This is a genomic window from Legionella steelei (assembly GCF_001468005.1).
In the GTDB taxonomy this organism is placed as follows: domain Bacteria; phylum Pseudomonadota; class Gammaproteobacteria; order Legionellales; family Legionellaceae; genus Legionella; species Legionella steelei.
Window position 1 is genome coordinate 1393284 of record NZ_LNYY01000019.1, and the last position, 57321, is coordinate 1450604.

The following is a 57321-nucleotide window of genomic DNA, read 5'->3' on the forward strand; positions in this document are numbered from 1 at the left end:
CTAGCACATGTATTCACGAGACCATCAGAATTAAGGGAAGCGAAATGGTGTGAGTTTGACTTGCAAAAAGCTGAATGGAATATACCAGGGGAGCGAATGAAAATGGGGCTTCCTCATTGGGTTCCTTTAACTCCTCATGTTTTGAACTTACTGAAAGAATTAAGACTGATAACGGGATTTACACCATATCTGTTTAGTTCACCCACCCTGAAAGAATCAAAACCTATTAGTGAAACAAGTGTGCGTAAGCTCTTGCATAATGCCGGTTTTAAAAATCGTCATACAGCGCATGGATTTCGGTCGTTGGCTTCAAGTGTGCTACATGAGCAAGGTAATTTTAGGAGTGATGCTATAGAAGCTCAACTTGCACATAAGGTACAGGGAGTAAGAGGTGTATATTTACGTGCTGATTTTAAGGCTGAGCGGAGAGAATTAATGCATTGGTACAGTAATTGGTTATTGGATGAGCATATAACTTTATTAAACCAGGAGGTTATCTAATATGGATTCTAAAATTGATTCCCTTGCGCTTGCTTTAAAGCAATCTTTTCTTGGCATCTTCCCAAGAAGAACTCATATAGATGATTATACAGCGGTGAAAGCAAGGATAAAAAAAGAACTGAAGATTGAATTAACTGTAAAAGAAATAGATCAAATCAGTTTTTTTATTATTAGATGTATTTGTAATGCACAAAACCAAGATTCTGGGCTTCAATGCGTTCACCCAGTTCAAGCAAAAACTATTGCTATGAATAGTAAGACATTGCTATTAGAGGAGCTTCAATATGAAACCAGTCAAAAAATGGATAGTGATATAGCTAATCAGGTAATGAGGATTGTTGTGGAAGCAATGCTTCAGTTTAAAGCTCCAACAATATTTGTAAAAAATACCATCTCTTGGCGTTCTAAAATGGTTTGGGGCGATAAAACATATGAATCTAAAAAATCACAATTAGAATCCTTACTTAAAAGAGAGCTATTAAAAGAAGAATTTTATTTGATTGCAGAGGCATGGTTTCACTATATGGTATTTGTCGAAGATTTACGCAGTCCTGATAATTATACTAAAGAAAAAATAAAAGAGTTAAGAACAACACTTAATGCCCGCATTATTCATCTTGAAGGAGTAGTTAACTCAAGTAAGGAGATCATTGAGCAAGTCCGTGATATTGATCGTTTTCCTGAGATTGATATTGAGGCAGAGGAAAGAAGCCTATTAGATGCTCAAAGTAAATTAGATGAATCCAAAGCTCTTGCAGAACGGCTAAGACAAGATAACGGTTATGAGTTAAGTATCAACCATATTCAAGAGAAGGCTTATTTTTCAGCGTTCTTTTTAGGGGAGCTACTGGGCTTACATAAGCGTGAATACAATAAAGATGGGAATCCTCTTCTAACATTTTTAGACATTTTAACGGGCTGGACTGATTCTCAAATGGATAAAGAGGGGACTAGGAAACGGATTAGTAAAAGTTACAGCAAATATAAGCAATTTAAATTAAACCCAAATACTAAACCCTTAATTGATCGTTTATTAAGATGTCATCAAGAACAAGGAGTCAGTTTAAATATTATTTTAAAAGAATTTCAATCCCATTTACTAAAATTATCTATTAAACCCCGCACCACGTCTATCGCTCCTGACGCTTAGCTTAAAATCGCTATCGTCTAGCGGTTTTTGCGACTCTTCAAAATAACTAACAATGCTCTTTACGGATCCTTGAGAACGATTCGTGAAGAGTCTTAGTTATTTTAAGGAAAAAATTATGAAACAAGAACCGTTATTGTTGTACCCCAAACAAGCGCAAAAATTTTTAGGAGTAGGAACAACTAAATTTTATGAGCTGATTAAATCCCCCACCTTTCCAAAGGCTAAAAATCCTCTGGGAAAGCGACCAATGTATCTAAGAGAGGAGTTAGAAAACTGGGTTAGGAATTTAGCTTAAAACATAAGCTCATGGATGGCTTAGGTTCAGTATAAAGCCATCTGAGCATCGTATAAGAATTAGAGGGGTTTGTTATGAATTTTATAATTGATAGGGCACAGGGACAGTGGTCAGAGGTTTTAAGTGCATTAGGTATAGATAAACATTATTTAAAGAATAAGCATGGCGCGTGCCCAGTATGTGGAGGAAAAGATCGTTTTAGATTTGACGATAAAGAAGGTAAGGGTACGTTTTATTGTAATCAATGTGGCTCTGGTTACGGAATAAAATTATTACAGAATTATCATCAGTGGCGTTTTGCTGAAGCACTTAATCAAGTTGCAAAGGTATTAGGTATTCAAACTCAGGTGAAGAACCATAATTTTAATCATAGGATTAACTCTTCCCCCCCAATTTATAAGCCTAATGGTCTTAATACAAAGGAGTTGAAGAAACGTCGAGACTCTTTAATCTACACTTGGCTACAGACACAAATAGTCAGTTCGGGAGATCCGGTTGATTGTTATTTAAAATCACGTGGTATTCCTCTTAAAGAATATCCTTACTCATTAGGCCACCATCCTCATTTAGCTTATTACGATGAAAAAGGTTTAGTTGGGCACTTTCCTGCAATGATTGCGCTCGTAAGAGATCAAAATAATAAAATGGTTACACTTCATCGCACATACTTAGGAAAATCGTGTAAGGCCGATGTACCAACTCCTAAAAAGCTTATGCCTTCAATGCAGCCTAGAGCATCTGTTGGAGCAGCGATAAAATTATACCAACCTGTTAATGGAATAATTGTATTAGCTGAAGGCATTGAAACGGCACTTGCTATGCATGTTGCAACAGAGCTTCCAGTATGGGCAACAATAAGTGCAGTAGGATTAGAGAAGATAATCTTACCTCCTTCAATTAAAGAGGTAATAATTGCAATTGATAATGATGAATCTCATTGTGGACAAAACGCAAGTAGTAAATTAGCAACACGTTTGCTCGCTGAAGGACGTAGAGTGAAACGCATAATACCTCCAACCTCTGGACAAGATTTTAATGATTTATTGCTGGAGAAGAGCATATGAGTATTACTGCGATTAATGATCTTTTAGATCAAGCACCTATTGAGGAAGCAGTTTCACTTGTTGCAGTTGAGTTGATAAATTTTCTTGCAATGGAGTTGCCAGTACGAGGATCAATTTTATCTCCTTGGTTGCCGGAGGCTGGATTGTGCATGATCCATGCTTATCGAGGGATAGGAAAAACACATATTTCACTAGGCATTGCCTATGCTGTAGCAAAAGGCGGTAAATTTTTAACTTGGGAAGCTTCAAAACCGCGTAATGTTCTTTATATTGATGGTGAAATGCCAGCCTCAGTATTACAAGAGCGTCTTGCCAATATTATTGTAATGATGGGTGATGAAGAGATAAAAGGACGACTAGCCATCATAACGCCAGATTTGCAAAAAATGGGTATGCCCGATTTAGCAACCAAAGAAGGCCAGGAGGCACTTAATCAATATATAACTGATGATATAGATTTGATAATCGTTGATAACCTGTCTTGTCTAGCTCCAAGCATTAAAGAAAACGATGCAACTAACTGGGCACCTATACAAACATGGGTATTAAGCTTGCGTGCTAAAGGTAAGAGCGTGTTACTGGTGCATCACTCCGGTAAAGGAGGTGCCCAACGAGGAACCTCTAAAAAAGAAGATGTTTTAGATACGGTTATCATCTTAAAACGACCGAAAGATTATGAATCAAGTCAAGGGGCACGTTTTATTGTAGAGTTTGAAAAAGCCCGTGGTTTCTTTGGCGAAGATGCAAAGTCATTTGAAGCTCAATTATGTAATGATGAAAATGGTAATCCCTGCTGGACAACCCAGTCCATAGAAGAAAGTACTTTTGAGAAAGTAGTTAAGATGCTCAAGGACGGTATAACACAGCAAGAGATAGCTGATGAGTTGGATATACATAAATCTACTGTCTCACGTCATGTTAGCAAAGCCAAAGAGGCTGGACTACTGAAACAGCAAAATGGGAGTGGCTATGAATAACCATCCTTTTAGTTGTACAGTTGCCCCCCTTACAAAGTGCAATCATGCAACTTCAACTCATGATAATGCAACTCACAATGAAACCACTACTCAACCGCCTAGCTTATTAAGCATTGCTATCAAGGTTTTGGAGAGAAATAAAAACAACTCTACGCGAAACTTGTCCGCAACTGCACAGTTGCAGCATACAAAAACTAATGCAACTAAAACGCCAGAGGTTTTACCTTCTAATACTGAGTTGCATAAGGGAACAACCGTTCTAGGCTTTACTGCTATTGGGGGAAGCCAAGATAGTTGCACAGTTGCATTTCCTATAGAGCGCAACCACGAAACTCATCTTACATGTCATAAATGTGGCTATAGAAATCCCTTTTGCTCTTGTAAATTGACTCCTGCTCCAGGCATAGCAATTTGTAACGACTGCGAGCATTTTACAGTGGATATTATCGGTGATGGCACAGGTATTGGTAGTTGTGAATTAGGTGTAAAATGGACTCAAGAGTTTACAGGACGTATGCCTTTATATCGCTATTCTGAAAGGCATTGCATGCAATTCAGTAAGTTAATGGATTAATTTTAAGCTAAACAAGGAGTATAAAATGACTGAAGTATCAGCAAAAAAAGGTAGGCCAACGAAATATAATGATACTCTGGCAAGAGAGATTTGCGACACTATTGCTTCGTCAAGTAAAGGTACAAAGAGGTTATGTTTTGAGCGATCACATTGGCCTTGCCAAGATACCCTATTTACTTGGTTAAAAGCATATCCTGAATTTTCCGAGCAATACGCGCAAGCAAAGATATGTCAGATTGAATTACTGGTTGATGAGATTTTAGAAATCTCTGATGATGCTTCCCAAGATCAGTATGTGAATGAGCTCGGGGTATTAGTGCCAAATCCTCCTGCCATAAACAGAGCGCGGTTAAAAGTTGATACGCGTAAATGGCTGGCATCGAAGTTGGTTCCAAAGGTATATGGCAATAAAATAGATATTGAAGGGGATAACAGTATGTCAGAAGAGTTACGACAGTTAAGTGCTGATCTTGAGGCTAAATATAGCCGTGACTATTAAACCCAGGTTGTTTGCCAATAGTTAGCAATACGTCTCACATGAATAAAGGGGGGGTATACTCCGCATAGAACCTCCCCCCTTAGCAAGAATGGAGCCTCGCCCACCTATGGGCCAGTCAATTTTTGGATAATTTAAGAACATGTATTTTATTCTTGTAACTGCTCAAAATTTTTCGCCAAATTTTCTAAAAGAATCAGTATATAGTTTTTCATTTAACTTACGATGTAATATGCACAAAAACTCTCAGGAAGGAGGTATTCTTAATTGCTTCCAACACTTACCTTTAACCTAAATTAGGAAATATGAGACTCAGTTATTGCCTACAAGTTGGTATTCCAGAACAAATGTTACTTGCTAGTTTATTGGCCTCTTCCAATTTTGATATTGACATAAGGTGAATTTTAGAACGATCTATAAGCACGACCTCATTCTTAGTAGGCTTAATTTTTACATTTTTTGGCAATGATTTGGCGACTTTATACCATGCATAAGCTCTTATTATATTTTGGTCAAATTCTTTTTTATGTTTTGAGTAATAAGCAACATCAGATATAACATCTTTGCATTGATCGAAATATATAGATGCGATTAACATAGCGCTGCTACCATTCCCTAGCTTGGCTGCTATTCTAAGGTAGTGAAGTGCTTTATTTTCATTTTGTAGAACTCCCCACCCATAATGAAACATACGCCCTAAATCATATGATAAATGTTCTTTTGAAATATTAGAGGGTTTATTTTTTAGAACCTTTAGTAATAATGGATAAGCTACATTATATGATTTTTTCTTTAAATAATATTCAGCTAGTATGCCGGTGCATTCCATATTTTCTTTATTAGAACACTCGGTTAATTTTTGCTCATATATTTTATCAGTTATCTTACCCGATTCATAAGACAGGATAATGCTAACCGATTCATTCAAATCAGTCCTAAATTTACCAATTGCAGACACATTAAAACTAAACACGAACACTAGAATTGATAGTGATATTTTTTTCATTCTTGTTTCATCATTTTAAGTTGTTCTTCTAAAAGCTTATTTTGTAATTCAAGTTGTCGTTGCTCTGCTTGCATTCTTTCTGCTTCTTGAGCCATTCTGTATCCCTCATCAAAACCGTCTGAGGCACTTTTCCATGGAGAATCCAATATAGGTGCTCTGGAAAAATCTGTGAAATTTATAGCAGCGTTTACGTTACCAATGATTATTAAAAAAAAGGTGGTTATTAATAAATTAAACTTATTCATGGAAAATTTCTCTTTATTTAGTTCACATCTAACTCAACTGAAATACCTTCTTCAGTTTCTCCACTCATATGGCCATAGCTATCCCACTGACCGCTGAAATCGAAATTATTTCCATTTTCGTCAGTTAATTCACCACTTACCTCTCGTTCTCCATTGTATGAGTAAATGGTTCCTTCAAGTTCCGTTCCGTTTTCATCTTCTCCACTAACATCATAAGTATGATCAAATGCAAAACTGCAAAAGCATACTAAGCACATCAATACAACTATTATCTTCTTCATTTTAAATCTCTAGTAACAAACATTATTATGACAATGGACACCTGAATAAGGATTTCCTGCCCGATGTCTTCGGACATAAGTACCATTTTTTTTGAAATAAGGTCTTACTGTGTGGGTTCTTCCATAAGAGGAGCCATATTTTGGCGTGCGAGGATAATGGTACCGATAACTTTTCGCATGTAGGAGATTAGAAGAACCAAAACAAAAAATTAGTGAACTTAATAAGAATATTTTGGATTTCATTGATACCTCTAATATTAAAAATTTCTAAAAATCTAATCTTTAGAACAGGTTAGGTTATATTTCTGGATTAAATAGCTTCTTAATGGTCATGTTTAGATCATTTCAGGCAAATACTAAGAAATCCTTAGTATCGTGTCAAGCAAAAAACTAAGAATCTCTTAGCATTCAATAGAAATTATTTTAGGCAAAAAGAATGGCAGATTCGCCATTACCAAAAAGACTTAAAGAAGCACGTACAGCTGCTGGAATGTCACAAAAGCAACTTGGCATTGCTGCGGGTATGGATGAATTTTCAGCAAGTCCTCGTATAAATCAATATGAGACAGGTAAACACACTCCTGATTTCTTAACGTTAAAAAGAATTGCTATGGTTTTATCAGTGCCTACAGCATATTTTTATGCAGAGGAAGACGATTTGGCTGAGAAAATTAAACTATTTCCCAAGCAGGAATAAAATAAGTAAAAGTATCATTTTTATAACTAATTCACATTCAATGAAAGTACACTGTATTACTCAAGATATTTAAACCTTGTCCGACAAATACACCAAATATATCCTTCTAAAACCACGGATGGTTCTATGATAATCTATAGCACAGACTTAGATGAGCTGAGTCTTCACGTAAGAAATATATATGTTAAGAAATATTTTGTAGAAGCAATAAATGCTTATCGAGCTGGTTCATACCGCGCTGCTATCATTTTAACTTGGATTACCGTTTGTATAGATATTATTGAAAAAATTAAAGAACTAGCAATAGATAATGATCCCCAAGCAATAATTTATAAAGAAGAACTAGGTAAAATTAATGAAAAACAAATTGATAAAATGATTAGTTTTGAAAAGCAAATCCTGGACTACGCTTGCGAGAAATTAGAATTAATTACTGTAATTGAGAAAAAGCATTTAGAACGACTATATCAAGATAGAAATATTTGTGCTCACCCGACGTTTATTAATGAAGGGGAGCAATTTGATCCTTTACCCGAACTTGCTAAATCTTATCTTGTTCAATCCGCAAAATATTTACTAGTGCACCGCCCTACTGTAGGTAAAGCTGTTTTAGATAAGATATTGGAGTTAGTAGCAGGGCAATCATTTCCCGAAAATGAAGAAAAAGCATATATAGTTCTTTCTTCCGAAAGTTATTTAAAAAATGCAAGAACAAGTTTAATCAGAAACCTAATTATTTGCATTATAAAAAAATATTTTATTAATGATGGAGCCATTAACATAAATTTATTAAATAAATTATCCTGTACACTGAAAGCGCTAAGTAGAATAAATGATCAGGTGTATTCTGAAACTTTAAAACAAACTTTATGTAAGGTAAGTTCTAAAGAAGACTCCAGTTTAAAAAGGATTTTTCTTCTAGTTGCTAAAATCAATACGATAAGTGATTTTATCGAGGAAGGCATAAATATTAGACTTCACGAACTAATAAGAACAATGGAAAAAAGCGAACTACTGGAGTTTCAAGTTCATAAAGCTGCCTCTCATATTAAGGGATGCTTGGAAATGGTAAGAGAAAAAATTAATTCTTTCTCATTTTTAGATAAAATAGAATTTCTCCAAGAGGCTGATTCAGAATTTCTTAAAGAAGATGTTATACATTTGTTTTTAACATCAAGTAAGTTTGACATAGCAAAAGAAATTGGAGAAAAACTGATTTTACCCTACTCACATTATTTTAACTCTGATGATTTAAAGAAAACAATTAATGGGATTATAGAAAATAATAATGAATGGCCAATTAATCAGATATTACATGCAAGAGGAATGAATTATATCTTTTGTGAATTTTATAAGAATACAAAACATATAGAAAATAAAGAATTATGGGCGCGTTTATGGAAAAAGATTTTAGATGAAAATGTTGAAGATAATTTTAGGGCATTTAAAATTCTTTTATTTGGAGTGAAAAATAATTTCAATTAAATTTTGTTCTTTTTTAATGATTGAAAATAACTTAAAGACTATATCAAAAATTCCTATGGTGTTGCCCTACCCCAAACCGAGTATGACTTTATTTCTTGTTTTCTTTTCGATTAAATTTAAAATCATCAGGTAAGCTGTTAATAAGCTGGTTTTTTGTATTTTTATCTAGGCCAGACCTCTGAACTGCGTCTCTAACATTGCCACCTTTTTGTGCAATAAAAACATATAAAGCATCTACTCTTTGACTAGTGGTTTTTAATTCATCTTCCAATGCGATAACTTTTCCATTTATATTTCCAATGTATAAAACAGTTCCCACAATCATACCAATAACTGTCAATATAACGAGAACCCACCCCGTAATAGCACTATGCTCCATCGCAAAAGATCCTTTAATTATCAAATCTTAATTTTCAGCTAAAAAATATTAATTTAGTTCTCATCTTTTCGCAATCATTCAAATCCGTTATCATATATAAAGTTGGGTAAGATATTGGGTAAATTTCGGACGTTATTTATTTAAATCCAATTATATCAATAGGTTACGTGTGGGTTCGAGTCCCACCCTAGTACCAAGTTAGTTGACAACACTTCATTTCAAAACTGTAATTGTTTTGCAACAGTGTCCGTTAATTCAGTTGCAGGTTGCATAGGTCCTTGGTTCACATAGTGAGCCAAATCAAATTGCAGCGCTGCGCCACTATTTTTTTCCATATTAAAAAATGTATGTTTATATGAAGAAAAGTGAATCGGATCATTCTCTTGCTCTTCTTGTGAAGAAACACTATTATCAATAGCGCATGCTACTTTTAATAACATTTCCACCTCAGGATCATTATTAATTTTTGCAAGCATCGTTCTATTTTCAGCTAAATAGTTTTGTAATATTTGCTGACAATATACCTCAGTGAAATCTAGAGACATCACTGTATTAATAGTCCCATCTTCATGAGCATGCACATAATTCAGAACTTGTGGAATCGATTGTAATAAACTTTGTCCCGGCTTTAAAAAAATAAGAAGTTTTTCATCGATTGGCAAAAAGCCGCATTTTAAATACAAGGACATTCCCTCTTCACTTGAAGTTAAATCAATTTGTTCTATCCCATATTTTTCGAGAAGATTCAGAATAGTTAATAAGAATAGTTTTGCAAATCCTTTTCCTCGTAAAGGAGGTGTTGTACCTAACCAATCAATGGTAGCTTCCTTTGTTGCAGGGGATATTACCAATTGCAGATAGCAAGCAATCTTTCCATTGCACAATAAAATAAGAGGGATATGAATTTTATCATCCTCGTCAAGATAGCTTCCTGCCTGTTCTACAGCAGAAACAGCTTCTTCATCTATGGTTTTGGTCATTATTAATCCATTTTCTTCTATATAATCTAAATCTGACATCTTCGGAAGTCTTATAGTTAATTCTGTGTTGTCTTTACCCGAAGTGACTGATGAAATTTCCTTATTATCGATATGTACCTTATACATTTTGTTTTTATTTTGATCTAAACTATCACTAGCAGTGCAATAATGTCGCTTCATTGTTTAAATTTAAGTCTTGTTGAGATATTTTTATTATAATTTATTATTATTAAGTCAATATTAAATTGACAACAGGCTCCATCAAAGGTTTTTCGCATAGATGGCCATATTCTGATCGTAGTTAGGCTGCCAATTCGTAACTAAAAAAAACTGCCTATACTATAAAGAAGCGCAAACAGCTCGATACAACTTAAGGAATGAAGATGTCGACTAAGTGGATTAAAAGTCATTTGACTTTGATTGCAGGACTGTCATTACCCATTCTCCTCATACTTGTTTTTGTTGTTTCAAATATTCCTTGGTTTAAAACTGATCCGCCACGTTATAGTCTCTTATTTTCTGTCCTGGACTCGTCTTCTGGGTCCTTTCCAGTGCAAGTTAATCTAATTGTTAAAAATGATCAATTGGTAGCTCAATATACAAAAGTCCAAAATAATTCTTATTGGGCAATAAAAAAACTCTACCTCTTTGATGCAAAAACACAAAAAGTGCGAGAGCTTCCATTAGATTTCCCAAACTTTAATGATAGCTCAACTTTTAAAGAAGACTTGGTGCAATCGGCCAAACAATTTAAACTGGATACATCACTGGAGTCTCCCGACGGATATATTTTGTACATAGGTAATAATAATTTAAATACCGGGTTATTGTCCGATCTTCTGATTGGTAACAATTATAAAAATAGTTCTATTTGCCTTAAAAAAAACTCTACGTGCGTTAAATTATCCAACCTAAATTTAGGACAATATTTTACTTCAAATAATGTTCAATTTATTGGTTGGGTTAAACCATGAATAAAGAACAGGCATTACAAAAGATTGTTGACCTTGCGAAACAATATCAAATTGATGTTAAGGAAATCGCCTTTGCTCTAAAGCCCAACCCAACGACAAACCCTCGAGATCAAAATAGTTGGCTAAATAAACTATATAGTTATATTGGCGGCATTTTAATCTTTGCAGGGATTTGCGCATTGATTGCCATGAAATGGGGGGATTTCAATATCTATGAACGCATAACCCTGACTCTAGGTTTTGGTTTCTCATCATTTATTTTGGCATTTTTATGCTTAAAACACTCTAATTACCAAAAAGCTTCGACACCATTATTTCTGATTGCCTTATTTCTTGAACCAATAGGACTTACCATCTTATTACAGGAATATAATTTGATTTTGCCAATATGGTGGATGTTAATCATTGCAATTATCTACTTTATCCATCAACGTCTTGCGATTTTATGGGATAAAACATTCATTCTTACACTCACCACAGTTGTATTTGGATGCATTATTTTTGCTAGCACAACAGATAACAACCGTATTATTTTAAATTTAGGTTTTGGATTTTTAACTTTTCTTCTGGGGCTTTACTATCAAGATAAATCATCTAGAACTACAACCCCACTATTTCTTGTTGCCGCAATTCTTGAGGCCGGTGGCTTACTTACCCTTTTATCACAATATACTTCGATACTAATGCCAACACGGGGTGTACTCATTGTCAGTCTCATTCTTTTTCTACAACATGGCATTGCATTTATAAGCACCCGGCTGACCGTACTCGCTTTTATTACTTTGATTTGTCTCTATTCCTTTTTCCTGGCAATATTTGAATTGCTGGGGATACCAGAACGCTTAAAATGGCTTGTGCTTAGTAGCTCATTATTGGCTGTCAGTTCGTTTATCAATCATTCAAAATACCAAAGCATCGCTGGAATACTCTTTTTCATTTCATCACTGACCCTACTCTCAGTGACCTTTGATATTGTTAAAGATCAACCCTATGAAATTCTCTATTTAGGATTAGCTTGTGGATTAATTTATATGGCGATTATCGAAAGCAGCCGTGTCTTACTCTTTATGGCAAGCTTGGCAACTTTGGGCTACATTTTGTATTTTTCAAGCCAACATTTCCCTCACGCCGTAGGCTGGCCAATTACCTTGATTGTTATTGGATTACTCTTGGTAGGAGTCAGTGGTGTTGTTATCAAATTAAATAAAAAATATATGTAAACAGAATTCACTATCGAATGGGATTTAGCTCACCCTCTTTTTCTACTTCAGCCACGTCTTGTCGATTTTCTTTAGTTTGCTCTTTGATCATCATTAAAAAGGGAATGAATGCCAAAGCAAACAAAATTGAGAGTTGATACAAACCTACCCAGCCTATTGCTATTTGAATCGTTGCAGCAAAAGGCCCGGAAATAATACGCGGCAATGTAGATAGAGCAACAAGCATAGAAAATTGAGTTCCAGTATATTGTTTGTCCACTAAACGCATGAATAAGGCAACAAGGGCTGTAGATCCCATTCCCGCCGCAAAATTGTCAAAAAATACTGCGATTGCTAATAAAGTAATATTCTTTCCTATCATTGCCAAAGCAACAAATAGAACGTTAGTCAGTGCTTGCAGCAATCCAAAGAAAAATAATGAGCGATATAAAGAATAGCGCATCAATAAAAATCCTGCGCACAAACCTCCAAGTAAAATGGAGCCGACACCTAGCATTTTATTGATGTAGCCAATAGTCTCTAAAGAAAAGCCGAGTCCTTGAATTAAAAAAGGCATGACGATACCACTAGTAGTCGTGGTAAATGCTTCACCCAACTTATAACAAAAAATAAACAGCAACAGAGGAATAATCCCCGGACGGGATATTAATTCCCGGACAGGAGCTAAAAAAGATAAAGCAAAATTACCTTTCTCTTTGATTGCAACACTGGGCTCTTCACTAAAAAAGACAGCAAACATGCCAGCAATCATGATGAAACCCATAAAACGGTAGGTAAAAGCCCAGCCTAATTTCTCTGCCATAACTAAAGCCAAACCGCCTGATAACAATAACGCTATTCGATATCCCAATACGGCTAAAGAAGCACCTAAAGCATGTTCACTGGTTGGTAAGTATTCTGCTCTATGTGCATCAATTGCGACATCTTGAGTCGCAGAAAAACACGCTAAAATCAGAGCCAAAAAAGCCATTAGCTTAGGATATTGCTCTGGAGTAAACCAAGCCATTAAGTTAAACCCAAGAAGCAATAAAAATTGCATACTCAAGATCCAACTTCGTCTTTTACCCATACTAAAGAGAGAATAACGGTCTAGGATAGGTCCCCAGAAAATACGATAAGCATAGGGCAAACTAATTAAACTTAATGTTCCAGTAGCAAAAATTGACATCCCGCTGTATGCAAACCAGGCCTGCAAAGTACTGCTGATTAACGCCATTGGTAAACCAGAGGAAAAACCTAAAATGAAAACAATAAGTAGACGTTTATTCACTTTGCGGATCTCTTAGAAGGCGGGAGAATTTATCTCTAGGAAAACCTCACTCCTGCGTTTAGGAGTGAGGTACGATAAGGAGGGAAATTCCCTTCTCATTAATTAGGCAGATTTTTTCACAGAGATCAAATGAATTTTGAAAATCAAAGTTTCATTTGGACCAATAGGACCACCTACACTACGTGGGCCATAAGCTAAATCTGAAGGTACAAAAACTTCCCAAGTAGAACCAGCAGGCATTAATTGCAATGCTTCAGTCCAACCAGGAATCACTTGTGATACTTGGAATGTAGCAGGTTTGCCTGTTTTTTCAGTGCTATCAAATACAGTACCATCAATTAAAGTACCAGTATATTCAACAGTTACTGTATCAGATTTACCTGGTTTAGCTCCTGTGCCTGCTTCAATAATTTTATATTGCAAGCCGCTTGGTAATGCAACAACACCAGATTTTGATTTGTTGGTTGATAAGAACGCTTCACCTTTAGATTTGTTTTCTTCAGCTTTCTTATTAAACTCAGCGCTACGCTTTGCCATCAAATCTTTCTGAAATTTGTTCAGAACATCTTTCATTTGTTGTTCAGTCAAAATCAATTGGGCACCAGACATTCCATCTTGCATTCCTTTTGCTAATGCTTCCGGATTAATATCAATACCTTGATTTTTGAAGTTTTTTCCTAAATCAGCACCAATACTATAAGATAATTTATCCTTATCCGTAACAAGCGATGTAGCATCAGTAGCAGCCATTGTGGTAGACATTGCCAGCCCCATAATGGCTGCAGTGACCAATTTCATCTTCATAAAGAATCCCCTTGTAGTCTTTCTGTTGTGCATATCTTCACCGATTGTTTTATAAGAAGATATTACATTCTAAAATGCATCATAATTCTGCCTAAATTCACATGAAATTACCAGTATTTAAACGCGATTAATTGTAACTATATTATAAAGTTTCTTGTATTGAGGCTGTCCTTAATGCAGATCAGTTACATAATGCTCCCAGCAAAATAATGCTACCGAACATAAAGTCAAGATGTTCACTATAATTAAAATAGACAAATAATTTAGATCCCTCTACACTTTGCACTAATTTTAACAAGAGATTAACTCACATGAACATCAGTGTATTTGATTTATTTTCAATTGGAATTGGCCCTTCAAGCTCTCATACTGTCGGCCCTATGCTTGCTGCAAATGCCTTTTTAAAATTGCTTGAAGACAAGCAGCTCATGAATCAGGTACAACGCGTTAAAACGGAACTCTATGGTTCACTGGCTTTAACAGGTAAAGGCCATGGAACAGATAAAGCCATTTTAAATGGGTTAGAAAACAAAGCCCCTGAGACTGTAGCTCCTGAATCCATGGTGCCACGCATGCATGAAATTCTTAGCACACATACACTCAATTTAGCAGGCAAGAAAAATATTAACTTTAATGAATCGACTGATTTTCTTTTTTTGCAAAAAGAGCTCTTGCCAAAACATTCTAATGGAATGCGGTTTTCTGCTTTCGACAATCAGAATAATTTATTGATTGACCAGGTTTATTACTCAATTGGTGGTGGCTTTATTACCACCGAAGAAGATTTTTCCAAAACCACTGAGGATACGAATCCACCTCCATATCCATTTTCAACCGCAGCCCAACTCTTAGAGTTATGCCAACAAAATGATTTAAGCGTTGCAGAATTAATGCTGATTAACGAAAAAACATGGCGCAGTACAGAGGAAATTCATCATGGCATTCTGGCCATTGCCAAAGTGATGAATGACTGTATCGCTAATGGGTGCGAGCATGATGGTATTTTACCAGGTGGACTTAATTTAAAAAGACGCGCCCCTGATTTATATCAAAAGCTTATGAATGAAAAGGGTGTAAAAAGTATTTTCGAACAATCAGATATCATGAACTGGTTAAATCTTTATGCTATGGCAGTCAATGAAGAGAATGCGGCTGGTGGACGTATCGTTACGGCGCCAACAAATGGTGCTGCGGGTATTATTCCTGCTGTCCTTAAATATTGTCAGCATGCACATGATAAAATGAGCAATGAAGTCATATACACCTATTTTCTCACTGCAGCAGCTATAGGCATACTTTATAAAAAAGGGGCTTCCATTTCTGGAGCTGAGGTAGGATGCCAGGGTGAGGTTGGTGTCGCCTCTTCTATGGCAGCAGCAGGTCTTACAGCCGTTCTTGGTGGTACTGTAGCACAAGTAGAAAATGCCGCAGAAATTGCAATGGAGCATCATTTAGGAATGACCTGCGACCCGGTTTTAGGTTTAGTACAAATACCATGTATTGAACGTAACGCTATGGGTGCTGTGAAGGCTGTAAATGCAACACGTATGGCACTTATTGGCGATGGCCAACATCAAATTTCGCTGGATAAAGTGATCAAGACTATGAAACAAACTGGAATGGACATGCAAAGCATCTATAAGGAAACGTCTATGGGTGGTTTGGCTGTTAATTTACCAGAGTGCTAAGAGCAGGCATAACTATCTATTCTGACATTCTGTTCTACCAATTTCTCTAAACTGGATAACTGATGTTCATGCATGGTCTCATAAAATAATAAAAACTCCTCCTCTGTAGTAGAGGAGGTTAACTCACTTACAATTCCCTCTAGTTTTTCCATTTTTTTATTAACTCTCATGTTTCGATATTCCTCATCACTAACTCTACCTTTAACAAAAAATAAATTCTTACTAATGGAGCCCCAGGCAGTTTCACCCTTCCCGTTGACAACCTCTTCTTTATGTTCTTCTGAATAGAGAACTTCTTTTTCTAATTCGGCGATTGAGTGTTTTGTACGTAATAGCCTGACTGGTAAGGAGCTAACTGCTATCTTAAAATTATAGATATCATCAAGTTCCTCCTCTGTATAACAATTAGTGAGGGATTCACGAATAAGCGCCAATATATTTATTGCTTCTTTCATTTTTGGTTCTTGTTGATGAGTACTCATATAATCATAAATCGGGCTGTACTTGTCCTGATTGGATAACATTGAAATACTATCGGCCACAAAATAAGCACATGCACGACCTGCTATTTGTAATGTGTCAACAGGAATATAAATCTTCAATGAACATAATTTACTTAAAGCGCCAAACCGCATTTTGCTGCTTAATGAGCTAACTAAAACTATAGATCGCATGAAGCCTAAGGGATCACAAATCAAAATATCTAAAGTAGGAGGCGTTTCTGATCCTTTAAAATTGAACTCTAAAAAGGACCAATGATTTAACCTTTCACTTCCGTCCCATTTTGAAATAGCAATTTGAAATCGTAAGTCTTCGCCACAATCCTTTACCATTCGCTCAATAATCTCTGTTAACCCATCTATTTCATCGTAACTCATTGCAAATGCATTAAAATGATCCCCACTTTTTTTCAATCGCCTCACTTTTTTTAAATATAAAAAAAATGCCATCAGGTTTTCTGGTATATTGCCGGGTTTGCCACTGAGTGCAAGTAATGACTTTATGTCTAAGATATTTTTCATGAGAGGCAGAATTTAATATTTAATTATTTCTTTTATTAATCTAAGTCAGATTAATGAAAATTAAAACAATTTTTAATAGTTATTAACGAAAACCCATGCATTCGCAGATTCTTTAGAAAAAAATAAATCGCTCATCGCATAACCAACGATCGCTGCAAGTGTGTCATTAAAATAAATCAAAGGAACTCGTTCTCTTAACCAGGGCGAAACACCCCACTCTTGGAATAATTTTTTTAACCGCTTGGTTTGTCCATGCCAGAAAAACTCTTCACCTCCTTGCCTAAATCGCACAAATATTTGCGTATTTTCAGGAATCACTAGACCTTGATTGCTTTTTTTTGCCAACAAATTAATCCCTGCATCAGCGATAATTAACGGTGAAGGAAATACGGACCATGCAACACAAGGCAACGGTTTTTTGGTTTTTTTTCTATCTAAATAGAGATGACCTTGATAACGACGCACACTCACGTCAGCCCAACTCACCTCGGGCATTGCGTCAGAACTTGCGAAGATCACCTCATCAATCAACCGCCCAAAGGTGGCTGTTGATGGCAATTGAACCCGATTATTTTTCAACCACACTCTAAGCGCATTCGCTATACGATCACGACTCAGTTCTTTTAATGAGGTGATTAATAAGACATTGTTTGTTAATACGTCTGAATTTTCTTCCAATGCAGTAGACTTCTTTCCAAACGCTACTATGGTGGATGTGGAAAGAGGACTAACATCTTGTGCCGCCAACGTATCTAAATTTCTTTTGGCTTGCTGACAATGAAGCGCAGCTCTTGCAATATTCCCCACTACTCCCGGCCATTTCTTTTGCAACAAAGGGATAACTTGTTGGCGTAGGTAATTTCGTGAATAATTGATGTCTTGATTACTCTCATCTTCAATCCAACTTAATTGATGCAAAACAGCATAATGCTCAAGTTGCTCGCGAGAATGACTTAAAAAAGGTCGAGCCATTCCCCCTAACTCAAATTGACCAAAATCCGACATCGCAGCCAAACCATCTACGCCGGCACCACGAAATAGTTGCAAAAGCACTGTTTCAGCTTGGTCATCTAAATGATGTCCTAAAATCAAGCAGTCTTGTTCTGTCATCAAGGAAGAAAAAACAGCATAACGAGCAATACGTGCGCCCTCTTCGATATTGGCAGCACGATCAAATTGCACGGATTGAGTCATGAAAGGAATATCTAAATTATGGCAAACCTGCTGACAGTGTGTTTGCCAAAGAGATGCATGAGCACTAATACCATGATTAACATGCACTGCAACTAATTTAGTGAGTAAAGATGGGTGGGACGCAAGAACATGTAAAAGCACCGTTGAATCAAGCCCACCACTAAACCCTACAATTAATTTATTAAAATGACTTAGGCGAGAAAACCACTCGACATTCAATAGAGGCTTAATCAGTTGCTCCCATAGCCATAAATTTCTGATATCTGTTTTCGACGAGTTGGTCCAGAGGCAATTTCTTTAAAGTACGCAACTCACTAAGCAAAATATCTTTTAAACGTGCTGCCATTTCATCGACATTACGGTGCGCCCCCCCCAATGGCTCAGGTACTACCATATCGATTAACTTATTTTCCATAATTTTATCTGCAGTGATTCTCATCGCACGAGCTGCTTCACTTGCTTTAGATGCATCCTTCCAAAGAATAGAAGCACAACCTTCAGGAGAAATTACGGAATAAATACCGAATTGCAGCATTAACACACGGTCACCAACACCGATTGCCAATGCACCACCAGAACCTGCTTCTCCGGTTACCACGCAGATAATTGGCGTTTTAAGATTTGACATCACAAAGAGGTTTCGAGCAATTGCTTCAGATTGATTGCGCTCTTCAGCACCAATCCCCGGGTATGCTCCTGCTGTATCAATAAACGTAAAAATAGGTAATTTGAATTTTTCAGCCATGTTCATTAAGCGCAACGCTTTTCGATACTCTTCTGGACGAGCCATACCAAAATTACGATATACTTTCTCTTTGGTGCGTTTGCCTTTTTGATGGCCAAGCACCATAACTGGCTCACCATTTAAGCGTGCCAAACCACCAATAATTGCAGGGGCCGCAGAACAACTTCTATCGCCGTGTAACTCCTGAAAATCAGTAAAAATACGTTCAATATAATCAGTAGTCTGTGGTCTCAGTGGATGCCTTGCCATTTGCGCTATTTGCCAAGGTTCCAGGTTTGAAAAAACTTGTACTGTTAAATCAGAACATTTTGCCTGCAATCGTGCTATTTCGTCACTTAAATTCACTTCGTTATCATGTCCTAACATACGAAGTGCTTCAATTTTTTGATTCAACTCTTCGATGGGTTGCTCAAAATCCAAAAACTGTCGGCTCATTGAATACTCTTTGGTGAATTAAATAATCATGGTATATGATAACCTTAACCGACAATTGATGCCAGATTCAAACAACGTATATGATCATCACAGGATTCAACCCTTTAAATACACAAAACTGCGTCTTAAATGAGGCTCGAATTGATCTTTGGCAATTTTCTTTAGTGCATGAATTAAATAATGCATATGAACTATTAAATCACGAAGAGCAAGCACGTGCGGAACGATTCTATTTCAGCAGGCATAAACGCCGTTTCTCTACTGCTCGTGCTACTTTGAGAATTATCCTGGCAAGTTACCTTAATATGCCTCCAGAAGAGTTGGAATTTACTTATAATAATCATGGAAAACCAGAGGTCATTAATACAACAAAACTGCAATTTAATATAAGCCACACCGGTGATTTAGCACTACTTGCAGTGGGAAAAGGTTTCCCCTTAGGCGTGGACATAGAAAAATATTCTGCTCGGCCTTATGAGGGCATTGCCAAAACTTTATTTTCCGATCATGAGTATGAAGAATTTATTAGAGTTCCACTCGCTTTAAAACCTGCTGTATTCTTCCATGTTTGGGCACAAAAAGAAGCATTTATTAAAGCCTGTGGCTTAGGCCTTTCGTATCCAACCAAACATTTTAGCGTACCCATATCGATACCAACAAAACAGCTGGTGAATGATCCATTGCATAATATGACGTGGCAATTACGCTCTTTTATGCCAGAAGTAGCCTGTAGCGGTGCTTTATGTCATCATCCCACCGTTAGGGAAATTAGACATGGATTTATTCATCTTCAACAAGATGCTCGCTTGATTTTTTAGGTTTCTATCAATGCACTTTACTTCTTCACAACTCACATTATTACAATTACTTGGTGATGGCGAATGCCATAGTGGCTCTGAGTTAGGGATAGCGCTGGGTATTACTCGTTCCGCTATATGGAAACAAATTAATCATTTAATTGAATCAGGAATCCCTGTAAAACGCATAAGGCATCAAGGTTACCAGCTTCCCAATCAATTGATTTTATTGAATAAACAACAGATTGCAGAACATCTTGCAGCAGCACAACGAACAACTCCGTTCAAGTTACACCTATTTACCAGCATTGATTCAACAAATCGTTATCTTAAAGATTTACCCCTGGCACATTCAGTTGATATTTGTTGTGCCGAAATACAAACTCAGGGCAGAGGTCGATTTGGAAGGCACTGGCACTCGCCTTTTGGAGAAAATATATATTGTTCGAGTCGTTGGGACCTCAACTATGATCTCACCAAACTTTCTGGATTAAGTTTAGTGACCAGTTTGGCCATTGTGGCAACGTTAAACGAGTTAGACATATCATCCAACATTAAGATTAAATGGCCCAATGATATTTTATGGGCTAACAAAAAATTATGCGGTAGTTTGATTGAAATATTGGCTGAATCGAACGGTAATATTCAAGTCATTATTGGTATTGGCTTAAACGTCAATTCGGACACCAAGAACCATCCTCTTCCAGATAAACCCTGGTGCTCACTATATGAAATAACTCAGAAACATTTTGATCGTAATTTCCTTATTGCAAAACTGATCACCAATTTAGAAACTTATTTAATCAAGTTTATTCACCATGATCTTAATTACTTTATGGATGAGTGGAGTAAATCGGATTATTTATTCGGAAAGAATATTCAAGTAACTCAATCGGCAAATACTTTTTCTGGGCTTGCTTGCGGAATTAATGAGTTAGGACAATTAATACTACAAGATGAGTCAGGCTTAAAGCACTTTCTCTCCTCAGGAGATACTTCACTTCACCAAAAATCATAAGCAGTTACAACAGAATAGATAACGGAAAGTTTGTCCCGAGCATTTTTAAGTGCTCGGAACCGGATGAGCTGCGAGGAAATCGATTATACTGCTTCTTCAGATTCGTCTGATTGTTTTTCTTGCTGTATGCGTAAATAAATTTCTTCACGATGGACAGATACATCTTTAGGTGCATTAATACCGAGACGTACTTGATTACCTTTTACACCTAGTACGGTAATATTAACATCATCACCTATGATTAATGTTTCACCAATTCGTCGAGTTAAAATTAACATAAAAATCTCCCTAACAAAGCAGCTACCTATTCCTCCACAGAACGCAATCCATGGTATTCTTGATAGCCAAAAACGACTAAAAACAAATTTATATTTGCTATTCGAATTTAATTTTACACTGTGATTATTAACGCAGTATTAAGAAATCGATTAATTTTACTTTTTTACTAGAAAAAATCCATTTTTAACTAAGGTTTATTTACAATTCGCTAGTTTGAGGCAAAATGATGCGATTTTAGAAGGCAAATAAAACCCTAAGTAAAATTAATAAGTAAGTGCTGTTGGATACATTGGAAACTTTCGTTCAATTAGATAATATATGAACAACATAATAATAATTTGCATGAATAAAAATCCAAAATGAATCCTATGCTCCTGAATCAGCAACACCAAAACTAAAAAGGATACATTCATTACTGTTTGTCCCAATAAAATTGTTGGAACACTAACCCCTGACTGTCTTAATCGCTGATAAGCATGTTTTTTATGCGCTGCAGACCAGTTTTCTTTATGAATCATTCTGCGCAATAAAGTAATAGTCGAATCAAAAAGAAATAAACCGTTTAGCATAAACCAATAAAAAATTGGGATTTGAAATTTTTGTTGTGCGATTAACGCGATACAAAAAGTAATCAATCCTAAAGTCGCACTACCAACATCTCCCATAAACAATTTTGCGGGTGGGAAATTAAAAAATAAAAAGCCTATAAGGCTAAAAATTAGTATAAGGCAAAAACTTTGGTAAAACGTCGCATGCATCATACCGAAGAGAATTGCATAGGCACAAAATAAAAAAACAGATTGCAATGCACAAAAACCATCAATGCCATCCATAAAATTAAAATGGTTAATGGCCCAGATAACCGCGAAAAAAATAAACGGGATAATAAAAAAAGAATAGTGAACTGCAATAAAACCAAAATCCAATTGCTCAGGTCGTATAAAAAGAGCAATGAATAAGGCAACACCACTTTGGGCAAAAAACCTCGGTTTTACTGATAAATTATATAAGTCATCAAGAAAACTAATTGCCGCAAGAAAAAAAATACAGAGCATGAACGGTAACTGCTCAAAAACAGATGTATGTGTCACATAGCAAAGAAGAGGCAAAGCCAGCACAGACAACCCAATAAAAATAAGTCCTCCACCCCTGATTGTTGGGATAGTATGCATGGAGCGATTATTGGGTTTATCCATAAGACGGGTATTCTGTGCAAAAACACAGAATACTTTTGTCAGTACAATGGAACACGTTAAAAAAAAGATACTAAGAACTAAATTCACTTTGATACCATTCAACAGTTTTTTTCAATCCTTCATCCGAACTAACAGGAGGCTTCCAGCCTAACTCTGATTTGATTTTGTTGTTATTGATCTCTAAGGATGAAAGTAAGCGATTACTCAATTTTTTCATTCCTAAAAGCTGAAAACTTTTTTCCAGCAAACGTTCAGGCACAGGAATTAAGCGAGTTTTTGTATTCATTTTTTGTGCGATGAGATGCATTAATGAGGGTACAGAAAATGAATCATCATCAGCAACCAAATAGGTCTGATTAGCCGCTGCGGGATGAGTAACTGAAATACATAATGCCGAAACCAAATTCTCAATAAAAATAAAATGACGCTTATTCTGTATGCTCGCAAAAGGTAAAGGCATTCTCTTCTTAACTAAGTGCAGCATTTTTAAAAAATTAGCCTTAACCTCTGGTCCATAAACTAATGGCGGTCTAAGAATAACCACTTCCAAAGAAGAATTTTGGCTGATTGTTTGTAAATATTGCTCAGCATATAACTTGCTGTGCCCGTAAGGATCTTCCGGTTGTGCTTTGCTTTCTTCAGAAAAGGGTTGTCCCTTTAATGTAAACTCACCATTTACTTTAATTGAACTCAAAAATATAAATCGTTTTACTTGATGTTTCGCTGCCTGTTCTGCAAAATTTTTTGTTGCTTCACTATTTATTTTATAATAATAATCGGAGTCTGAAGCATTTTTTTCCTTCATTACATGGACTCTGGCTGCTAAATGAATAACTACATCGATTCCAGAAAGTGCTTCGCTCCAATCAGTCTCTGATTCTAATTTATTCACTTTGATTTGTTCGGCTTTGAGCCAATTAACATTTTGAGATACTGCACATCGAACATCATGACCAGCACTGATAAGAGCGGGCACTAATTTTCTTCCAATGAATCCCGTGGCACCAGTAACTAATATCTTAGGCATAATAAATCCTGAAAATTCAACCGCATTTGCTTCATTATCAACTGATGACGAGCACTATATACTAATACATTAAAAGATAACAATAAATTATCTATAAATTTTTCCTTGGTCAGCAGTCGCAAATTTCCTCCATTTAAGGATATACTTACCAAACCTTTTTAAACCGGAATTTTTGCATGTCCTTGAAGGCCATGTACAACGACATCGCGGAACACTATGCTATAGCCAATCGTTTTGGTGCAATTAGCCAGAGTCATCAAGTAGCAATTGAACAAATGAAAAGCTTTTATTTGGGTATGAAGCCTCATTATAAAGTTCTTGATTTGGGTATTGGTGATGGTGCATTTCTCAAAAAACTACAACAAATAATGCCGCAAGCCGAATTTACAGGAATTGATGTTTCCTCTGAAATGTTAAAACGAGCTCGCGAAACATTACCTGTAATTACTATAGAAGGAAGTGCAGCACAAGCCAATAAGTTCCTCCCCCCTCATAGCCAAGATTTAATCCTAGCGCATTTTATTAATGCCTATATCCCCATTAAGGTTTTATTTAATGAGGCGAAACTACTGACCCGCGCAAATGGTCATTTTTCAATGATTACTACAACCTATGATTCGTTTCCAGTCGCGCAACAACGCCTCGCTGAATTTATTACGGAAGACTCCATCTTAAGTAGTGTTGTTGGTCATTATTATAAATCCATTGTAAAAAATACCACGGTTGCCGCCAATAACAATGAATTGATGCAAGCATTTCAACAACATCAATTCGAAGTCATTGCACATCAACGTTTGGAAATACCCATAACGCTGAATACCATTGATGAATTAGCGCTTTTTGGTATTGAAGGTACTTGGTTTCTCAATACATTATCCATTAGAATGTTGCCAAAAATATTTTTAATTCAAAGGCTTAAGCGACTTTTCAGTAAAATATTCACCTTCCCCTATCATGATACTCACATAATTGATGTCGTTCTTGCCAGAAAATGATAATCTGAAATAATTATCTTTAGGTGATGAGGGAAAAATGATTTCTCAAGAAGTGAAAAACTATTTGCCTGAATTAGCTCTGCGACAAAAACAAGCCAGTAACATCATATACATTACCTTTTGGAGCCAGTTTTCTGTATATGCGCTTAATACCATAATGGTTCTATTTTTAACTCGCCCCGTATGGTCTCAAGGTTTAGGATACAGCCAAGCCAAAGCATATGCATTTATTGGAGTGGCTCATGCAATGGGCTATTTGATGCCTATGCTTGGTGGGTATATGGCTGATACTGTAGTCGGAATCAGGCGATCAATACTTCTCGGCAGTATCATGTTGGCCACTGCTTATTTGCTCATCATGATTAGTGGATACACCGTAAGTTCTCTAGGAGACACTTTTTTTATTGCTGCCTATGCATTTGTTCCTGCGACCAACTCTCTCTTAATGGGAACCTCCTCAAGCATGGTGTCGCATATTTATTCCGATGATGCGATTAAAGCAAAATCAGCCATGACATACTATTACATAGCAATTAATGTGGGTGCTTTATTAGCAACGCTAATTGCCCCATTACTCTTTGAAAGCCGTTATGGCCCACTTTCCATACTGACCTTAGCCTTTGTGGGTAAGTCAATTGCTGCGTTAAATTTTGCAAAACGTTACTCTATTTATGAAAATGTGATTTGGGGCAAAGATCAATCCAAACTGTCTCAATCAGGCATCCTGCGTTTAATTGCCTACATAGTTACCATTTATGTACTGACTTTATTTGCCTATTCTCATGTTTATATTGCAAGCACAATCATCGCTACGGGTTGTGGGATAGGAATTGCATGGTTTTTAAAGAAAACGCTAACCCTTACAGGGAACATTCGCGACAAACAAATGATTGCTCTTTTACTCATCATTGAAGCAGTCGTATTTTTTGTTATCTACAACCAAATGAATAGCACCTTAATTTTGTTCGCAGAAAATAATTCCGATCATAATTTATTTGGTTTAACGGTATCTCCCGCTCATTATCAAATACTAAATCCATTACTTATCTTAGCTATTGGCAGTCAGTTGCCCCGTTTTTATAAACTGTTCCCACGCTTCACAATTCCCTATCAATTTGCTGCAGGAACCGCCCTTGCGGGAGTTGCTCTTTTGGTTATGGCATTTGCTGCTTCGACTACTACAGATGGAATAATTAATGGCAATTACATTGCATTAACTTATATTCTCATTTCAATTGCAGAATTATGGGTCAGCGCCATTGGTTTAAGTATGGTTGGTCTGTATTGTGACAAACACTCAATTGCTTTTGCCATGGGGGTATGGTACCTGGCAAGTTCTCTGGCACATGCCATCTCAGGTAGGATTGCCGCTTGGGTCGCAATACCCAATACTGTTCACTCGGCCATAGAAAGCCTACCTTATTATGAAAACTATTATTTAGTTTTGGGAATAACCGCTATGGTACTTGGCACACTCATGTATCTTTTTGCGTATGTTTTACAAAAGTTCATGCGAAAAAGAGGTGTGATTTTAGGTTAAACGTACCAAGCTTTATTGCATTAATTTTAACATTCAAGATGTTAATAAATGCAAATGGCACTTCTTTTAATCTTAAAGTAAATAAGACACTTGCGTGTACTTTACATAATTCGTACTCTATGTTTTTTTGATCATAGTGTACGATTATATGAAGATTTATTTCCAAAATATTACATTTCAAGGCAGCCCTTTAATATGGGAACTGGATGAAAAAACTCATAAAGCGACATGCTTATTATATTGTATTAAAAAAGAGAGTTATTCTCGATTTGAACCTAAAATAGACCTCGAGATGTTTAAAAAATTTCCTGGCGTCATTATTGATGATGGGGCAGTTATTATTAAAGATGTCAGAACATTTACCGAGGCGTATCAAAGCTTAGAGCACCTTAATAAACTAAAAGATACAATTGTTCAACCTAAAGCCGCCATACTAAGGCAACAGAGTACTTTTTTTCAATATAGAAAAGATAAAGCACTCGAAGGCTCTACTCTCTTTTCAACTCGTAATAATATTCGTAGGCACAGTGCATCCGCTGCCACCCTCACCTTGTATGCTCGCATCATTTTGGATGAACTAATCAAAAATGATCATGAGAATTCTTCTTTATGGGGAGATACAGTTGCGTATGAAACCTACTTTGAGAAAAAAACAAGTAATGACGCTAAAGCACGTGGGGCCATTCTCCTGCAATCGGCGACCTCACTTAATATCATGGTGCAATATAAAAAAAATCATCGCCTTTATCCTTTAAAATCGCAGCTAATCCAAGAAATTCGAGGGCTGTTGGATGTACTTGATCCAATTTATATCAGTTGGTGTACTGAAAAAATGACACACACAAACAGAAAAGCAGTTTTTGATTATTTTCAAAATGCGGTATTAGAAGCCATGCTTAATGGAAAATTAAATAATAAGGCAACTGAGTTTGAAACACCCGAACTAGATCAGTTAAATCCAGCACTAAGAGAATATGCAATCGGAAAAGCACGTGCTTTACGAGCCGAAGTCATGCTCATGAAATTCAATGTACTAATTAACTCAGAATTAACTCCTGAGCTCGCGCTCAATGAAAAAGAGGCAAAAAAAGTTCTGCCAAAAATTACTTCCTTTCGTAACTTTGTGCTCAAACAGCCTATAGAGGTCATTGAAGATATAAAACAAAAGCTAAAAAAGATAGCCGATTTGGTTATTCAATCAGGAATTGTTGAAGAATCTAATCTAAAACTCAGTATGCAGCTAAATCAAGAGTTGAGTAGTAAAGCACCAGTGGTTATGAATTTTTATTCATTTCAGAACCTGTTAAACATTCAATTGAACAAACAACTGACAACCCATAAAAAAGAGTTAATACCTGATCTTGTCACTAAAGTAGCTAAAGAAACGATAATTCAAATCAATAAAACTTTTACACAGGAACATAGCCAGTATATTGCGCCACTTTCAAACGTAGTGGATAGTGATTTTTACTTGTGCCAGGAATGTGCTGATCAATTAGCTGTTGAATTGGCAGAAATTAAACTGAAACATCCTAAGGATGAGAAAAAAGTACTTGCCTATAGCCATGCGGTAGCAGATAAAGTGGTGAATCTCTTGCAACACCAAGTGCATAAACTCAGCCCTACTGATCATAAAGTTACTGCAACAAGCTCTATGTCTCTTATGTAGGGATTCAGTGTTTTTAGCTTGGGTGAAGACGTAAGCTGTAACCCGCGGAATCTGCAGAAAAACCCGGTTTCCGCTGCGCTGCTTCACTCAGGCTGAATAAATTAATTATCTAAACCCAAATTATCTTGCTTAAAAATTCTATCTGCACGATAGCTAGAACGCACCAATGGACCAGAAGCTACTTCAAAAAATCCTTTCTGCAATCCAATCTGTCTTAGTTCAGCAAAAGTCTCGGGAGTCACATAACGTGCAATAGGTAAATGGTTTTTTGTGGGCTGCAAATATTGTCCTAGAGTAAGAATATCTACATTATGCGCGCGTAGATCATCCATTGTTTGCACAATTTCCTCGTCCGTTTCACCTAAACCTAACATTAAGCTGGTTTTTGTCAGTACATCAGGTCGATAACGTTTCGCGTATGCAAGTACATTCAACGTTTGACTATAGCCTGCTCTATTATCACGGACTGGGTGTGTCAAACGCGCTACAGTTTCTACATTTTGTGCAAATACATCAACACCACTATCCAGTAATACTGCGATGTCTTTTTCTACACCTTGAAAATCAGGGGTTAATGCTTCAACTTTAGTTTTTGGAGAACGTTGTTTAATCGCTTGTATCGTCCGTGCATAATGATTAGCACCGCCATCAGGCAAGTCATCCCTATTTACTGAAGTTAACACCACATAATCAAGATTCATTAATGCGACGGTATTTGCCGTATTTTCTGGTTCGTGTGCATCCAGCCAACCATGAGGATTGCCTGTATCTACCGCACAAAAACGACATGCGCGTGTACAGACAGATCCCATTAACATGATTGTTGCAGTACCATGCGACCAACACTCAGAAATATTAGGGCATTTTGCTTCTTCGCAAACAGTAGATAGGCGATGCTTTTGTACTTGCTCTTTTACCTGGTGATATGCTGGAGTAGTATGGTTTACTACGCGTAACCATTTAGGTTTAGGCAAACGCTCATAAGCATGTTCTGTTGCTTTGACGCCATCTTTAATTGCTGTTACGCCATGAGATGTTTTATATTTTTGCCCGCTCTCTACAACAACTGGAATATCAATGAGCTTACTCATGTTATCACCTGAAAAACAAAGAGAGATGATAATCCCAAATCATCAAAATAAGATCAAGTCAAATTTAAAAAGTATCCACACACCGCCAGGATAAATAAAGTCACCATAGATACTCCAAAGTATGGCAAGATAAAGGGATAAGCGATTAAACTTACTGCAATTGCGATCAGAAACAATAAACCAATGTTGATAAATTTTGTTCTTAATGCGGCAAAACGTTCCACCTTAAGTAAGACTAAGTAGATAAATAAAATCAAAATTAAAGGAAGTATGTATATTCCCTGATAAAGCAATTGATACAAACTTGTTTGCGAACCCGTTAAATGCTGATCATTTAACCATTGTTGGAAGATGGTCGCCCAATTCATCACACAAGTTTGTTGATAAATTGTAGTGATTAATCCTAATAAGAAAGCCAATAAAAAGTATAAAACACTAGAAGACTGTTTTTTAAGATAATGTATTACAAAATAAATAGTGAGTGCTCCTAATAATGCAGCAGGAATACGCAACCAAGGCAATAGCTCAAAAAATACATTGGGATAAGCCTGTTGAAAATAATGAACTATTGCTACTGAAAAGATAAATAGGAAGCCCGCGATAATTTGTTTTTTCTTTTGAGTTTCAATAAAGAGAAAAGCAAGAAATCCAGCGAAACAAAAGAATGCACAAGGGCTAAAAGAATCCATAAATGCTATGGTTGTTGTAAACTGTAACCTAGATGGTTTCTCTACCAATCCGGTAATAAAACGATTTGCATTAGCTAAATGTCGCAATGCATCTACAGTTGTTTGCGTTAGCTTACCTTTTTTTTGAATTTGTTGCTTACAATAATTAATTCCTTGTAATAAATCTTTTCCAGTGGTTTCTGCTGAGGTAAATCCTACCCAGCGTGAATTACAAAAGTAGATTGATGGAACAGCAAAATCATCCATTTGCTGTGCACTCAATAATTGATAAAAACGACCCAATGCATTTTTATCCTGGTTAATATAATATCGTTGAACATGCAGATCAGGGTTTTTCGCTTCTAGATCGCGAAAAAATGCATCCGCATTTTGACAATGGGGGCATGTGGATGACAAAAACATTTCGATGTTGATAACAACTTGGTTATCTGTACTTTTGGAATACCATGTGGGCGATAATTCAGTAGCCCACGCAGGAACTTGAAATATCAAAAAAATTAAAATCAATCTGAAGACTGTTTTCATATGAGCCATGAGTACATTAAAAAAGATACTATATCATCCTAAAAAATTCTGTTAATAGGTATGGATGTAATTTTCTAATTGCTCAATCACTCTAGCCTTATCTTCCAATAAATGATAAAGCACATCACCAATGGATAAGATAGCTATAATCCCATCAGTTTCGTCACGAATTAACACATGTCTTCTTTTCGTTGCAGTCATTGCCTGCATCGCTTTTTCCACGACATCATTAGAGTTAAGAATCGTGACGTCCTTATTGACCACATCAGAAACTTTTCCTGTTTCCAGATTAATGCACCTGTGTAAGCAAGAACGAACAATATCCCGCTCACTCACTATACCTACTAATTGGTTGTCATTATCCATTACAACCAATGCTCCAATATCATATTCTGTCATCATATCAATACTTTTTTTTACAGAATCGTTTGGACTAATATAGATCATTTCTCGTCTTGGCGTTGGCAAAGCATTATGAATTAGGTCAGCCATTTTATTCTCCATTTGAATACACTTAACCATTTGTATAAATATAGTACAAATGGAGAATATTTAAGCTTATGGACGGATAATTATATTATTTTCTACTGCACGTACACCTGGAACCTGACGAGCGATCTGTTCTGCAACATCACTTTGACGAATTTTCTTAACATAGCCAGTAAGAATCACAACATCTTGTCTTGTTTGAACACGTACATGAGCTATCGCAAGATCATCATTACGCATCAAAGCTTCTTGCACTGCTTGCGATAAATTTGTGCTTGTAGCAGTTGACGGTGTAAAAGGTCTAAATATATTGGAGGTCGCCTGATTTGACTGACAGCCAGCTAATGAAAATAGAAAAAAAACAACAAGAATATTAAGTACATACTTTTGCATAAAAAGTCTCCGATATCAATTCAAACAATCCAACCATACTTAGTGCAATGATTTATTTTCATGCTACAACCTTAGTAAAAATGACGCTGTAGTATTGGGTAAAGACACTCAAGTAAAGTGAATAGTATGTACTTTAACTGATTAATATACAAATAAATATCGCAGAGGCTATACTATTTTATAATAATAACGGTGATAAGACTGAACCCATGAAAAAAATGGCTCATGTTACTACAAAAGAAAATAAGTCATCACAAAAAGGAAAAGTAAAAAAGAAACCCTCTGCGACTGTTAATCGCAAAGAAAATGCGGCAGCTACCTACGATATATTTAATTTGATTGATAAATATTTTCAAGCCAATCTTGGGAAATTCACTGCGAGCATCAGCCCAGCCTCTGTAGCAACTTCTTATTTTTCATGGGGGGCGCAACTGTTACAGGCCCCAGGCACTTTTTTGAAATTAAATCTTTATCCTTTGATGCATTGTGCTGATTTTAGCAAACGACTTATAAATCATGAGAAACCAGGCAATGGTGAGGACGTGCGTTTTCATACGGATAAGTGGAGCCTCTATCCATGGCGCTTGTGGGCTGAACTATTTTTACAAATGGAAAATTGGTGCTTAAACGCAGCCAACGAAATCCCTGGATTAAATGAGCCAAACCAACGCATTGTATCATTCACCATAAAACAACTTCTTGATGCGATATCCCCCTCCAATTTTGTTTTGACCAATCCAGATTTGCTGCAAGAGACATTGAATTCATATGGAGAAAATTTAATTCGTGGTACACAATTGGGCTTACAAGATTTCGTTGAGAAATTAACTGGGAGTCCTCCGGCGGGCGTTGAACATTTTATCCCAGGAAAACAAGTTGCTCAGACTAAAGGTAAGGTTGTCTTTAAAAATCATTTGATTGAGCTCATTCAATATGAAGCGCAAACCAAACAAGTTTATAAAGAACCCTTGTTAATTCTCCCTGCCTGGATCATGAAATATTATATACTCGATCTCCTTCCAGAAAACTCTTTAGTAAATTGGTTAGTACAACAAGGACATACAGTATTTATCGTTTCCTGGCTCAATCCCACTTCAAAAGACAGGAATTTAGCAATCGATGATTATTATCGGCAAGGCGCTGTGGCTGCGATCGATAAAATATCAACCATAATCCCCAATACAAAAATTCATTTAATGGGGTATTGTATTGGAGGGACTTTAGCTTTGATTACCGCAGCAACTATGGCCAAAGACCATGATCATCGACTGAAAAGCCTGTCACTACTCGCGGCTCAAGGTGATTTTACTGAGGCAGGCGAGTTATTACTCTTTATTAATAACAGCCAGGTATCTTTTTTGGAAAACATTATGTGGGAAAAAGGCTATTTAGATACTAAACTCATGGCTGGAAGTTTCCAAATGCTACGCTCGTATGACTTGATTTGGTCGAAAATGGTGCAAGACTACATGCATGGAACCCAAAGAGGTATGATCGCCCTATTGGCTTGGAATGCAGATACAACACGCATGCCTTATAAAATGCACAGTGAATATCTTGAAAAATTATTCCTTAAAAATGAATTCTCTGAAGGTCAATATACTGTTGAAGGAAAGCATATCGCACCAGAAAACATCAGATTACCCGCATTCGTAGTCAGTACAGAGAAAGACCATGTGAGTCCATGGAAATCCGTCTATAAAACTCACTCATTGATTAAACGAAAGGATATTACTTTTGTTTTGACTAATGGAGGTCATAATGCAGGTATAGTGAGCGAACCCGGACATCCAGGACGCAGTTATTTGATTCGTGAACAAAAAAAGGAAGAAACATATATTTCTCCCAAGCATTGGTTAGAAATAGCAGAGCATAGAAAAGGCTCATGGTGGATTGCCTGGCATGATTGGTTAGTGAAACAATCGGGTGAAAAGACATTCCCCCCTAAAATTGATAAGAATTTACCTGATGCTCCAGGAGAATACGTGTTACAAAAATAAAAAATGATTTTAAAATTGGATATAAAAACATGGATAAAGACTACTACAAAATAATGGGAATAAGCGAGGATGCCTCTGAAAAAGACATTAAGATGGCATATCGAAAACTGGCTCGAAAATACCATCCGGATATCAGTAAAGAACCCAACGCTGAAGAGCAATTTAAAGAAATGGGTGAAGCTTATGAAGTGTTAAGAGACCCAGTAAAAAAAGCAGAGTATGATAATTACAGAAAAAATAAAGCGTTTCACCAACAAAGGACGCATACCTATTCACATCCTGAAGATTCTGAACAGTTTTATAGTGGTCCATTAAATGAAGATTTATTTGAAACTTTATTTGGCCATTCTCGTTATCGTCAGCAACCGATGGCAGGTCAGGACTATCATGGAAAAATAAATATAAGCCTGGAAGAAGCCTTTACAGGAATCGTTAAAAACATCCAGATTCCAAGTGCGCTCGATGCGCAAGCCAGCCAAACCTTGAAAGTAAAAATACCAGCAGGCGTAAAATCAGGTCAGCAAATTCGTCTGGCAGGTCAAGGTGCACCAGGTATGCAAGGAGGCCCACGTGGAGATATTTATTTAACGGTACAGGTTGATAAACATTCTCTTTTTGATGTCATGGAGGGTGATATCTATCTCACGCTACCGATTACTCCTTGGGAAGCAGCTTTAGGAGCAACAGTTGTAGTTCCTACTTTGGGAGGAAAAATCGATTTAAAAATTCCTCCTGGATCTCAAGGAGGACAAAAATTAAGACTGAAAAATCGTGGGTTACCGGGTGCCCCAACTGGGCATCAATATGTACTTCTAAAAATTATTACTCCGCCAGCAACGACTGAAGACGCAAAAGAGCTGTATAAGAAGATGGCACAGGTAATGCCTTTTAATCCACGTGACAAGATGGGAGCATAAGCATGAAACAAGACAATACAATCATTGGCGTGCTTATTGAGGAAACTACAACTATCTCTTTCAATGAGGTATGCCAAACCTATCATATACCTAAAGAATTATTGATTGAAATGGTCGAATATGGCTTATTTTCATGCAAAACAACAAAACCAGAGCACTTAAAATTAAATCAAAAGGATCTTCGTAAAATTGAATCTGCCTTTCGCTTACATCGAGATTTAGGAGTTAATCTACCCGGAGTGGCACTCGCATTAGATTTATTAGAAAAAATAGATTTATTAAATGAAGAGCTTGATATTTTAAGGAAACATTTTTGATTTGATTTATGAACTTGTAGCCTGGGTGCAGCGTAGCGGAACCCGGGAAATAGTGGTTGTAGAGTCCCGGGTTTCGCTGCGCCGCACCAGGCTACAATATTAAAAAAACCCTATAAAAATTACGCAAGCAGATATTGCTACACATTGCGAAATGGTAATACAATGGTTAAAGGACACTCTTTTAATTAAGCAAAATCTATGCGCCCTTTGTTTATCATTTTGATTGTTTCTCTAGTTGTTTTACAGCATAAGCTATGGCTGGGCGATGGAAATTTGATTCAGTGGCATAATCTTGAAAAAAAATTGGCTGCTCACGAGCAGGAAAATAACAAACTTACAACACGTAACCGCGTACTTGAAGCAGATATCAGAGAGTTAAAGAACGGTGACCAAGCTCTGGAAGAGCAAGCTCGTTATGAACTCGGAATGGTAAAAGCCAGTGAAGTCTATTTTCAATTCGTAGATTAGAATAATCTATCATCAGTACCTGTTTAGACAATCGCTGCCCACTTAATGCATTTTGATCCTGGGTTACAGCTTTATATCTCTTAAGTGCCTGTTCAGAGGGTACACTTAATTTTGGTGAAAGGCTGGATTTTCTCACAAGATGTGTCAAATACAGCCTTTCGTTACATGAGACACTATACAGCCAACAATTCGAGATACTCAGGTGGTTGCTTTTCCCAAAGACTTAACACAAACCCTCCACCTCCTGATCCCGTTGGTTTTACAGCGAGGGCTCCTTCTGCAATCAATCGATTCATATGTTGTTGTAAGCTTTCGCTAACCAGGTTCCATTGATAAAAACAATCAGCAGCCCTATTAATCGCCTGAGTCAAAGAGTTTATGGCATAGTCATCACCCTGCTCTAAGGCTTTTCTCGCTTCTTCAACTGCATCGACCATTTGCACATCAATTTGCTGGGCCAAAACAGGATTTTCAGTCCATAAATTTTGGACCTGGTGGATACAATGCGATGTAATGCCAATTTGTTTGCATGAAGATAAAAAAAACTGAGGATAAATTTTTTGCTGCAGTGGAATAATACTCCCAGCTTTAAAATAAACCCCGCTTTCCGCAGCAACCCCTGCTACATCAAGTCCACTACTCTTTCCATGGAATAAATGCTCTAATTCCTTTGCAAAATCATTGCACTGGCTTAGGTCTATCATGTTCTGTGTACAAAACCAACGGCTCATTGCCACACAAAGAGCGGCTGAAGCCCCCATTCCTGCACCCACAGGAATTGTACTATCTAAATGAAAATGACCGTCGATTTGATTTAAGGAGCGCCCTAATAGCTGCATCCCATGTTCTAGCACACTCCAAAACAGAAGTTGCATATCAGCACCACTACTCCCTGTATAATCAGCTCCTAAAGAAGAGCCTGCAGCAGAGTATCTCAAAGTTAATTTTTTTTCCTTAATTGGAAATACTAAGGCAGGATGTCCTCGTACTACCGCATGCTCACCTGCTAAAATCCATTTGCCAAAAGTTGTGGTTTCAAAATCAAAGAACGTCATAATTGCCTACTAAATAATCACGTTTAAATTCACGTGCTAATTCTGTTTGGTCAGGGCGATATAATAAATGAATGTTTGGCCCAGCATCCATAGTCACTATGGGACCATCACCTTTTTTATCCCAAAAAGCCTCGAGCTTGTGCAAGAGATCGACACAACTTTCTGTCATGTACGTAAAAGGTTGTTCGCAGGTATTAAACAAACGATGCATATCTTGAAATTCTCGCCAGCATATATCATGAGCCGAGGTCCAATCTTGAGTCATTAATGCATCCAACAAAAGTTTTAAATTTTCTCTTGCTCTTTGACTACGTGTTTCATAAAAGGGACTACTTTTTACCCGCTGATGTGCTTCGCTGGAAGGAACTTCTTTTTTCTTATTACTAATCACCACACCTTGGTAAATTAATTCTTGATAAGGCAAATCGACCGCTTTTACCTCATTATCCTCCCATAAGGCCCAAGGAGAATAAAAAGATCGGCACGATGAACCAGATCCCAGACGGCTTAACTGCGCTTGTTCTTCAATAGAAGGCACGGGTTTATTCGTTAACTCACTTAAGGCAATAACAGCACAACGTGTTAACGCCGCAAAACTTGAAGCAGAACTTGCCATGCCACTACTGTGAGGAAAATTATTGCAAGACTGCACCAAAAAACCACCGTCATAATCAAAATATGCTTTTATGCGCACTAAATGATTAAGAAACCTTTTTTGTCCCTCTGCAGACAAAACAAAATTCTCAATTCCACCAGGTATAATCAGCGGTTCCCAAATATCTTTTTTTGAGCTTGTTTTTTCAAGTCTTACAGTACTTATAAGCTCATTTAATGTATAAGATATCGACGGGTTATCAGGACTGTTTGAATGATTATCCTTTTTTCCCATATATTTGATCAGAGCAATATTAGCTGGGGCATGGGCTAGCCAATACATAATTTTCTCCTTGGAATCCATAAACTATTTCAAGTCGCTTGGGTGAACATATAAGCATAGCCCCGATAAAGCAGAATTTTGGAGCTATGTATAAAAAAAGTTAAAAGACTCTGTTTGCATTTCACTACATTGAACCCCCAAAACCTAATTTTCGCACACTGATATGCAGCATACACACAGTATGTGGACATTAAAGTGCAGAAAAGCAGGATAGATTGGCTAGGATAATAGAAATGTAAACAAGCCTCAATCATATCGTACGTAATTTTGAATTAGCCAATTGCGCAGTAGGTGTACCAGGATAAGCTCTTACTACTTGTTGCAAGAACTTCTGAGCCTCTTGCTTATTACCCTGTGCGGCATAGGCATAACCAGTCTTGAGCATACTTGCAGCAGACTTACTTGAGGTGGGGAATTGTTGTAAAACCACATTAAAATGTTCAATGGCATTGGGATAATCTTTTTTCGCTAAATAAAGTTCACCAAGCCAATATTGAGCATTTGCCGTATAACCACCCTTAGGATATTTTTGCACAAACACATTCATAGAGCTGATGGCATCATCAAATCGCTTGTTTTTTACTAATTCATAAGCTGCCAAATAACTAATTTGTTCGTCAGCAGGATTCGCTCTCGAAGTAGAAACAGCAGGTACTGGAACTGGTGTTGGCGCTGATTTACTTGTTTGAATATTTGATGCAGGTACAACTGCTTTAGGGGCTGGCTCCTTAGAACCAACGGAAAGATCCAGGGCAGGTTTATTTGATGTTTTACTTGGCGATGCTTTAGCAGAACTGGTTCCACCACTTAAACGCGCATCTAAATCTTTATAAAAAGCAACTTGTTGTTGCTGTAACAATTTTAAATCGTGAGCTTGTACTTCTAATTGTCCACGAAGTTCTTGTACTTCTTGTTGTAAGCTTTGGATTTTATCAATCAGCTTAGCATTATCTGTGATATTACTATTTGAATCATTTGCCTGATCATCTTTAGCCAGCGCACGTTCATCATCAATTTGAGAATTATCTAGTGCGTAATTCTCATTCCGAGCCACATCAAACTGTCTGCTCTCTTGTGGCTCACTGTACTTTGAGCCAACAACAGGCGCTTCATACGCCTGTTGTTCCTCACTAATTGCAAAATTATCACTATCATCGACCACAGGCGCCTCTGACCAACAAGCCAAAGGAAGTATTAACATAAAGCCTGCAGCGATAATGTGTTTTTTGCAATTAATCATCTTGTTGCCTCATAAGTAAATTCAACACGTCGGTTTTGTGCGTGTGATGCTTCATCATGTCCTAAATTAATTGGACGCTCTTTACCGTAGCTCACAACACGAACTTGTTGTCTGTTAACACCAGCCATACGTAAGATATCAGCTACAGTGTTTGCGCGGCGCTCTCCAAGAGCTACGTTATATTCACGGCTTCCACGCTCATCAGTGTGTCCAGCTACTAACACACGAGCACCAGGATGTGTCTTCAGGTATTCTGCCTGAGCGTTAATAGACGGTAAATATTTGGGAGCCAAATTACTGTCATCGTAGGAGAACAAATACAATTGATTATGAGGTGCCTTAGTTGTGTAAGACTCACCTGGTTCTTGACCAGCAAAATGAGTAAATTGTCCTAGACCTTGAGCAGAAGCCTCAGCGTCAGTCACACCTACTCCAGCACTACCTGGCGTTTTAGAACACGCAGCAACTAAAACAGCACTTGCTACAAGCAGACCCAATTTACATAATGATCCGGCTTTCATCCTCAATCTCCTTTGTTCTTTTTATTATTAATAAATCGCAAAATCCCATATAGGGCTCATGGGGACACATTGTACAATTCTTTTTATTTTTTGGCTACAGTATTCATCGTACCAACCTGTACGATCATAGGTTGCAGGCTGGGCTATTAAGTCCAGCGTTTGTTGCGTTAATTCCTACGCTCCAAAATGTTCATTATGAAAACCATCACTGTAATCTCAATTAACAAGCAGCTTATCCATAGTGTTCATACATTGGCATTGTTACATGCTGGGCTTAGTAGCCCAGCCTACGTTTGTTTGAGCTATTTTGACAAAAAATTACCCAACATATACAGAAATGACGATACTCTATTGTTGAATATGAGACACCACAAAACGAGCAAGACTCGCAGTAAACAATTGTGTTGCCTTATTGGCTGCAATGACACCACCATAAGGAGTATCACTAGGACAAGGAATCTGTAAGTTGACAATCCGCGAAGCAAGCACTCTATTATCACTAACATGTGTCAAAACCATTTTGACCGAAAGCTCTAGTACACTTGGTTTTTTGAGGAAATTTTGCTCAAGTGAAAGCAATTGGGTATCCACTCGATAATCTACACCCAAAGTATACGCATTGGACGTAACGGCTTTAAAAAGATTTGCTCGTTGTAAACTCTGTAGAATCAAGGGATAGAGCATATCTGCCGGTGGATTTACCCATGCATTTTTTGCAAAAGCCTCGAGTTCGAAGGGCTTTTTAATATAAAGCATTTGTTCGGTTTGATAGCCTGCTGCAGCTTCTGGTGCGGTAACTAATAAAGTAACCGGCAGCGGATTCTTTGCTAACTGTTTGGTACTGTATGCACTCAACTGATATTGATTTTTTACAGAGACCTTCACCGGCGAGCATGCACTAAGCAACACCACGCTTAAACTTATAAGAAAAACAGTCAACTTTTTCATCATTTATTCTCCAGGCCCAGGTTGTGGCGGTTTACTGCCACGAATAACCACCGCAGGGTTCTGACGCATTTCACTGCTCACCTTTTCCAAATTTGCAGAAATTGCATTCAATCTTCTTAATAAAACAACAGCCGGGGGAAGCGCTTCCTGGGAAATTTTATCCAACGTACTTTTCCCTGATCCCATCGTTTTTGATACGCTATTCCCAGCCTTACTTAAACTGTCTGCCATAGTCTCAAACTTAGATATCCCAACTCGCAACTCATCAAGCATGCGCGGAAAATCACGACTTGCCTTGGCAAGATTATCCATAAAAGCATTAACATTTTTACCATTACCTGCCAAATCTTTAGAAAAATGATCGATATTAGCCAATATATGGCGTACATGTTTTGCATTTTCTTCGTTAAATAGACGTTGTGCTTCAGCACTTACCGTATTTATATCTTCAGACACCTTTTTTAAAATGCCATCTAATTGATTAAAGACCGAAGGTTTTGAAGGAATCACTGGAAAAGGTTCGCCGGGCATTTGTTGAATTGGAGTCAAATCAGAAGTACTTGCGCTTAAACCAATGTAGCTGACACCAGTAATTCCTTGGGAGTTTAATGTCGCATAAGTACTGGTAGTAATTGGTGTATCTTCTTCAATATTCAATAAAATTTCGACTTGTCTTGGATCACTTTGATTTAATCTGATTTCTTTTACATAACCCACTTGCACACCGTTGAACTTTACAGAGGCATCTTTCGTCAGACCAGTAGCTGCTTCGTGCATGTAAACAGTATAAGTTGTATATTTTTTTTGATTAAAACCAACAGACAACCACAACATGGTCGCCACCAGTCCTACGAACAATGTGAGTACGACTACACCGACTATGGTGTAATTGGTTTTCGATTCCAAGTATTCTGTCTCCAGTTATGCCTACACTTTACTAAAATAACCAGCAATTTTTTTATTTTTATTTTTCATTAAATCATTAATTGGCTCAACACTTAAAATTTTTCCATCGCCAATAAAGGCTACGCGATCTGTAGTTCGTTTTAAAGACTCTATATCATGACTGACCATGACTATAGTAAGTTTTAATGAATCTCTTAGAAAAACAATTAAGTCATCGAACAATCTCGCACTTAATGGATCCAAGCCCGTAGTCGGTTCATCCAAAAACAACAACTCTGGATCCATGGCAATGGCTCGTGCCGCTGCTGCTCTTCGTTGCATTCCCCCGCTCAACTCAGAAGGTAACTTACCTGCCGCCTCTTTAGGCAACCCTACTAAAGCGATTTTTAGTAAGGCTAATTCATACATGAAGTCATAATCTAGACTGGTAAATTCTTGCATGGGAAACATGACATTTTCCAACACATTCATTGATGAAAATAGAGCACTGTGCTGAAAAAGCATGCCCCAACGACGACGAAGCGAAGATGATTGCTGTACATCAAGTTGGCTAATATCCTGACCAAATATTTTAATGTTACCCGCCGTAGGCTTCATTAACATCAGCAAGCTACGTAGTATCGTCGTTTTTCCACTTCCCGAACCACCAATGATCGCTAAAATTTCTCCTTTTTCCACGGTCAAATTCACATCGGAATGTACCCACTGACCGCCGAGATAATTCTTTAATCCTTTTATTTCGATAATGGGTTCGCTCATCTATAAATGCATCCGGCTATAAATAATTGAGTAAATTGCATCCGCAATAATAATCAGAAATAATGCCTGCACTACACTTTTGGTAGTTTGGCTCCCAATATTTTTTTCCGTGCCAGCCTCAACCCTAAATCCTTGAAAACAACCAACCAACGCAATTAACAATGCAAATGCCGGTGCTTTATAAAGTCCTAAATTCAACTGTGACAGTCCAACAGAGTCCTTTAGTCGTTGCAAAAAATCAACAAAGCTAATGCCTAGTTGACTTTTGGACATGATCATTGCTCCTAAAATACTAAAAATATCAGACCAAAAAATCAATAAAGGAAACGCAATCAATAATCCGATCACTTTAGGAAGCACGAGTAATTCAGTAGGAGAAAGTCCCATAGTGAGCAGCGCATCAACTTCTTCATTGAGTTTCATACTACCAATTTGCGCCGTAAATGCAGAACTAGTACGACCAGCAACAATAATTGCTGTAATGAGCGGTGCAAATTCACGGAAAACAGCCATTCCAGATAAATAAGCAATAAAGATGTTGGCCCCGTATGTTTGCAATTGCAACCCCATTTGGTAAGCCAAAACCACCCCGATCAAAAAGGAAAGTAAAGCAAGAATAGGTAGCGCAGTGACGCCAGTAGAATGTATGTTTGTGATAATGCTCGGCAATTGAAATCGACGCAAATTGCCAAATGCTTCGATAACTTTAGTTGTTAAATCACCAACTAAGTTAAGAAGACCATCTGCTTGACGTAGCTTATTCTCTGACTCTTTACCGACTAGATAAAATATGTTCTCTTTCGGTTCAGCGGGAATTTGATAATCTAAAGCATCTTTTTTTGATTTAATTAAATCCACCAGATGTTGTTGTGCTTCAGTAAAATGACTGAGATCGACCTTATTTTCTTGTTGTTCTAGTATGTCAATGCATTTAATGAGTGCCAGAGCCCCTGCACTATCAAAATGACTAATCCCTTCTCCACTAATGACTATTTTTTCTTTCTTGGGCAAATCATCGGCACTAAATCTTTTTAATAAATTTCCAATTTGCAAAACAGACCATGCACCTATACAGTGAAATCTGGCAAGTTCCTTATCAAAAGTGATTTGCGCGCTGCTTTGTACCATAGTCATTTTTTTGAAAAATAATCTCAAGAATAATGTGAATGTTCTTTAAGAGCAAAAACAATACGACATGGTAACACAAGAATAAGTTATTCGGGTAGGGTAAAAAATGTAGTCCGGACGACTAAATAAAACCCAGACTACTTTATTTTTTTAGAAAAATTAAGTACTTACGGAAGCTGAACAGAGTTTATTGTGTTGGCTAATGCATCAATTTTCTTTCCTCCGTCAGCTGCGGGTTTAAATATCGATAACTCACCCACACGAATTGAAGAACCAACACGAACAAACCCTTTATTAATGAGCTCGACCAGATCGTCCAAGAACTTCTCCCACCAACCACGATGTGTCTTAAGTGTTTTTACATCGGCGCTATCTTTACTGAGTAGACCTTGACTTTGTAATTTAAAAGATTCCCAATTTCCATCAAGAATGTACTGATTACAAAATTTGGTTATTTTCTGGTGAATTCTTCTTGCAGCAGCCTCAGCCTCTTTATATTGCTTTTCTTTTACTTGATCCTTGCCATGATATTCTTTGGCTTTTTCTTTATATTTTTTCTCTTTCGCATACAGCGTTTTTAATTTTAAACGAACTTCAGAAAGGTGTATTTCTCTATGTCTTCTAGTTCTCGAATCAACATGGCTATGATGTTTTTTGGCACTTCCAGAATCATGTCCAGATTGCTGAATCTCTACACTAGAAGGTCTAGAGAGCCCCCTCCTGTCCATTCCCTGATGACCGGGCCTATGTCTCTTTTCTCCGCTTCGAGAAATCGTAAGAGAAGTTTTAGGATGTTCTTCTAAAGGTTTGCTTGCAGCATCTACAGTTACTTCGGCTTTAGTGCCTACATGTTGTTTTTCACTTTCTTCTTTAGCGACGGGTAAAACTTCCGTACGGCCTCTCTCTTCTTCATGGTGTGCACGAATACTCGCCACGGGTTCAATTTGTGTTACTGGTGCAAATCGTTGCTTTAATTTTAAGATTAATCCTGCAATCTCTAGGTCCAAGTCACTGATAGTTTTTTGATGGTGCTCGGTTAAATTAACTGTTCTTGTGCTTTTACTTTTTTTCTCTTCATATTTTTTTAAAAATCCTTCTAACTCCTTTAAAGACTTGCATCTTTTCAATTGATCGATGAATGTAGTTCTTATCTTTTCAGCTGCACTAAAAGCCTTTTGTTCTTTTGTGTTTTTTCCCATCACGTCTCCCTACAATTTAATCCAATTTAATGCGCGTAATTTACACTCCCTGATAAAGAAAAACTAGGACAATTAAATTAAAAAAAACAAGACCTTGTTAGAAAAAAAACCATGAGATAATTTTTTATGCATAAACCTAAAAATGACGAAATAGATACTTTGGTATCTAAACAACCAGATACAGACAAACACAAATAAAAACAAAATCATACAACTTAAGATTTTCAGGTAGTTTGCTGTCTGGTTTTATGATAAAATTGCTTTCATTTTTTTCAATACAGTAAAATTCAGGTATGCAAGACAACTACAGCCAATTTGAACAACGCAAACATGGCATTATAAAACTTGCGTTAATGCCGGCTACTCAAAGGAGAAAGCATGCCTTTAACTTCTAATACCGATGAGCTTTTTCGTGGTTTTTCCAAACTTTCACGAGAGGAGCGATTTAAACGCTTGTTAGCCTTAGGGGCAATCACTTCCGAAGACATTGGTTTTCTTAAAAATGGTGGCGTCAAAGACTTGAATTTAGCAGACAAACTGATTGAAAACGTCATCGGTTATTTTCAGCTTCCTCTAGGAGTAGCCACCAATTTTAACATTAATGGCCAAGACTATGTGATTCCTATGGCTGTTGAAGAAACCTCCATCATCGCGGCGTTATCTAAGTCAGCCAAATGGATTAGACAGTGCGGCGAAATAAAAACCTGGGTTCACGGTGAATGCATTTTAGGCCAAATTCAATTGGCAAAAGTTAAAGATTTTTCTAAATTTTCTCAGATTTTTCATGAAAATCGCGCATACCTAATCAATAAAGCGAATAAAGATGTCGCTGAAAACATGGTCAAACGTGGTGGCGGTGTCATGGATATTCAATTACGTCAGCTGAAAAGAGAAGATCAGCACGACATGGCCGTCATTCATTTAACCATGAATAGTTGTGACGCCATGGGCGCTAACATTATCAATCAAGTTCTTGAATACTTGAAAACGCCTATAGAGCAGTTAACTGGCGAAGAAGTTACCATGTGCATTTTATCTAACTTGAATGATCAAAAGCTAACAACTGCTCAAGTGACTATTCACACCATCGAACCAGAACTCGGCCAAAAACTACATGAAGCATCTCTTTTTGCCGAAATGGATCCTTATCGCGCAGCAACTCATAACAAAGGCGTAATGAATGGCATTGATCCTGTCTTAATTGCAACCGGCAATGATTGGCGCGCAGTTGAAGCAGGTGTGCACGCCTACGCCGCACGCGATGGACAATACAGAGCAATTACTCGTTGGCGCTATCACGATGGAATACTTACGGGGCAACTAACCGCACCAATTATTGTAGGAACCATAGGTGGTGTCACTTCATTGCATCCAACGGCTAAAATGTGTTTGCGTATGATGAATATTTCTTCGGCAAATGACTTATCTCAAGTCATTGCTGCGGTAGGTTTGGTACAAAATTTGGGTGCTATTAAAGCATTATGTACCGAAGGTATTATTCAAGGCCACATGAAATTACATATAGATAATTTGCTCTTGGCTGCGGGAGCCAATGAAAAAGAAATGCCCTTACTTAAAGAACATTTGCAAAAATGGCTAGATTTGCATAAACGAATTAGCCTGAACAATGCTCATGATTTACTGGCAAAAATCAGACAAACACCTATTGCAGTATGAACTGGTTAATCCCTGCAAAAACCTTTTTATTAGGTGAATATGCTGCGGTAGCAGAAGCGTCTGCGCTTCTGCTTACGACCTCCCCTTGTTTTGAACTCATCCTTAGAACCCAAAAAGAATTATCTGGAATCCACCCCGAGTCTCCAGCTGGACATTGGTGGTTAAAACAAAATTGTGAGCACGGTCTTTTATGGAATGACCCCTATGCAGGTCGAGGTGGTTTAGGTGCCTCCAGTGCACAATTTTTAGCAAGCTATTTGGCGCATTGTTTCTTAAATAACTCAATGCCTGATTTAAATCAGATGCTTGATGCTTATTACGAATCGTCCTGGACTGGAAAAGGTTTAAAACCGAGTGGGTATGATGTAATCGCACAATCACAACAAGGATGTGTGTACATTAATAAGCAGCAGAAAATAATAAAATCCTACAATTGGCCCTTTCATGACTTGTCGTTTTTTCTCATTCACACAGGCGTGAAGCTTGCAACGCATCATCATTTGCAAGACACGGCCCTACCAGATCAGATTGATTATTTATCTTTGTTAGTTGATGAGGCAAAACAGGCCTTCGAACAGGTTGATTCTCCCAAATTGATTAAGGCCATCAATGACTACCATCAAAAGTTAACTGAATTAAATTTGGTAGCTGAACATAGTTCAAAATTGATTCATAAGTTTAAAAAGTACCCTGGAATACGAGCAATCAAAGGGTGTGGTGCGTTAGGCGCTGATGTTTTATTGCTTATTACCTCAGTTGATAAAGCCCCAACTATTGCTCAGCACTTAAGATTGCACAATTGGACAATACTGGCCACAGAAAAACACATTCATTCTCAAGTGCAACATATTAATAACGCTGTTTTTTATTAAGCCAATTTTGCCCAAAAAAAGTATTTGTGCTCCATAAAAGCAACAAAATTATATGAAACATTATAAAAAGACTTGAAATTCTGTGCTAATCCGGTATTATTCCAGCCTCTTTAGGGCCGTTAGCTCAGGTGGTAGAGCAGGAGGCTTTTAACCTCTGTGTCGTAGGTTCGAATCCTACACGGCCCACCAGTTTTAGAGTACAGTTAAAAAATATTTTTGCCTTAAGGGCCGTTAGCTCAGGTGGTAGAGCAGGAGGCTTTTAACCTCTGTGTCGTAGGTTCGAATCCTACACGGCCCACCAATTCTGGTTATTCATCTTCACTATCAACCAGAATGTACCTTGGCAAAATGCATAAACCATACCCCATTGCGCTCGTAGCTCAGCTGGATAGAGTACTTGGCTTCGAACCAAGGTGTCGGGGGTTCGAGTCCCTCCGAGCGCGCCATTTAATCGATTTAAAATCAAATAGTTAACTCATAATTTTTAAATTAACCTACTGCCCTAATTTCACACTGTGGGGATTTTGTGGGGATAGTGTGGGTTCCACCTTGTTTTACTCTCAGAATAGTAAGCTCTTTACTTTCTCGTCGGCTTTGAATAATTAAATTCGCAGCCTCCAATAAATTGCTCAACTCAGCTTGAGAATAATGAGTAGTAATTCTGCCAGAGCGATGCCCCAACAGATCCTGTCTATCCTCATAACTTACACCAGCTGCTCGAAGCCTTCTTCCAAAAGTGTGTTTTAAATCATGGACTCTCAGATCACTAAGATTTGCTTTTTTACGCGCATTTCGCCAAGCAGTGTTGTTCATGCGTGTAATTGGCTTTCCATTGTAAGAAAACACAAACTCAGAGTGAATACCTCTAACCTCCTCAATAACTGCTTTCGCTTCATCATTTAGGATAACCAGCCGATCTTCCCCATTTTTTACCAACTGTCTTAATTCACCATCCCTATTAATATGGCTAGGGATAATGAAAACGCTCGTATTTAAACTTGGAACACGTTTTTCCCATTCCCAACGTAATTGACATACTTCTTGCTCTCGGCATCCTGTATTAACTTTAAAACGTGCCATTTGATTTAAATGAACTGGCAACGCTTCTAAGAACCTTGATTGCTCTGACCAAGATAAAGGAAATGGTGCTCGTGCATCCTTAACTGGCAATAATTTAATCTTAGGAGCAACCAGAAGCCACGTTAAACTATTCTCATCAATCCACTCAGTTGCAGCAACGTTTAAAATATGCCGAACTAACTCCAGTGTATTATTAATTGACTTCGTTTTAAGTTTCGCTTCCTGTTTTGCTTTTATAAATGATTGCAATGTTCCTATATGCACTTGCTCCAAGGTCAAATCACCAATAAACGGGCAAATAGACTTTAGGAGTATTGCATCGGTATCAATGCTGGCTTTATGTTGATTTTCGTTTAAAAATCGCACCGCAGCTTCTTTAAAACTGCGTTTTGGCCTTACTCCATAAATCGTTGCCTGTCTAATCTCTTCGATCCGCCTGGCTAGGTATTGCTCCGCTTCCTGGAGCGACTTTGTGCCAGTGCTTTCTCGAATGCGATGTCCAAGGACTTGCTTTTCGATATGCCAAACTTGGCCTCTTTTAAATAGTCCTGTTGTTTGTTTACGTCCCATGGCTTTGTACTCCTTTGCTCTTTGCCGCCTGGACGCCCACTACACTGCTTATATTGATCTACCCAAGCATCCAGGTCAAGTCGATCAAACGCCACGCCTTGTTTGCCTATAGGAATTTCTATAAGATGAGGTCTTACGAAAGTATTAAATCGATTTCTGTCCATACCAATATACTTAGGGACATCTTTCAAACGAATAAGTCGAGGTAGTAAAGCGATAGTAGACATATTAAAAACCAAAAAACACGATTTGTTGTTTTATTTAAACATATCGTGTTATTTGGTTCAATTGTTTTTCTTTAATTTTTTGAAAAATAATTTATTTGGAATACCTACTATTCATCATTGTCCCACTGTAATGCAAACTCGTGTAACTTATTTTGCAATACCGCTTTACTAATTAATTTGGTTTCATACTCTGCAATTAACGTTGGAGAAGCATGTCTATTCATCGCATATTGAACAACCTCCTCATCCTTCGTTTTGCAAATTAATATACCAATCGTTGGATTTTCATGTGCTTTTTTTATGTTTTTATCCAATACTTCTAAATAAAATTGTAATTGTCCTAAATGCGAAGGACTAAATTCGGTGCACTTTAATTCTATTGCAATCATACAGTTAAGCGCGCGATGAAAAAGCAATAAATCCACACGAAAATCTTTCATTCCTACTTGCAAAGGGTATTCCTCTCCCATCAAACTAAAATCTGGACCAAGTTCAAGTAGAAATTTTTTTAGGTTTGCGACCAAGGCTCGTCTTAAATCTTTTTCTTTGTGATCATCAGGTAAATTTAAAAACTCAAAAACATAACTGTCTTTAAACCTCCCCTTGCTATCAGGTAATTCTGTCAGCACTGCTGACAGTTTTTGATCGGCAAGCACTGTTCTTTCAAATGTTCCGACGTTTATTAACCTTGAGAAATCACGCTCAGAATAATGATGTTTGGCAGCTAAACGCAGATAAAACTCTTTTTCTTCCATAGACTTTGTTTTAGACAAAATGTGCAAATGATTTGTCCACGTAATTTCTGTCAGCACTGCCGACAGTTCTGTATTCTCATGATAAGTCTCATAAAATTGCTTCATTCTCCATATATTACGCGCTGAAAACCCCTTAATTGTTGGTAGCTCTATTGATATATAGTCCGCTAGCTCTTCTACAATACGCTTGCCCCAACCATCATGTGTTATTTTATTAGATACATATTGTCCGATAGACCAATATAACTGAATAAGAGTTTTATTGACTTGTAGCCAAACTCTGGATTTAGCCTCAGTAATCATTTGATGCACTTTAGCAAAGTCTGCCTGGTTATTTCCTTTTAATTCTTTGGCCACTTATAAAATTCCTAAAAAATTATTAAATTGACATACTTAATACATCTGTTGGATGAGAGAACAAGCTACCCTCACAAACTACTTTCGCACCATGCTTTTCATATAATCGATTTAAACTAGGCTTTAGCGTATCTAGCAAAATCAAATCCGAACCTACCGCCGTGGCTAATCGTTTTGCTTCTTCAATAATCTGTTTGCCAAACCCTAGTCCTCGATAATTTTTATCTACATAGACATACATTAGTTCACGTGCACTTAACCCACGTGGGTTAGGAAATTCATGTTCTAATAGAGCAAACATTGCTACAGGCTGTCCTGCATAAGTACCAATATAGACATCACGGCTCAGTGTATGCATCACGCCTTCCCGATATTCAACCCCTTTGTTTCGTATGTATCCCCATTCATCTTCAGCCCATTTGGCTGCAAGGGGGATATATTCCATACAATCACTTAATCGAGTAAAAGTAAGTCTGTGCTTTGCTAAAGCGGAACTAAACAACATCATAAATACCTCATTTTTAATAGACTAAAGCAGATTCCAAACGTATCAATTTTCTTCGGCCTTGTTCACAAATCATTATGGAGCCTAATCCTATGATTGCCCCAAACATATAATACCAAGCAGGTGAAATAAAATTATTGGTTGTATTTACCAGCCACATCATCACTATAGGTGTTGTACCGCCAAACAATGAAATACCTACATTAAAAGCAACTCCAAACCCACTATAACGATATTGATGAGGAAATAGAGAAACCATATAGGCATTGAGTGGTGCGTAAGTAATAGCAATCAAAATAGACATGAAAACTAATCCCATAGCGATCAAAACTACGTTTCCGGTGGCAAGTAGAATAAAAATGGGAATACTCAAAAGCAACATGCCCACCATACCCAATCGAACTACTTTTAATAGCCCGATTTTGTCTGCTAACAAAGCAGTAAATGGTTCAAGTGTGGCATCAACTGCTAAAGCTATGGTGATAATTAATGTTGCTAAACCAAGTGAAATATGAAAATAACTATGCAGGTATGTAGCAGTAAACACATAGGTTCCGAAAGTCATGATACTCACCAACCATGCTATCCCTATAATACCAGCTACTGCCAGAGGCGCTTCTTTTAGCGCCGCCAGAAAAGGCAAGCGTCGTTTCTCATATTGAGCAATATGTGCATACTCAGGTGTTTCAGTAACATGAGTTCGTAAATAAAAAATTAAAATGCCCGCAATCAAAGCCAATCCAAAACCGATTCGCCATCCCCAGTCTGGCATAAATGAAGCCGTAAAGAATGAAGCTGCCAGGCCAGCCATTATCAAACCAGCACTGTAAGCTGAGCTGGTTAAACAACCATAAAATGCTTTGTTTTCAGGCTTAGCATGTTCAACAAGAAAAATAGCAGATCCAGTAAATTCACTACTTGCGACAAAACCTTGAATAACCCTTAACAAAGTAATAAGAAGAGGGGCTGCAATTCCAATATATTGGTAAGAAGGAACAACGCTTATTAGAGCTGTAGGAATAGCCATAGCTAGAATACTGAGAGTTAAAGCACGTTTTCTTCCGAACTGATCACCAATATAGCCAAAAAATAGTGAACCTATTGGGGCTAATAAGTAACCAACAGCAAATACACCAAAAGCACTTAAAAGCGAAGCAAATTGATTGTCGTTAGGAAAATAAGTCGCTGCAATAATTGGCGCGAAATAGCCAAACAGCGCAAAGTCATACCATTGTAATGCAGTGCCAGAAACGCCAGCGAATAATGCTTTACTCGAAGAGGATATGTTCATCAGCAACTCCTATGCTCAACAAGTTATTAATACCCATTTGGTCACACTTAAAAATTTGCCAATCTAATAAAGCGACCCCACCAATTTTTTTATAAAAATGCCTGGCTTCTCGGTTATTTCGAGATACCCACCACTCTATTCTTGAACAGTCATGAGCAGTTGCTTTACATGCAACATACTTGAATAAAGCACATCCAACTCCTTGACGCCTATACTTAGGAGAAACATATAAATTCTCAATATAAATTCCCCGCGTTACATTGACGCAAATGTTATTTTGGGTGTAATTAAACATCACCAAGCCACAAATTTCTTCTTCCACCAAAGCTACACCGATGAAATGGTTAGGCTCATCACAAAAAAGAAGTTCACCAAGCTGTGATTCCGTTATTTTAATTTTATCCAGAATGTTCTCATACTTTGCCAGCTCCAGGATTATTGCATAAATTTGATTCAAATGCTCGAATTTTGCTTGAATTATTGTCACCATAGGATATCTTAATAAGGGTTGTAAATAATGTGATCATAAACTATGAACAAGGATATAGTACTCATTCCTGGAGCATTGGCAACTCCAAAGCTCTGGAAGCAACAAGAACTTTTTCTTCAGCGGGACAAGCAATTAAGGTACGTTGATGTGCTTGACAGCGATTCGATTGAAGAAATAGCTAATCGTTTCATTCCACATGCCCCTAAAAAATTTACTTTAATTGGATTTTCGATGGGCGGTTATGTTGCCCTTGAATTGTACCGGCATATTCCCAATAGTATAGAGAAACTTGTTTTAATTAATTCTGCGGCCAAATCAGTATCTGAAAAGGGGCGATTAGAACGTGAGCGCTCGCTTGATTTAATGAGTAAAGGAAAATTTGATTTTTTAATCAAACTCATCTTTAAAAATTCAATTTTTGATAAACAAAAGCACAATGAACTATTGCCTCTAGCCCAAGAAATGGCAATGGAAGTTGGGGTCGAGAATTATAAAAATCAACTCAACGCCATTTTAAATAAACCAGATCATTCAACTTTATTACCTTCAATTGAATGCCCGACACTGTTAATAGTCAGTAAGGAGGATAATGTCATGCCTCCTGAGCGTTCAGAGCATATGGCAAAGAATATAAAACATTCCAAACTCATTTATATTGAGCAATGTGGTCACATGGCTATGTTGGAGCAACCGGAAAAAATGAACCAAATATTAAATGATTGGCTGTAAGTAGTACTGCTGTTACAGGTATAGCAATGCATAGTGTTGATGAAGATGGAACTATTTGTGTTAACTTAAATGATTATAATGAGTTATCAGACTCAATTCGGTTTCGTGCTAAAATTGATCACTTAACTGAGAAATTAAATTGCCCAAAAGAAATATCTAATTTTTCTATTTCAATGCTTTTTCACGGCGGTCAACGGTATTACATTTCAAATCTATATCTTTGGGCTATTCCGTATAGAACTGAAGGATTGTATCGTGGAGATGTTGATCATGACCGCAGCATTTATAATGGCAAAGAGTTTTTTATTCAGCGAGATATAAAGTATGATGCAATGCAGATTCCCATTATTCAAATATTGGAAGACCGTTACAGATTAAGCACCACATTCGCTATGATTCGTCAATGCGATGAATGTGATTTAATTGTAGAGGCTTATCATTCTGAAAAAATAGCAGATCCCCAAAAGCTTTACTACCAAGTCAGAGATCCGTTTGAACAATTTATATGCCTTTTTCTTGATGCGATGTTGCCTGAAATAAAAACGGCTCTACCAAATCAAAAATGGTTAGCGCTGTTTAATGATCAAGAGTTCAGAAACAATGTAATTATGCGAAAAGCAGTTAAAAAAACACTATCCCAACTCACGCCAAGAGAACTGCAATGCTTAACTATGATTTCCAAGGGCATGACTATAAAAAAAATCTCTGAATACCTCCATCTATCCAGTGAAACAGTAAATACCCATGCCAAATCAATACGAACTAAAATGAACTGCGCTAATATTACCGAAGCAGTCTCAAAAGCATTTCGTTTAGGACTATTATCGTAAAATACCCAAATTTGGGGATAGGATATCTTGCTGAACATTTTATACTCCACCATGTTGTCATAATATTTACACGGAGTTTTAACATGGGATGTATTGTTGAATTTAACGATGGCTTTCGATTTAATTTTGCTCAAAACAAATGTAAACAAAAACTATGGATTGAAGTTTTGCTGCGATTTAGTAAATCAAATATTGAACATTTAGCTTATGTTCTTGATTTACCAGTTGAAACATTAGTCCACGTTTATAAAGGAAACCTCTATCTGGAGGAAGAGGATGCTAGCCGTTTAGGACAATTGTTCTTAGTAATGTTTTGCGACTAAAAACGATCCTAACAACTCTATTTACAAAGATATAACTTTTATCATTTATGATTTAATTCGCTATCGGGATGTCGTCTCAATCTCCAACCGATTGAGTGCTGCACCCCAAGCACACACCAAACACACACCAAACACTTAGTAAAAATTATCACGCAACTGTGGTAAAATCTTAGTTCATTTTAAAATAGCTTGTGCTCACCCTAAAGATATCATCTTATTCATAATAGGGCATAATTGCTTTTAAGTCTCAACGTTTTTCAGATGAGAAAATCGCTATGAAACAAGAACACCAACTGATTTATGAGTTAGAGATTTCTCTTTTAAATCCGCAAACAAGAAGATCGATTACACAACTAAAGCTACTAATTGCTGATGAATTCATCGAGTATGGAGCTTCTGGTTTAATTTACAATAAGCATGACCTGCTTGATTCTCTTCCTGAAGAAGAACCAAAAAGCTATTTGGTTAATAATTTTTCAGTTTTAGAGCTATCATCCGAATACATATTGGCAACTTATAAGGTTACTGTCGCCTCAAAAAGTTCTTTGCGTTCTTCGCTCTGGCAATACAAACACAATCGTTGGCAAATGGTATTTCATCAAGGAACGCCTTGCCACGAGGATGCATTTTAATTTTATAGGTATTATGATGATAACAATAGCTTACCTGAAACAATACTCAGACTGTATTCCAACGCTTGCTAAGATTTGGCATGAAGTTTTAGGTAAAATCTGGATGCCAGAAATTGGAATTGAAGAAATTGAATCTTTGTATTATGAAGAGCTGAACCAAGATATGCCTTTTACTTATATTGCGCTATATGACGAAATTCCTGTAGGTTCTTGTACTTTGCAATTAAACGAAGATGTTAGGCCAGATTTAGGACCTTGGATTGGTGATTTAGCGGTCGATCCAAAATATCAAAAACAGGGAATCGGAAAAATGTTAGTTAATGCTGCAGTAGAGAAAGCAAAAGAACTTGGCTTTGAAAAACTTTACTTGTTTGCTCTTGATCCTACCATCCCTGAGTATTATAGGTATCTTGGTTGGAAAGAAATCAGTATGGATGAATTTAAATCTCATCCTGTAACGGTGATGGAGATCAGTTTATGAAGATAAAAAGGTAATGCAAGAAGACTGGGAACTATGGAAATCATTTCGATTAGAATCACTAAAAAATTCGCCTGAGATTTTTGGCTCTTCTTATGAAGAGGAAGTGCTTATGTCCGATGCTGACTTTCAAAATGGATTAAGTAAAGAGTATGTATTGGGCGTCTTTGCTGATGGCTGATGATACCTAAAGCACTTAAAATTAATGATACCTTCTATGACGAATATTTAATGATATTGGATTTCAATGAGGAACCTATGAAAAAACTAGATACTTATCAGAGCCTTTGTACGGAAGTATATGATTTAAGTAAACCTAATGCACCACAAGATGAATACTCATTCTATCAAAGCTATGCTGCAGAGGCTAATGGCTTGATTTTAGAACCTATGTGCGGCACCGGTCGATTTTTACTACCTTTGGCTGCAGAAGGATTTGACGTTCATGGCTTTGATGCAAGTCAGCCAATGCTAGAGCGACTGCATGCAAAAGCTACTAGTAAAAACATTAAGCCAAAAGTCTGGCATGGTTTTATTGAAAATTTAAATCAATCCGATAAATATTCTTTAATTTTTATACCTTGTGGTTCATTCGGTCTCATCACAAAAAAGGCGGATATTCAAAAAGCCTTAAAAACCATTTTTGCGCACTTGGAAGATAAAGGACTATTTGTATTTGAAATAGAAACACTTCAAGCAGTTCCTAAAGAATTAGGTATATGGAGAGGCTCAAGATGGCCTAAAGAAGATGGAACGCTTATAGTACTCAGCCAATTAGCCATGCTTGATAATGAAGTATGTTACTCTGTTGGCAAATACGAATTGGTTGATAACAACCGTGTAGTGCAAACAGAGGTTGAGGAATACAAAATTCGCATTTATCAAGATACTTCTTTCTTACTTAATTTGCTTACTGAGATTGGTTTTAGTGAGGTACGAATGGTTAAAGCTTTTGATCGACTGGCGTCGCCTGAAGAAGCAGATGAAAGCATTGTTTTTGAATGCAGAAAATAATTGAGGTGATGAATGAAAACACAAGAAATACCTAAAGAATATCAACACACTTCACCAGCAGGAGCTGAAGTTCGATTGCTGATGAATAATCATTTAGGTGGAATGGCTCACTGTACTTTGAAGGCAGGAACAATTTCCAAAGCAGTTCGTCATAAAACTGTATCTGAATTTTGGCATGTCCTTTCTGGTGAGGGTGCAATTTGGCGTAAGTTGAACGATGAAGAGAGTATTACTCCTCTAACACCTGGAATCAGCATCGATATTCCCTTGGGAATACATTTTCAATATCGAAGTGATGCAGTAGATTTGGTGTTTATTTGCGTTACTATGCCACCTTGGTCAGGAAGTGATGAGGCAAGTTATGTGGATCATGGTGCCTGGCCTCCTACAGTGGAATAAATTAAATGACTTTAAAATTATCGTTTTTAGAAAATCCAAATTCTGATGATGTTCAAATATTAATGAATGGGATTAAGGAGTACGCCAAACAACAAAGAGGCTTCGAATCCTTAGATTTCTTTGCATGCTTTATTCGTGATGCAGACAATAGCATTATTGGTGGTTGTAGTGGTGGAACCCTCTATGGAGGTCTTCATATCGATAATCTTTGGGTGAGTGAGTCCATCAGACATCAAGGATGGGGAACAAAGCTCATGCAAGCGGCATTAAGGTATGGCAATGAAAAAGCTTGTGCTTTTGCAACAGTCAACACCATGGATTGGGAAGCAATAGAATTTTATAAAAAATTAGGATTTAAACTTGAGTTTGAGCGGCACGGGTTTCAAAAAAAATCTATTTTTTATTTTTTGCGCAAAGAATTTCAGGAAACAAGAGATATCGGACTCTTTAATGGTGATTCAGTCTCAAGCTTAAGTCAAAAACCAAAATTGCCTGTATTAGAATCTGTAGTGAGAAAAGAGGTTGTCTCAATAAACAATGCGCCTTATTTTAAGTGGGGACAAGGTTCTGATGGATGGTGGTTAAAAAATGATGGTCAGTTTAGTGTTATTTATGAAACGATGCCTGCAGGAAGTTGCGAGGTAAAGCATTATCATCAGGAAACAGAACAATTTTTTTATTGTTTGCAAGGTCAATTGGTTATTGAGTTTGAAGATTATGAACAGGTGTTACAGGAACAGGAAAGAATGAGAATTAAAATAGGGGTTGCCCATAAAGTCAAAAACTGCTCCAAACATTCGGTTTCTTTTTTGGTAATTTCATCTCCTCGTTTACCCAAAGATAGAGTTAATCTGGAGTCCTAAAGCGTCGGCTAGACTGCTCATCCCCGTACGGCAAAACTGTATTTAAGGAAGGTAATGTGAACATCAAAGAATTAGAATCTGTTTTAAAAGTTGAGATAGCAACATTAGATGATTATCCAACCATCCAAAACATGGCACGATTTTATGTATATGAACTCTCGCGTGACTGTGGTTTTATTTCAGATGATTGGGCTTTGCCTTCCGATGGTCTGTATGAGAGCTTTGACTTTAAAAATTACTTTGAAGAGCCGACAAGAAAAGCCTTTCTGATTAAAGTTGGTAATGAATTGGCAGGTTTTGCTCTATTAAACCAAGAAGGAATTTACCCAGATACTGAGTGGAATATGGGCGAGTTTTTCATTACTGCCAAGTTTCAAGGCAAAGGTCTAGGTTTTTTGGTTTCCTCTGAACTTTGGAAAATGCATCCAGGCTTATGGGAAGTTTCTGTGATTCCCGAAAATAAGCGAGGGCTTAGTTTTTGGCGCAAAACTATTTCAAAAATTACAATGGGCAATTTCCAGGAAGAAATTAAAACAATCAATTATGATCCGCATCAACCGCAACGAGTTATTTTTCATTTTGATAGTACAGCACATGAATGCAGCGAGCCTTTAGAAGGCAAAAAAGAATATCAAATCCAATTT

The 57321-nt window shown here is 37.2% G+C and carries 64 protein-coding genes and 3 tRNA genes (2 of these 67 running past the window's edge); 36 read left to right on the forward strand and 31 right to left on the reverse strand.

The annotated features are described in order from the left end of the window. The 7 genes from Lste_RS10290 to Lste_RS10320 all read left to right on the forward strand — a co-directional run. Positions 1–501, forward strand: the 3' portion of a protein-coding gene (locus Lste_RS10290; RefSeq protein ID WP_058510928.1) for a tyrosine-type recombinase/integrase. 681 nt of this gene lie to the left of the window's left edge; only the last 501 of its 1182 coding nucleotides appear in the window; its start codon lies off the left edge, out of view; it ends in the stop codon at positions 499–501. A gap of 1 nt (position 502) precedes the next feature. Further along, complete coding sequence (locus Lste_RS10295) at positions 503–1651, forward strand: hypothetical protein (RefSeq protein WP_058510929.1); 1149 nt, start codon at positions 503–505, stop codon at positions 1649–1651. A gap of 115 nt (positions 1652–1766) precedes the next feature. Continuing rightward, entirely contained in the window at positions 1767–1946 is a 180-nt protein-coding gene (locus Lste_RS10300) for a helix-turn-helix transcriptional regulator (RefSeq protein ID WP_058510930.1), read from the forward strand. Between the two features lie 74 nt (positions 1947–2020). Further along, the gene (locus Lste_RS10305; protein WP_058510931.1) at positions 2021–3010 is read left to right on the forward strand and encodes a DUF7146 domain-containing protein; all 990 of its coding nucleotides are present in this window, start codon (positions 2021–2023) and stop codon (positions 3008–3010) included. After that, positions 3007–3987 carry an AAA family ATPase gene (locus Lste_RS10310; RefSeq protein WP_058510932.1) on the forward strand — a complete coding sequence of 327 codons (981 nt, stop codon included), beginning with the start codon at positions 3007–3009 and terminating at the stop codon, positions 3985–3987. Before Lste_RS10305 ends, Lste_RS10310 begins: the two co-directional genes overlap by 4 nt. Beyond that, on the forward strand, positions 3980–4561 hold the full coding sequence (locus tag Lste_RS10315; protein ID WP_058510933.1) for a hypothetical protein: 582 nt from the start codon (positions 3980–3982) through the stop codon (positions 4559–4561). The genes Lste_RS10310 and Lste_RS10315 overlap by 8 nt, the downstream gene beginning before the upstream one ends. Before the next feature lie 25 nt (positions 4562–4586). After that, positions 4587–5060, forward strand: a complete 474-nt coding sequence (locus Lste_RS10320; RefSeq protein WP_058510934.1) for a terminase small subunit-like protein — start codon at positions 4587–4589, stop codon at positions 5058–5060. Positions 5061–5373: 313 nt separating this feature from the next. On the opposite strand, the gene Lste_RS10325 is transcribed toward Lste_RS10320, so the two are convergent. From Lste_RS10325 to Lste_RS10335, 3 genes are read right to left on the reverse strand one after another with little or no spacing between them, the layout of a single operon-like run. Continuing rightward, positions 5374–6063, reverse strand: coding sequence for a tetratricopeptide repeat protein (locus Lste_RS10325; protein ID WP_058510935.1), 690 nt, complete (start codon positions 6061–6063; stop codon positions 5374–5376). Continuing rightward, entirely contained in the window at positions 6060–6308 is a 249-nt protein-coding gene (locus Lste_RS10330) for a hypothetical protein (RefSeq protein ID WP_058510936.1), read from the reverse strand. Before Lste_RS10330 ends, Lste_RS10325 begins: the two co-directional genes overlap by 4 nt. A gap of 17 nt (positions 6309–6325) precedes the next feature. Continuing rightward, the gene (locus Lste_RS10335; RefSeq protein ID WP_157070726.1) at positions 6326–6589 is read right to left on the reverse strand and encodes a hypothetical protein; all 264 of its coding nucleotides are present in this window, start codon (positions 6587–6589) and stop codon (positions 6326–6328) included. 436 nt (positions 6590–7025) lie between these two features. On the opposite strand from Lste_RS10335, the gene Lste_RS10340 reads away from it, so the two are divergent. Then, positions 7026–7286 carry a helix-turn-helix domain-containing protein gene (locus tag Lste_RS10340; protein ID WP_058510938.1) on the forward strand — a complete coding sequence of 87 codons (261 nt, stop codon included), beginning with the start codon at positions 7026–7028 and terminating at the stop codon, positions 7284–7286. A 126-nt stretch (positions 7287–7412) separates the two neighbouring features. Further along, entirely contained in the window at positions 7413–8771 is a 1359-nt protein-coding gene (locus tag Lste_RS19590; protein WP_237760464.1) for a hypothetical protein, read from the forward strand. Positions 8772–8859: 88 nt separating this feature from the next. Here Lste_RS19590 and Lste_RS10350 read toward each other — a convergent pair whose 3' ends face one another. Beyond that, positions 8860–9150: a hypothetical protein gene (locus Lste_RS10350; RefSeq protein WP_058510939.1), complete on the reverse strand. Its 291-nt coding sequence runs from the start codon at positions 9148–9150 to the stop codon at positions 8860–8862. 218 nt (positions 9151–9368) lie between these two features. After that, positions 9369–10256, reverse strand: a complete 888-nt coding sequence (locus tag Lste_RS10355) for a GNAT family N-acetyltransferase (RefSeq protein WP_193393400.1) — start codon at positions 10254–10256, stop codon at positions 9369–9371. Between the two features lie 257 nt (positions 10257–10513). Here Lste_RS10355 and Lste_RS10360 point away from each other — a divergent pair, with 257 nt between their 5' ends. Beyond that, positions 10514–11104 carry a hypothetical protein gene (locus tag Lste_RS10360; protein WP_058510941.1) on the forward strand — a complete coding sequence of 197 codons (591 nt, stop codon included), beginning with the start codon at positions 10514–10516 and terminating at the stop codon, positions 11102–11104. Then, entirely contained in the window at positions 11101–12324 is a 1224-nt protein-coding gene (locus Lste_RS10365; protein ID WP_058510942.1) for a hypothetical protein, read from the forward strand. Before Lste_RS10360 ends, Lste_RS10365 begins: the two co-directional genes overlap by 4 nt. Before the next feature lie 10 nt (positions 12325–12334). Here the strand turns inward: Lste_RS10365 and Lste_RS10370 are convergent, their stop codons facing one another. Further along, entirely contained in the window at positions 12335–13594 is a 1260-nt protein-coding gene (locus Lste_RS10370) for an AmpG family muropeptide MFS transporter (RefSeq protein ID WP_058510943.1), read from the reverse strand. A gap of 102 nt (positions 13595–13696) precedes the next feature. After that, entirely contained in the window at positions 13697–14398 is a 702-nt protein-coding gene (locus Lste_RS10375) for a BamJ family beta-barrel-assembly machinery protein (RefSeq protein ID WP_058510944.1), read from the reverse strand. Positions 14399–14709: 311 nt separating this feature from the next. On the opposite strand from Lste_RS10375, the gene Lste_RS10380 reads away from it, so the two are divergent. Next, complete coding sequence (locus Lste_RS10380; RefSeq protein WP_058510945.1) at positions 14710–16086, forward strand: L-serine ammonia-lyase; 1377 nt, start codon at positions 14710–14712, stop codon at positions 16084–16086. Here Lste_RS10380 and Lste_RS10385 read toward each other — a convergent pair. The 3 genes from Lste_RS10385 to Lste_RS10395 all read right to left on the reverse strand — a co-directional run bounded on the left by Lste_RS10385 (position 16083) and on the right by Lste_RS10395 (position 19482). Further along, positions 16083–17108, reverse strand: a complete 1026-nt coding sequence (locus Lste_RS10385; RefSeq protein ID WP_058510946.1) for a hypothetical protein — start codon at positions 17106–17108, stop codon at positions 16083–16085. The genes Lste_RS10380 and Lste_RS10385 overlap by 4 nt on opposite strands. Positions 17109–17180: 72 nt before the next feature. Further along, positions 17181–18536: a tRNA lysidine(34) synthetase TilS gene (gene tilS / locus Lste_RS10390; RefSeq protein ID WP_058510947.1), complete on the reverse strand. Its 1356-nt coding sequence runs from the start codon at positions 18534–18536 to the stop codon at positions 17181–17183. After that, positions 18529–19482 carry an acetyl-CoA carboxylase carboxyltransferase subunit alpha gene (locus tag Lste_RS10395; protein WP_058510948.1) on the reverse strand — a complete coding sequence of 318 codons (954 nt, stop codon included), beginning with the start codon at positions 19480–19482 and terminating at the stop codon, positions 18529–18531. The genes tilS and Lste_RS10395 overlap by 8 nt, the downstream gene beginning before the upstream one ends. An 80-nt stretch (positions 19483–19562) precedes the next feature. On the opposite strand from Lste_RS10395, the gene Lste_RS10400 reads away from it, so the two are divergent. Both Lste_RS10400 and Lste_RS10405 read left to right on the forward strand, forming a co-directional pair. Continuing rightward, positions 19563–20300: a 4'-phosphopantetheinyl transferase family protein gene (locus Lste_RS10400; RefSeq protein ID WP_058510949.1), complete on the forward strand. Its 738-nt coding sequence runs from the start codon at positions 19563–19565 to the stop codon at positions 20298–20300. A gap of 10 nt (positions 20301–20310) precedes the next feature. Then, complete coding sequence (locus Lste_RS10405; protein WP_058510950.1) at positions 20311–21297, forward strand: biotin--[acetyl-CoA-carboxylase] ligase; 987 nt, start codon at positions 20311–20313, stop codon at positions 21295–21297. A gap of 83 nt (positions 21298–21380) precedes the next feature. On the opposite strand, the gene csrA is transcribed toward Lste_RS10405, so the two are convergent. The 3 genes from csrA to Lste_RS10420 all read right to left on the reverse strand — a co-directional run bounded on the left by csrA (position 21381) and on the right by Lste_RS10420 (position 23799). After that, on the reverse strand, positions 21381–21575 hold the full coding sequence (csrA, locus tag Lste_RS10410; RefSeq protein WP_010654169.1) for a carbon storage regulator CsrA: 195 nt from the start codon (positions 21573–21575) through the stop codon (positions 21381–21383). Positions 21576–21839: 264 nt separating this feature from the next. Beyond that, complete coding sequence (locus Lste_RS10415; RefSeq protein WP_193393401.1) at positions 21840–22859, reverse strand: MraY family glycosyltransferase; 1020 nt, start codon at positions 22857–22859, stop codon at positions 21840–21842. Beyond that, a complete protein-coding gene (locus Lste_RS10420) occupies positions 22843–23799 on the reverse strand; it encodes a UDP-glucose 4-epimerase family protein (RefSeq protein WP_058510951.1) in 957 nt (318 codons plus the stop codon). Before Lste_RS10420 ends, Lste_RS10415 begins: the two co-directional genes overlap by 17 nt. 176 nt (positions 23800–23975) lie before the next feature. On the opposite strand from Lste_RS10420, the gene Lste_RS10425 reads away from it, so the two are divergent. From Lste_RS10425 to Lste_RS10435, 3 genes are all read left to right on the forward strand, one after another. Beyond that, a complete protein-coding gene (locus tag Lste_RS10425) occupies positions 23976–24794 on the forward strand; it encodes a class I SAM-dependent methyltransferase (protein WP_058510952.1) in 819 nt (272 codons plus the stop codon). A gap of 37 nt (positions 24795–24831) precedes the next feature. Beyond that, on the forward strand, positions 24832–26334 hold the full coding sequence (locus Lste_RS10430) for a peptide MFS transporter (RefSeq protein WP_058510953.1): 1503 nt from the start codon (positions 24832–24834) through the stop codon (positions 26332–26334). A gap of 292 nt (positions 26335–26626) precedes the next feature. Then, the gene (locus Lste_RS10435) at positions 26627–28003 is read left to right on the forward strand and encodes a hypothetical protein (RefSeq protein WP_237760465.1); all 1377 of its coding nucleotides are present in this window, start codon (positions 26627–26629) and stop codon (positions 28001–28003) included. 101 nt (positions 28004–28104) lie between these two features. Here Lste_RS10435 and lipA read toward each other — a convergent pair whose 3' ends face one another. From lipA to Lste_RS10455, 4 genes are all read right to left on the reverse strand, one after another. After that, the gene (gene lipA / locus Lste_RS10440) at positions 28105–29094 is read right to left on the reverse strand and encodes a lipoyl synthase (protein ID WP_058510955.1); all 990 of its coding nucleotides are present in this window, start codon (positions 29092–29094) and stop codon (positions 28105–28107) included. Positions 29095–29147: 53 nt separating this feature from the next. Further along, complete coding sequence (locus Lste_RS10445) at positions 29148–30308, reverse strand: hypothetical protein (RefSeq protein WP_058511717.1); 1161 nt, start codon at positions 30306–30308, stop codon at positions 29148–29150. Between the two features lie 51 nt (positions 30309–30359). Next, entirely contained in the window at positions 30360–30800 is a 441-nt protein-coding gene (locus Lste_RS10450; RefSeq protein ID WP_058510956.1) for a CBS domain-containing protein, read from the reverse strand. A gap of 66 nt (positions 30801–30866) precedes the next feature. Next, entirely contained in the window at positions 30867–31190 is a 324-nt protein-coding gene (locus tag Lste_RS10455) for a BON domain-containing protein (RefSeq protein ID WP_058510957.1), read from the reverse strand. Positions 31191–31399: 209 nt separating this feature from the next. Between Lste_RS10455 and Lste_RS10460 the strand changes: the two genes are divergently transcribed. The 4 genes from Lste_RS10460 (at position 31400) to ftsB (ending at position 34892) form a co-directional block, all read left to right on the forward strand. Then, the gene (locus tag Lste_RS10460; protein ID WP_058510958.1) at positions 31400–33190 is read left to right on the forward strand and encodes a PHA/PHB synthase family protein; all 1791 of its coding nucleotides are present in this window, start codon (positions 31400–31402) and stop codon (positions 33188–33190) included. Positions 33191–33219: 29 nt separating this feature from the next. Further along, positions 33220–34107 (forward strand): DnaJ C-terminal domain-containing protein, encoded by an 888-nt coding sequence (locus Lste_RS10465; protein WP_058510959.1) that lies wholly within the window; start codon positions 33220–33222, stop codon positions 34105–34107. 2 nt (positions 34108–34109) lie between these two features. After that, entirely contained in the window at positions 34110–34424 is a 315-nt protein-coding gene (locus Lste_RS10470) for a chaperone modulator CbpM (protein WP_058510960.1), read from the forward strand. Positions 34425–34622: 198 nt separating this feature from the next. Then, positions 34623–34892 carry a cell division protein FtsB gene (gene ftsB / locus Lste_RS10475; protein WP_058510961.1) on the forward strand — a complete coding sequence of 90 codons (270 nt, stop codon included), beginning with the start codon at positions 34623–34625 and terminating at the stop codon, positions 34890–34892. 173 nt (positions 34893–35065) lie between these two features. On the opposite strand, the gene Lste_RS10480 is transcribed toward ftsB, so the two are convergent. The 9 genes from Lste_RS10480 to Lste_RS10520 form a co-directional block, all read right to left on the reverse strand. Continuing rightward, positions 35066–35947, reverse strand: coding sequence for a mevalonate kinase family protein (locus Lste_RS10480; RefSeq protein WP_058510962.1), 882 nt, complete (start codon positions 35945–35947; stop codon positions 35066–35068). After that, complete coding sequence (locus Lste_RS10485) at positions 35934–36884, reverse strand: diphosphomevalonate decarboxylase (protein ID WP_058510963.1); 951 nt, start codon at positions 36882–36884, stop codon at positions 35934–35936. Before Lste_RS10485 ends, Lste_RS10480 begins: the two co-directional genes overlap by 14 nt. A 250-nt stretch (positions 36885–37134) precedes the next feature. Next, positions 37135–38124 (reverse strand): tol-pal system protein YbgF, encoded by a 990-nt coding sequence (ybgF, locus tag Lste_RS10490; protein ID WP_058510964.1) that lies wholly within the window; start codon positions 38122–38124, stop codon positions 37135–37137. Beyond that, on the reverse strand, positions 38121–38645 hold the full coding sequence (pal, locus tag Lste_RS10495; RefSeq protein WP_058510965.1) for a peptidoglycan-associated lipoprotein Pal: 525 nt from the start codon (positions 38643–38645) through the stop codon (positions 38121–38123). The genes ybgF and pal overlap by 4 nt, the downstream gene beginning before the upstream one ends. 348 nt (positions 38646–38993) lie before the next feature. After that, positions 38994–39593, reverse strand: coding sequence for an ABC-type transport auxiliary lipoprotein family protein (locus Lste_RS10500; RefSeq protein ID WP_058511718.1), 600 nt, complete (start codon positions 39591–39593; stop codon positions 38994–38996). Positions 39594–39596: 3 nt separating this feature from the next. Further along, positions 39597–40499, reverse strand: coding sequence for an MlaD family protein (locus Lste_RS10505; protein WP_193393402.1), 903 nt, complete (start codon positions 40497–40499; stop codon positions 39597–39599). Positions 40500–40520: 21 nt separating this feature from the next. Then, positions 40521–41258: an ABC transporter ATP-binding protein gene (locus Lste_RS10510; RefSeq protein ID WP_058510967.1), complete on the reverse strand. Its 738-nt coding sequence runs from the start codon at positions 41256–41258 to the stop codon at positions 40521–40523. Next, positions 41259–42386, reverse strand: coding sequence for an MlaE family ABC transporter permease (locus tag Lste_RS10515; RefSeq protein ID WP_058510968.1), 1128 nt, complete (start codon positions 42384–42386; stop codon positions 41259–41261). Between the two features lie 167 nt (positions 42387–42553). Next, positions 42554–43585, reverse strand: a complete 1032-nt coding sequence (locus Lste_RS10520) for a hypothetical protein (RefSeq protein WP_058510969.1) — start codon at positions 43583–43585, stop codon at positions 42554–42556. Between the two features lie 378 nt (positions 43586–43963). Between Lste_RS10520 and Lste_RS10525 the strand changes: the two genes are divergently transcribed. From Lste_RS10525 to Lste_RS10545, 5 genes are all read left to right on the forward strand, one after another. Continuing rightward, positions 43964–45262: a hydroxymethylglutaryl-CoA reductase, degradative gene (locus Lste_RS10525; RefSeq protein ID WP_058510970.1), complete on the forward strand. Its 1299-nt coding sequence runs from the start codon at positions 43964–43966 to the stop codon at positions 45260–45262. Further along, positions 45259–46134, forward strand: coding sequence for a mevalonate kinase family protein (locus Lste_RS10530; RefSeq protein WP_058510971.1), 876 nt, complete (start codon positions 45259–45261; stop codon positions 46132–46134). Before Lste_RS10525 ends, Lste_RS10530 begins: the two co-directional genes overlap by 4 nt. A gap of 113 nt (positions 46135–46247) precedes the next feature. Next, positions 46248–46323 (forward strand) — tRNA-Lys (locus Lste_RS10535). 36 nt (positions 46324–46359) lie between these two features. Then, a tRNA-Lys gene (locus Lste_RS10540) sits at positions 46360–46435 on the forward strand. A gap of 68 nt (positions 46436–46503) precedes the next feature. Then, a tRNA-Arg gene (locus tag Lste_RS10545) sits at positions 46504–46580 on the forward strand. Positions 46581–46623: 43 nt separating this feature from the next. Here the strand turns inward: Lste_RS10545 and Lste_RS10550 are convergent. The 5 genes from Lste_RS10550 to Lste_RS10570 all read right to left on the reverse strand — a co-directional run bounded on the left by Lste_RS10550 (position 46624) and on the right by Lste_RS10570 (position 51409). After that, on the reverse strand, positions 46624–47784 hold the full coding sequence (locus tag Lste_RS10550; protein WP_019349587.1) for a tyrosine-type recombinase/integrase: 1161 nt from the start codon (positions 47782–47784) through the stop codon (positions 46624–46626). Between the two features lie 334 nt (positions 47785–48118). Beyond that, entirely contained in the window at positions 48119–49123 is a 1005-nt protein-coding gene (locus Lste_RS10555; RefSeq protein WP_019349586.1) for a PDDEXK nuclease domain-containing protein, read from the reverse strand. A gap of 22 nt (positions 49124–49145) precedes the next feature. Then, positions 49146–49631 carry a GNAT family N-acetyltransferase gene (locus tag Lste_RS10560; RefSeq protein ID WP_019349585.1) on the reverse strand — a complete coding sequence of 162 codons (486 nt, stop codon included), beginning with the start codon at positions 49629–49631 and terminating at the stop codon, positions 49146–49148. A gap of 13 nt (positions 49632–49644) precedes the next feature. Further along, a complete protein-coding gene (locus Lste_RS10565) occupies positions 49645–50919 on the reverse strand; it encodes an MFS transporter (RefSeq protein ID WP_019349584.1) in 1275 nt (424 codons plus the stop codon). Beyond that, positions 50897–51409 (reverse strand): GNAT family N-acetyltransferase, encoded by a 513-nt coding sequence (locus tag Lste_RS10570; RefSeq protein WP_019349583.1) that lies wholly within the window; start codon positions 51407–51409, stop codon positions 50897–50899. Before Lste_RS10570 ends, Lste_RS10565 begins: the two co-directional genes overlap by 23 nt. 42 nt (positions 51410–51451) lie before the next feature. Between Lste_RS10570 and Lste_RS10575 the strand changes: the two genes are divergently transcribed. The 10 genes from Lste_RS10575 to Lste_RS10615 all read left to right on the forward strand — a co-directional run. Beyond that, the gene (locus tag Lste_RS10575) at positions 51452–52138 is read left to right on the forward strand and encodes an alpha/beta fold hydrolase (protein ID WP_019349582.1); all 687 of its coding nucleotides are present in this window, start codon (positions 51452–51454) and stop codon (positions 52136–52138) included. A gap of 26 nt (positions 52139–52164) precedes the next feature. After that, positions 52165–52968: a helix-turn-helix transcriptional regulator gene (locus Lste_RS10580; RefSeq protein ID WP_019349581.1), complete on the forward strand. Its 804-nt coding sequence runs from the start codon at positions 52165–52167 to the stop codon at positions 52966–52968. 83 nt (positions 52969–53051) lie between these two features. Then, on the forward strand, positions 53052–53291 hold the full coding sequence (locus Lste_RS10585; RefSeq protein WP_019349580.1) for a hypothetical protein: 240 nt from the start codon (positions 53052–53054) through the stop codon (positions 53289–53291). A gap of 275 nt (positions 53292–53566) precedes the next feature. Further along, positions 53567–53923 carry a nuclear transport factor 2 family protein gene (locus tag Lste_RS10590; RefSeq protein ID WP_019349579.1) on the forward strand — a complete coding sequence of 119 codons (357 nt, stop codon included), beginning with the start codon at positions 53567–53569 and terminating at the stop codon, positions 53921–53923. A gap of 16 nt (positions 53924–53939) precedes the next feature. Then, complete coding sequence (locus tag Lste_RS10595; protein WP_029488958.1) at positions 53940–54404, forward strand: GNAT family N-acetyltransferase; 465 nt, start codon at positions 53940–53942, stop codon at positions 54402–54404. 13 nt (positions 54405–54417) lie between these two features. Then, positions 54418–54582: a hypothetical protein gene (locus tag Lste_RS19150; RefSeq protein WP_155808112.1), complete on the forward strand. Its 165-nt coding sequence runs from the start codon at positions 54418–54420 to the stop codon at positions 54580–54582. A gap of 77 nt (positions 54583–54659) precedes the next feature. Then, positions 54660–55415, forward strand: a complete 756-nt coding sequence (locus tag Lste_RS10600) for a class I SAM-dependent DNA methyltransferase (protein ID WP_029488957.1) — start codon at positions 54660–54662, stop codon at positions 55413–55415. Between the two features lie 12 nt (positions 55416–55427). Beyond that, on the forward strand, positions 55428–55814 hold the full coding sequence (locus Lste_RS10605; protein WP_019349577.1) for a cupin domain-containing protein: 387 nt from the start codon (positions 55428–55430) through the stop codon (positions 55812–55814). A gap of 5 nt (positions 55815–55819) precedes the next feature. Next, complete coding sequence (locus Lste_RS10610; RefSeq protein ID WP_019349576.1) at positions 55820–56677, forward strand: GNAT family N-acetyltransferase; 858 nt, start codon at positions 55820–55822, stop codon at positions 56675–56677. A gap of 56 nt (positions 56678–56733) precedes the next feature. After that, positions 56734–57321, forward strand: partial view of a GNAT family N-acetyltransferase gene (locus tag Lste_RS10615; RefSeq protein ID WP_019349575.1) — the 5' portion only. It continues 450 nt past the right edge of the window; the window shows 588 of its 1038 coding nt (coding positions 1–588); it begins with the start codon at positions 56734–56736; its stop codon lies beyond the right edge, outside the window.

Excerpts from the sequence above, each read along its gene's own strand:
- Lste_RS10295 (WP_058510929.1), top strand. The coding sequence starts at position 503 with ATGGATTCTAAAATTGATTCCCTTGCGCTTGCTTTAAAGCAATCTTTT.
- Lste_RS10300 (WP_058510930.1), top strand. The coding sequence starts at position 1,767 with ATGAAACAAGAACCGTTATTGTTGTACCCCAAACAAGCGCAAAAATTT.
- pal (WP_058510965.1), bottom strand. The coding sequence starts at position 38,645 with ATGAAAGCCGGATCATTATGTAAATTGGGTCTGCTTGTAGCAAGTGCT.
- Lste_RS10610 (WP_019349576.1), top strand. The coding sequence starts at position 55,820 with ATGACTTTAAAATTATCGTTTTTAGAAAATCCAAATTCTGATGATGTT.
- Lste_RS10585 (WP_019349580.1), top strand. The coding sequence starts at position 53,052 with ATGGGATGTATTGTTGAATTTAACGATGGCTTTCGATTTAATTTTGCT.
- Lste_RS10325 (WP_058510935.1), bottom strand. The coding sequence starts at position 6,063 with ATGAAAAAAATATCACTATCAATTCTAGTGTTCGTGTTTAGTTTTAAT.
- Lste_RS10405 (WP_058510950.1), top strand. The coding sequence starts at position 20,311 with ATGCACTTTACTTCTTCACAACTCACATTATTACAATTACTTGGTGAT.
- Lste_RS10335 (WP_157070726.1), bottom strand. The coding sequence starts at position 6,589 with ATGAAGAAGATAATAGTTGTATTGATGTGCTTAGTATGCTTTTGCAGT.
- Lste_RS10365 (WP_058510942.1), top strand. The coding sequence starts at position 11,101 with ATGAATAAAGAACAGGCATTACAAAAGATTGTTGACCTTGCGAAACAA.
- Lste_RS10320 (WP_058510934.1), top strand. The coding sequence starts at position 4,587 with ATGACTGAAGTATCAGCAAAAAAAGGTAGGCCAACGAAATATAATGAT.
- Lste_RS19590 (WP_237760464.1), top strand. The coding sequence starts at position 7,413 with ATGATAATCTATAGCACAGACTTAGATGAGCTGAGTCTTCACGTAAGA.
- ybgF (WP_058510964.1), bottom strand. The coding sequence starts at position 38,124 with ATGATTAATTGCAAAAAACACATTATCGCTGCAGGCTTTATGTTAATA.
- Lste_RS10350 (WP_058510939.1), bottom strand. The coding sequence starts at position 9,150 with ATGGAGCATAGTGCTATTACGGGGTGGGTTCTCGTTATATTGACAGTT.
- Lste_RS10575 (WP_019349582.1), top strand. The coding sequence starts at position 51,452 with ATGAACAAGGATATAGTACTCATTCCTGGAGCATTGGCAACTCCAAAG.
- csrA (WP_010654169.1), bottom strand. The coding sequence starts at position 21,575 with ATGTTAATTTTAACTCGACGAATTGGTGAAACATTAATCATAGGTGAT.
- Lste_RS10510 (WP_058510967.1), bottom strand. The coding sequence starts at position 41,258 with ATGAGCGAACCCATTATCGAAATAAAAGGATTAAAGAATTATCTCGGC.
- Lste_RS10385 (WP_058510946.1), bottom strand. The coding sequence starts at position 17,108 with ATGAAAAATATCTTAGACATAAAGTCATTACTTGCACTCAGTGGCAAA.
- Lste_RS10600 (WP_029488957.1), top strand. The coding sequence starts at position 54,660 with ATGAAAAAACTAGATACTTATCAGAGCCTTTGTACGGAAGTATATGAT.
- Lste_RS10550 (WP_019349587.1), bottom strand. The coding sequence starts at position 47,784 with ATGGGACGTAAACAAACAACAGGACTATTTAAAAGAGGCCAAGTTTGG.
- lipA (WP_058510955.1), bottom strand. The coding sequence starts at position 29,094 with ATGAGTAAGCTCATTGATATTCCAGTTGTTGTAGAGAGCGGGCAAAAA.
- Lste_RS10525 (WP_058510970.1), top strand. The coding sequence starts at position 43,964 with ATGCCTTTAACTTCTAATACCGATGAGCTTTTTCGTGGTTTTTCCAAA.
- Lste_RS10560 (WP_019349585.1), bottom strand. The coding sequence starts at position 49,631 with ATGATGTTGTTTAGTTCCGCTTTAGCAAAGCACAGACTTACTTTTACT.
- Lste_RS10465 (WP_058510959.1), top strand. The coding sequence starts at position 33,220 with ATGGATAAAGACTACTACAAAATAATGGGAATAAGCGAGGATGCCTCT.
- Lste_RS10310 (WP_058510932.1), top strand. The coding sequence starts at position 3,007 with ATGAGTATTACTGCGATTAATGATCTTTTAGATCAAGCACCTATTGAG.
- Lste_RS19150 (WP_155808112.1), top strand. The coding sequence starts at position 54,418 with ATGCAAGAAGACTGGGAACTATGGAAATCATTTCGATTAGAATCACTA.
- Lste_RS10515 (WP_058510968.1), bottom strand. The coding sequence starts at position 42,386 with ATGGTACAAAGCAGCGCGCAAATCACTTTTGATAAGGAACTTGCCAGA.
- Lste_RS10420 (WP_058510951.1), bottom strand. The coding sequence starts at position 23,799 with ATGCCTAAGATATTAGTTACTGGTGCCACGGGATTCATTGGAAGAAAA.
- Lste_RS10400 (WP_058510949.1), top strand. The coding sequence starts at position 19,563 with ATGATCATCACAGGATTCAACCCTTTAAATACACAAAACTGCGTCTTA.
- Lste_RS10395 (WP_058510948.1), bottom strand. The coding sequence starts at position 19,482 with ATGAGCCGACAGTTTTTGGATTTTGAGCAACCCATCGAAGAGTTGAAT.
- ftsB (WP_058510961.1), top strand. The coding sequence starts at position 34,623 with ATGCGCCCTTTGTTTATCATTTTGATTGTTTCTCTAGTTGTTTTACAG.
- Lste_RS10340 (WP_058510938.1), top strand. The coding sequence starts at position 7,026 with ATGGCAGATTCGCCATTACCAAAAAGACTTAAAGAAGCACGTACAGCT.
- Lste_RS10590 (WP_019349579.1), top strand. The coding sequence starts at position 53,567 with ATGAAACAAGAACACCAACTGATTTATGAGTTAGAGATTTCTCTTTTA.
- Lste_RS10445 (WP_058511717.1), bottom strand. The coding sequence starts at position 30,308 with ATGAAAACAGTCTTCAGATTGATTTTAATTTTTTTGATATTTCAAGTT.
- Lste_RS10570 (WP_019349583.1), bottom strand. The coding sequence starts at position 51,409 with ATGGTGACAATAATTCAAGCAAAATTCGAGCATTTGAATCAAATTTAT.
- Lste_RS10520 (WP_058510969.1), bottom strand. The coding sequence starts at position 43,585 with ATGGGAAAAAACACAAAAGAACAAAAGGCTTTTAGTGCAGCTGAAAAG.
- Lste_RS10450 (WP_058510956.1), bottom strand. The coding sequence starts at position 30,800 with ATGGCTGACCTAATTCATAATGCTTTGCCAACGCCAAGACGAGAAATG.
- Lste_RS10455 (WP_058510957.1), bottom strand. The coding sequence starts at position 31,190 with ATGCAAAAGTATGTACTTAATATTCTTGTTGTTTTTTTTCTATTTTCA.
- Lste_RS10430 (WP_058510953.1), top strand. The coding sequence starts at position 24,832 with ATGATTTCTCAAGAAGTGAAAAACTATTTGCCTGAATTAGCTCTGCGA.
- Lste_RS10580 (WP_019349581.1), top strand. The coding sequence starts at position 52,165 with ATGCATAGTGTTGATGAAGATGGAACTATTTGTGTTAACTTAAATGAT.
- Lste_RS10530 (WP_058510971.1), top strand. The coding sequence starts at position 45,259 with ATGAACTGGTTAATCCCTGCAAAAACCTTTTTATTAGGTGAATATGCT.
- Lste_RS10315 (WP_058510933.1), top strand. The coding sequence starts at position 3,980 with ATGAATAACCATCCTTTTAGTTGTACAGTTGCCCCCCTTACAAAGTGC.
- Lste_RS10380 (WP_058510945.1), top strand. The coding sequence starts at position 14,710 with ATGAACATCAGTGTATTTGATTTATTTTCAATTGGAATTGGCCCTTCA.
- Lste_RS10595 (WP_029488958.1), top strand. The coding sequence starts at position 53,940 with ATGATAACAATAGCTTACCTGAAACAATACTCAGACTGTATTCCAACG.
- Lste_RS10480 (WP_058510962.1), bottom strand. The coding sequence starts at position 35,947 with ATGACGTTCTTTGATTTTGAAACCACAACTTTTGGCAAATGGATTTTA.
- Lste_RS10605 (WP_019349577.1), top strand. The coding sequence starts at position 55,428 with ATGAAAACACAAGAAATACCTAAAGAATATCAACACACTTCACCAGCA.
- Lste_RS10305 (WP_058510931.1), top strand. The coding sequence starts at position 2,021 with ATGAATTTTATAATTGATAGGGCACAGGGACAGTGGTCAGAGGTTTTA.
- Lste_RS10565 (WP_019349584.1), bottom strand. The coding sequence starts at position 50,919 with ATGAACATATCCTCTTCGAGTAAAGCATTATTCGCTGGCGTTTCTGGC.
- Lste_RS10425 (WP_058510952.1), top strand. The coding sequence starts at position 23,976 with ATGTCCTTGAAGGCCATGTACAACGACATCGCGGAACACTATGCTATA.
- Lste_RS10460 (WP_058510958.1), top strand. The coding sequence starts at position 31,400 with ATGAAAAAAATGGCTCATGTTACTACAAAAGAAAATAAGTCATCACAA.
- Lste_RS10435 (WP_237760465.1), top strand. The coding sequence starts at position 26,627 with ATGTTTAAAAAATTTCCTGGCGTCATTATTGATGATGGGGCAGTTATT.
- Lste_RS10375 (WP_058510944.1), bottom strand. The coding sequence starts at position 14,398 with ATGAAGATGAAATTGGTCACTGCAGCCATTATGGGGCTGGCAATGTCT.
- Lste_RS10330 (WP_058510936.1), bottom strand. The coding sequence starts at position 6,308 with ATGAATAAGTTTAATTTATTAATAACCACCTTTTTTTTAATAATCATT.
- Lste_RS10355 (WP_193393400.1), bottom strand. The coding sequence starts at position 10,256 with ATGTATAAGGTACATATCGATAATAAGGAAATTTCATCAGTCACTTCG.
- Lste_RS10470 (WP_058510960.1), top strand. The coding sequence starts at position 34,110 with ATGAAACAAGACAATACAATCATTGGCGTGCTTATTGAGGAAACTACA.
- Lste_RS10500 (WP_058511718.1), bottom strand. The coding sequence starts at position 39,593 with ATGAAAAAGTTGACTGTTTTTCTTATAAGTTTAAGCGTGGTGTTGCTT.
- Lste_RS10485 (WP_058510963.1), bottom strand. The coding sequence starts at position 36,884 with ATGTATTGGCTAGCCCATGCCCCAGCTAATATTGCTCTGATCAAATAT.
- Lste_RS10360 (WP_058510941.1), top strand. The coding sequence starts at position 10,514 with ATGTCGACTAAGTGGATTAAAAGTCATTTGACTTTGATTGCAGGACTG.